The 55,693-nt window shown below is 72.0% G+C and carries 54 protein-coding genes, 2 pseudogenes and 1 riboswitch (1 of these 57 cut by a window edge); of the genes and pseudogenes, 39 read left to right on the top strand and 17 right to left on the bottom strand.

Annotation, left to right across the window (positions count from 1 at the left end):
- A partial coding sequence (locus AB0472_RS38485; protein ID WP_366363758.1) for a DUF6350 family protein occupies window positions 1–1,314 on the top strand: 1,314 nt, incomplete at its 5' end.
- A gap of 38 nt (window positions 1,315–1,352) precedes the next feature.
- Here AB0472_RS38485 and AB0472_RS38490 read toward each other — a convergent pair.
- Complete coding sequence (locus AB0472_RS38490; protein WP_366363760.1) at window positions 1,353–2,135, bottom strand: hypothetical protein; 783 nt, start codon at window positions 2,133–2,135, stop codon at window positions 1,353–1,355.
- A gap of 357 nt (window positions 2,136–2,492) precedes the next feature.
- Between AB0472_RS38490 and purN the strand changes: the two genes are divergently transcribed.
- Together purN and purH are read left to right on the top strand one after the other, a co-directional pair.
- Window positions 2,493–3,122, top strand: a complete 630-nt coding sequence (purN, locus tag AB0472_RS38495; protein ID WP_366363762.1) for a phosphoribosylglycinamide formyltransferase — start codon at window positions 2,493–2,495, stop codon at window positions 3,120–3,122.
- Window positions 3,119–4,702, top strand: a complete 1,584-nt coding sequence (gene purH / locus AB0472_RS38500) for a bifunctional phosphoribosylaminoimidazolecarboxamide formyltransferase/IMP cyclohydrolase (RefSeq protein WP_366363764.1) — start codon at window positions 3,119–3,121, stop codon at window positions 4,700–4,702. The genes purN and purH overlap by 4 nt, the downstream gene beginning before the upstream one ends.
- A gap of 90 nt (window positions 4,703–4,792) precedes the next feature.
- Here the strand turns inward: purH and AB0472_RS38505 are convergent, their stop codons facing one another.
- The gene (locus AB0472_RS38505) at window positions 4,793–5,383 is read right to left on the bottom strand and encodes an RDD family protein (protein WP_366363766.1); all 591 of its coding nucleotides are present in this window, start codon (window positions 5,381–5,383) and stop codon (window positions 4,793–4,795) included.
- Between the two features lie 230 nt (window positions 5,384–5,613).
- On the opposite strand from AB0472_RS38505, the gene AB0472_RS38510 reads away from it, so the two are divergent.
- The 5 genes from AB0472_RS38510 to AB0472_RS38530 all read left to right on the top strand — a co-directional run bounded on the left by AB0472_RS38510 (window position 5,614) and on the right by AB0472_RS38530 (window position 10,377).
- On the top strand, window positions 5,614–6,468 hold the full coding sequence (locus AB0472_RS38510; protein ID WP_366363768.1) for a bifunctional methylenetetrahydrofolate dehydrogenase/methenyltetrahydrofolate cyclohydrolase: 855 nt from the start codon (window positions 5,614–5,616) through the stop codon (window positions 6,466–6,468).
- Complete coding sequence (locus tag AB0472_RS38515) at window positions 6,458–6,886, top strand: DUF3017 domain-containing protein (RefSeq protein WP_366363770.1); 429 nt, start codon at window positions 6,458–6,460, stop codon at window positions 6,884–6,886. Before AB0472_RS38510 ends, AB0472_RS38515 begins: the two co-directional genes overlap by 11 nt.
- A gap of 296 nt (window positions 6,887–7,182) precedes the next feature.
- The gene (locus AB0472_RS38520) at window positions 7,183–7,659 is read left to right on the top strand and encodes a helix-turn-helix transcriptional regulator (protein WP_366363772.1); all 477 of its coding nucleotides are present in this window, start codon (window positions 7,183–7,185) and stop codon (window positions 7,657–7,659) included.
- A gap of 345 nt (window positions 7,660–8,004) precedes the next feature.
- A complete protein-coding gene (locus tag AB0472_RS38525; RefSeq protein ID WP_366363774.1) occupies window positions 8,005–9,051 on the top strand; it encodes a DUF2690 domain-containing protein in 1,047 nt (348 codons plus the stop codon).
- A 336-nt stretch (window positions 9,052–9,387) separates the two neighbouring features.
- A complete protein-coding gene (locus tag AB0472_RS38530; protein ID WP_352361793.1) occupies window positions 9,388–10,377 on the top strand; it encodes a malate dehydrogenase in 990 nt (329 codons plus the stop codon).
- A 69-nt stretch (window positions 10,378–10,446) separates the two neighbouring features.
- Here the strand turns inward: AB0472_RS38530 and AB0472_RS38535 are convergent.
- A pseudogene (locus tag AB0472_RS38535) lies at window positions 10,447–11,173 on the bottom strand (siderophore-interacting protein).
- A gap of 39 nt (window positions 11,174–11,212) precedes the next feature.
- Complete coding sequence (locus AB0472_RS38540; protein WP_366363776.1) at window positions 11,213–12,616, bottom strand: MFS transporter; 1,404 nt, start codon at window positions 12,614–12,616, stop codon at window positions 11,213–11,215.
- A gap of 103 nt (window positions 12,617–12,719) precedes the next feature.
- Between AB0472_RS38540 and AB0472_RS38545 the strand changes: the two genes are divergently transcribed.
- The 13 genes from AB0472_RS38545 (at window position 12,720) to AB0472_RS38605 (ending at window position 26,379) form a co-directional block, all read left to right on the top strand.
- Window positions 12,720–13,655 carry a LysR family transcriptional regulator gene (locus AB0472_RS38545; protein WP_366363778.1) on the top strand — a complete coding sequence of 312 codons (936 nt, stop codon included), beginning with the start codon at window positions 12,720–12,722 and terminating at the stop codon, window positions 13,653–13,655.
- Window positions 13,656–14,009: 354 nt separating this feature from the next.
- Entirely contained in the window at window positions 14,010–14,708 is a 699-nt protein-coding gene (locus AB0472_RS38550) for a DUF2637 domain-containing protein (protein WP_366363780.1), read from the top strand.
- Between the two features lie 196 nt (window positions 14,709–14,904).
- The gene (locus AB0472_RS38555; protein WP_366363782.1) at window positions 14,905–16,416 is read left to right on the top strand and encodes an aldehyde dehydrogenase family protein; all 1,512 of its coding nucleotides are present in this window, start codon (window positions 14,905–14,907) and stop codon (window positions 16,414–16,416) included.
- Between the two features lie 44 nt (window positions 16,417–16,460).
- The gene (locus AB0472_RS38560; RefSeq protein WP_366363784.1) at window positions 16,461–17,999 is read left to right on the top strand and encodes a GMC oxidoreductase; all 1,539 of its coding nucleotides are present in this window, start codon (window positions 16,461–16,463) and stop codon (window positions 17,997–17,999) included.
- On the top strand, window positions 17,999–19,231 hold the full coding sequence (locus AB0472_RS38565) for a glycine betaine/L-proline ABC transporter ATP-binding protein (RefSeq protein ID WP_366363786.1): 1,233 nt from the start codon (window positions 17,999–18,001) through the stop codon (window positions 19,229–19,231). The genes AB0472_RS38560 and AB0472_RS38565 overlap by 1 nt, the downstream gene beginning before the upstream one ends.
- The gene (locus AB0472_RS38570; RefSeq protein ID WP_366363788.1) at window positions 19,231–21,165 is read left to right on the top strand and encodes an ABC transporter permease subunit; all 1,935 of its coding nucleotides are present in this window, start codon (window positions 19,231–19,233) and stop codon (window positions 21,163–21,165) included. The genes AB0472_RS38565 and AB0472_RS38570 overlap by 1 nt, the downstream gene beginning before the upstream one ends.
- Window positions 21,166–21,167: 2 nt before the next feature.
- Complete coding sequence (locus AB0472_RS38575; protein ID WP_366363790.1) at window positions 21,168–22,118, top strand: ABC transporter substrate-binding protein; 951 nt, start codon at window positions 21,168–21,170, stop codon at window positions 22,116–22,118.
- 105 nt (window positions 22,119–22,223) lie between these two features.
- Entirely contained in the window at window positions 22,224–23,090 is an 867-nt protein-coding gene (locus AB0472_RS38580; protein WP_366363792.1) for a tyrosinase family protein, read from the top strand.
- Window positions 23,091–23,214: 124 nt separating this feature from the next.
- Window positions 23,215–24,627, top strand: coding sequence for a condensation domain-containing protein (locus AB0472_RS38585; RefSeq protein WP_366363794.1), 1,413 nt, complete (start codon window positions 23,215–23,217; stop codon window positions 24,625–24,627).
- Between the two features lie 152 nt (window positions 24,628–24,779).
- A complete protein-coding gene (locus AB0472_RS38590; protein ID WP_366363796.1) occupies window positions 24,780–25,025 on the top strand; it encodes a hypothetical protein in 246 nt (81 codons plus the stop codon).
- A 36-nt stretch (window positions 25,026–25,061) separates the two neighbouring features.
- Window positions 25,062–25,454, top strand: coding sequence for a hypothetical protein (locus AB0472_RS38595; RefSeq protein ID WP_366363798.1), 393 nt, complete (start codon window positions 25,062–25,064; stop codon window positions 25,452–25,454).
- Window positions 25,455–25,585: 131 nt separating this feature from the next.
- Complete coding sequence (locus AB0472_RS38600) at window positions 25,586–25,870, top strand: hypothetical protein (protein ID WP_366363799.1); 285 nt, start codon at window positions 25,586–25,588, stop codon at window positions 25,868–25,870.
- A gap of 164 nt (window positions 25,871–26,034) precedes the next feature.
- Window positions 26,035–26,379 (top strand): hypothetical protein, encoded by a 345-nt coding sequence (locus tag AB0472_RS38605; RefSeq protein WP_366363801.1) that lies wholly within the window; start codon window positions 26,035–26,037, stop codon window positions 26,377–26,379.
- Between the two features lie 80 nt (window positions 26,380–26,459).
- Here AB0472_RS38605 and AB0472_RS38610 read toward each other — a convergent pair whose 3' ends face one another.
- The 3 genes from AB0472_RS38610 to AB0472_RS38620 form a co-directional block, all read right to left on the bottom strand.
- Window positions 26,460–26,750, bottom strand: a complete 291-nt coding sequence (locus tag AB0472_RS38610; RefSeq protein ID WP_093499533.1) for a hypothetical protein — start codon at window positions 26,748–26,750, stop codon at window positions 26,460–26,462.
- A 195-nt stretch (window positions 26,751–26,945) separates the two neighbouring features.
- On the bottom strand, window positions 26,946–27,227 hold the full coding sequence (locus AB0472_RS38615; protein ID WP_294007180.1) for a hypothetical protein: 282 nt from the start codon (window positions 27,225–27,227) through the stop codon (window positions 26,946–26,948).
- Between the two features lie 146 nt (window positions 27,228–27,373).
- Window positions 27,374–27,847 (bottom strand): hypothetical protein, encoded by a 474-nt coding sequence (locus AB0472_RS38620; RefSeq protein ID WP_366363803.1) that lies wholly within the window; start codon window positions 27,845–27,847, stop codon window positions 27,374–27,376.
- Window positions 27,848–28,313: 466 nt separating this feature from the next.
- Here AB0472_RS38620 and AB0472_RS38625 point away from each other — a divergent pair, with 466 nt between their 5' ends.
- The 3 genes from AB0472_RS38625 (at window position 28,314) to AB0472_RS38635 (ending at window position 30,238) form a co-directional block, all read left to right on the top strand.
- Entirely contained in the window at window positions 28,314–29,105 is a 792-nt protein-coding gene (locus AB0472_RS38625) for a hypothetical protein (RefSeq protein ID WP_366363805.1), read from the top strand.
- Window positions 29,106–29,178: 73 nt separating this feature from the next.
- Window positions 29,179–29,457, top strand: coding sequence for a hypothetical protein (locus tag AB0472_RS38630; protein WP_366363806.1), 279 nt, complete (start codon window positions 29,179–29,181; stop codon window positions 29,455–29,457).
- Between the two features lie 130 nt (window positions 29,458–29,587).
- Window positions 29,588–30,238, top strand: a complete 651-nt coding sequence (locus AB0472_RS38635; protein WP_366363807.1) for a chaplin — start codon at window positions 29,588–29,590, stop codon at window positions 30,236–30,238.
- Between the two features lie 136 nt (window positions 30,239–30,374).
- Here AB0472_RS38635 and AB0472_RS38640 read toward each other — a convergent pair whose 3' ends face one another.
- Window positions 30,375–31,085 (bottom strand): isocitrate lyase/phosphoenolpyruvate mutase family protein, encoded by a 711-nt coding sequence (locus AB0472_RS38640; protein WP_366363809.1) that lies wholly within the window; start codon window positions 31,083–31,085, stop codon window positions 30,375–30,377.
- Entirely contained in the window at window positions 31,082–31,579 is a 498-nt protein-coding gene (locus AB0472_RS38645) for a carboxymuconolactone decarboxylase family protein (RefSeq protein ID WP_366363811.1), read from the bottom strand. Before AB0472_RS38645 ends, AB0472_RS38640 begins: the two co-directional genes overlap by 4 nt.
- A 47-nt stretch (window positions 31,580–31,626) precedes the next feature.
- On the opposite strand from AB0472_RS38645, the gene AB0472_RS38650 reads away from it, so the two are divergent.
- Entirely contained in the window at window positions 31,627–33,099 is a 1,473-nt protein-coding gene (locus tag AB0472_RS38650) for a PLP-dependent aminotransferase family protein (protein WP_366363813.1), read from the top strand.
- A 154-nt stretch (window positions 33,100–33,253) separates the two neighbouring features.
- Here the strand turns inward: AB0472_RS38650 and AB0472_RS38655 are convergent, their stop codons facing one another.
- The 3 genes and pseudogenes from AB0472_RS38655 to AB0472_RS38665 all read right to left on the bottom strand — a co-directional run bounded on the left by AB0472_RS38655 (window position 33,254) and on the right by AB0472_RS38665 (window position 36,802).
- Window positions 33,254–34,081 (bottom strand): DMT family transporter, encoded by an 828-nt coding sequence (locus tag AB0472_RS38655; protein WP_366363880.1) that lies wholly within the window; start codon window positions 34,079–34,081, stop codon window positions 33,254–33,256.
- 126 nt (window positions 34,082–34,207) lie between these two features.
- Window positions 34,208–35,134, bottom strand: a pseudogene (locus AB0472_RS38660) (hydrolase); the annotation flags it as partial.
- 807 nt (window positions 35,135–35,941) lie between these two features.
- Entirely contained in the window at window positions 35,942–36,802 is an 861-nt protein-coding gene (locus AB0472_RS38665) for an enoyl-CoA hydratase/isomerase family protein (protein ID WP_366363815.1), read from the bottom strand.
- Window positions 36,803–36,956: 154 nt separating this feature from the next.
- Between AB0472_RS38665 and AB0472_RS38670 the strand changes: the two genes are divergently transcribed.
- The 3 genes from AB0472_RS38670 to AB0472_RS38680 all read left to right on the top strand — a co-directional run bounded on the left by AB0472_RS38670 (window position 36,957) and on the right by AB0472_RS38680 (window position 39,358).
- Window positions 36,957–37,574 carry a TetR/AcrR family transcriptional regulator gene (locus AB0472_RS38670; protein WP_366363817.1) on the top strand — a complete coding sequence of 206 codons (618 nt, stop codon included), beginning with the start codon at window positions 36,957–36,959 and terminating at the stop codon, window positions 37,572–37,574.
- Window positions 37,575–37,815: 241 nt separating this feature from the next.
- The gene (locus AB0472_RS38675) at window positions 37,816–38,160 is read left to right on the top strand and encodes a hypothetical protein (protein WP_366363819.1); all 345 of its coding nucleotides are present in this window, start codon (window positions 37,816–37,818) and stop codon (window positions 38,158–38,160) included.
- A gap of 7 nt (window positions 38,161–38,167) precedes the next feature.
- Window positions 38,168–39,358, top strand: a complete 1,191-nt coding sequence (locus tag AB0472_RS38680; RefSeq protein WP_366363820.1) for a glutathionylspermidine synthase family protein — start codon at window positions 38,168–38,170, stop codon at window positions 39,356–39,358.
- Window positions 39,359–39,455: 97 nt separating this feature from the next.
- On the opposite strand, the gene rocD is transcribed toward AB0472_RS38680, so the two are convergent.
- Window positions 39,456–40,661: an ornithine--oxo-acid transaminase gene (gene rocD / locus AB0472_RS38685; protein WP_366363822.1), complete on the bottom strand. Its 1,206-nt coding sequence runs from the start codon at window positions 40,659–40,661 to the stop codon at window positions 39,456–39,458.
- A gap of 104 nt (window positions 40,662–40,765) precedes the next feature.
- Window positions 40,766–40,856: riboswitch (ZMP/ZTP riboswitch) on the top strand.
- 32 nt (window positions 40,857–40,888) lie between these two features.
- Between rocD and AB0472_RS38690 the strand changes: the two genes are divergently transcribed.
- The 3 genes from AB0472_RS38690 to AB0472_RS38700 all read left to right on the top strand — a co-directional run bounded on the left by AB0472_RS38690 (window position 40,889) and on the right by AB0472_RS38700 (window position 44,212).
- A complete protein-coding gene (locus tag AB0472_RS38690; RefSeq protein ID WP_366363824.1) occupies window positions 40,889–42,343 on the top strand; it encodes a glycine hydroxymethyltransferase in 1,455 nt (484 codons plus the stop codon).
- 147 nt (window positions 42,344–42,490) lie between these two features.
- Entirely contained in the window at window positions 42,491–43,504 is a 1,014-nt protein-coding gene (gene trpS / locus AB0472_RS38695) for a tryptophan--tRNA ligase (RefSeq protein WP_366363826.1), read from the top strand.
- Window positions 43,505–43,633: 129 nt separating this feature from the next.
- Window positions 43,634–44,212: a 2'-5' RNA ligase family protein gene (locus tag AB0472_RS38700; protein ID WP_366363828.1), complete on the top strand. Its 579-nt coding sequence runs from the start codon at window positions 43,634–43,636 to the stop codon at window positions 44,210–44,212.
- A gap of 97 nt (window positions 44,213–44,309) precedes the next feature.
- Here AB0472_RS38700 and AB0472_RS38705 read toward each other — a convergent pair whose 3' ends face one another.
- Both AB0472_RS38705 and AB0472_RS38710 read right to left on the bottom strand, forming a co-directional pair.
- On the bottom strand, window positions 44,310–45,065 hold the full coding sequence (locus AB0472_RS38705; protein ID WP_366363830.1) for a decaprenylphospho-beta-D-erythro-pentofuranosid-2-ulose 2-reductase: 756 nt from the start codon (window positions 45,063–45,065) through the stop codon (window positions 44,310–44,312).
- Between the two features lie 25 nt (window positions 45,066–45,090).
- Window positions 45,091–46,446 carry an FAD-binding oxidoreductase gene (locus tag AB0472_RS38710; protein ID WP_366363832.1) on the bottom strand — a complete coding sequence of 452 codons (1,356 nt, stop codon included), beginning with the start codon at window positions 46,444–46,446 and terminating at the stop codon, window positions 45,091–45,093.
- 139 nt (window positions 46,447–46,585) lie between these two features.
- On the opposite strand from AB0472_RS38710, the gene AB0472_RS38715 reads away from it, so the two are divergent.
- From AB0472_RS38715 to AB0472_RS38730, 4 genes are all read left to right on the top strand, one after another.
- The gene (locus tag AB0472_RS38715; protein ID WP_366363833.1) at window positions 46,586–47,086 is read left to right on the top strand and encodes a phosphatase PAP2 family protein; all 501 of its coding nucleotides are present in this window, start codon (window positions 46,586–46,588) and stop codon (window positions 47,084–47,086) included.
- A 142-nt stretch (window positions 47,087–47,228) separates the two neighbouring features.
- Entirely contained in the window at window positions 47,229–48,146 is a 918-nt protein-coding gene (locus AB0472_RS38720; protein WP_366363882.1) for a decaprenyl-phosphate phosphoribosyltransferase, read from the top strand.
- Entirely contained in the window at window positions 48,143–48,568 is a 426-nt protein-coding gene (locus AB0472_RS38725) for a GtrA family protein (RefSeq protein ID WP_366363835.1), read from the top strand. The genes AB0472_RS38720 and AB0472_RS38725 overlap by 4 nt, the downstream gene beginning before the upstream one ends.
- Window positions 48,556–49,461: a YihY/virulence factor BrkB family protein gene (locus AB0472_RS38730; protein ID WP_366363837.1), complete on the top strand. Its 906-nt coding sequence runs from the start codon at window positions 48,556–48,558 to the stop codon at window positions 49,459–49,461. Before AB0472_RS38725 ends, AB0472_RS38730 begins: the two co-directional genes overlap by 13 nt.
- On the opposite strand, the gene AB0472_RS38735 is transcribed toward AB0472_RS38730, so the two are convergent.
- A complete protein-coding gene (locus tag AB0472_RS38735) occupies window positions 49,409–50,671 on the bottom strand; it encodes a D-alanyl-D-alanine carboxypeptidase (RefSeq protein WP_366363839.1) in 1,263 nt (420 codons plus the stop codon). The genes AB0472_RS38730 and AB0472_RS38735 overlap by 53 nt on opposite strands.
- Before the next feature lie 91 nt (window positions 50,672–50,762).
- Between AB0472_RS38735 and AB0472_RS38740 the strand changes: the two genes are divergently transcribed.
- The 4 genes from AB0472_RS38740 (at window position 50,763) to AB0472_RS38755 (ending at window position 54,348) form a co-directional block, all read left to right on the top strand.
- A complete protein-coding gene (locus AB0472_RS38740; protein ID WP_362592205.1) occupies window positions 50,763–51,002 on the top strand; it encodes a hypothetical protein in 240 nt (79 codons plus the stop codon).
- A gap of 29 nt (window positions 51,003–51,031) precedes the next feature.
- Entirely contained in the window at window positions 51,032–52,300 is a 1,269-nt protein-coding gene (locus AB0472_RS38745) for a metallophosphoesterase (RefSeq protein ID WP_366363841.1), read from the top strand.
- Window positions 52,301–52,510: 210 nt separating this feature from the next.
- Window positions 52,511–54,067 (top strand): ABC transporter substrate-binding protein, encoded by a 1,557-nt coding sequence (locus AB0472_RS38750; RefSeq protein ID WP_366363843.1) that lies wholly within the window; start codon window positions 52,511–52,513, stop codon window positions 54,065–54,067.
- A gap of 5 nt (window positions 54,068–54,072) precedes the next feature.
- Window positions 54,073–54,348, top strand: coding sequence for a hypothetical protein (locus AB0472_RS38755; protein WP_366363845.1), 276 nt, complete (start codon window positions 54,073–54,075; stop codon window positions 54,346–54,348).
- Here AB0472_RS38755 and AB0472_RS38760 read toward each other — a convergent pair.
- Window positions 54,343–55,693: the 3' portion of a HAMP domain-containing sensor histidine kinase gene (locus AB0472_RS38760; RefSeq protein WP_366363847.1), read on the bottom strand. It continues 83 nt past the right edge of the window; only the last 1,351 of its 1,434 coding nucleotides appear in the window; its start codon lies beyond the right edge, outside the window — the gene reads right to left on this strand; its stop codon occupies window positions 54,343–54,345. The genes AB0472_RS38755 and AB0472_RS38760 overlap by 6 nt on opposite strands.

Consider the following 55,693-nt stretch of genomic DNA (forward strand, 5'->3'; position numbering starts at 1 on the left):
GCCTGGGTCGGGGTCGTCGCCGGGTACCTCGGCGTCGGCGGCTGCGCCGCCCTGTACGCGTCCGGCGGTGACCTGCGGCCCCAGTGGGCGTGGGTGGCGGTCGCACCGCCCCTGCTCGCGGCGGGCGCGGCGGGGGCGGGGGTGTGGGCGGCGTACGGCCGTCCGCGTGAACCGCTGCTGAGCCTCGTGCCGGTGCTGCCGGGTGCCGTACGGCGGCGGCTGCTCGGGCGGGACACACGGGTGCGGTGGGGTACGGCCCTGCGTGCGTCCCTGGCCGGGACGGCCGTGTTCCTCGGCGGCGGCACGCTGCTGCTCGCGGTGTCGCTGGTGGGGCACGGGGACACCGCGCGGGCGTCGTTCCTGCAGCTGACCGAGGGCTGGACGGGCCGGTGCGCGGTGCTGTTCCTCTGTGTCTCGCTGATCCCGAACGCGGCGGTGTGGTCCGCGTCGTACGCCGTGGGCCCCGGCTTCGTGCTCGGCGCCGGGCATCTCGTGAACCCGCTGGCCTCGGATCCGGCACCGCTGCTCCCGCCCTTCCCGCTGCTGGCGGCGGTGCCGCAGCACGGTCCCGGGACCTGGCTGCACTGGGTGGCCGGGGTGGTGCCGGTGGCGGCCGGCGCGACGACGGCGTGGTTCGTGGCGGCGCGGGCGGCCGAGCGGCGCTGGTCGGCCGAGCGCACGGCCGGGGTGGCGGTACTGGCGGCGCTGCTGTGCGCGCTGCAGCTCGCGGCGCTGGCCGAGCTGGCCGGCGGTCCGCTGGGCGTCGCCGCGCTCACCTCGTTCGGCCCGGTCTGGTGGCAGACGGGCGCGGCGGCCGGCGGCTGGCTCCTCGCGGTGGGCCTGCCGGCAGCCCTGACGCTGTGGGCCTGGCGGGGGGAGGGCGCCGTCTCCCTCGCCGCGTGGCTCGGCTTCGCCGGGCGCAGGCCGCGGGACGGGCAGGCCGCGGAGGGGGAGCGGACGCAGCAGGGGAGTCGTGCGCCGTCAGCCCCGGCCCCGGCGCCCGCCACGACCGCGGCTCCGGCTCCGGTCTTCGTGGCCGGACTGCTGCCCGATCAGGCCGACGGCGACGGCGACGCCTCCGAGCGGTACGAGGTGCTCCCGGCCGAGCCGCACGAGGCGCTGCCCGTCGACGCGCTGCCCGGACAGGTGCCGCCCGTCGACCCGGCGCGGGGCGGCTGGGAGGACGAGGCGGCGCGCAAGGCCCGCTGGACCGCGCTGCGGAAGCTGTCCGAGCCGGCCGAGGGTGAGACCGGGGCCGCGAACGAGGGCGGGGCCGGGGGCGGCGCCGGGGACGAGGACACCGACGGCCCCTGAACCTCCCGGCGCCGTCACCCCCGCCCCGTCAGCTGTTGTCAGCTGTTCCCGCTCCCCAGGACCCCGCGCAGCTCCTGCGGCAGCAGATGGTCGCAGGACTGCTTGGCCTCGTTGGTGAGGGCGTCCGAGACGCAGGTGTAGTAGTCGCGGTAGACCATCTGGGCCGTGAAGTTGGCCGCCACCAGGGCCAGCGCCAGCGACGCCGTGACCAGGCCGCTGATCGCCGCCGTCGTCTGGGGGCGGCCGGAGGCGGCCTCGCCCGGGTCGCGGGGCCTGGCGCGGAGCGCGCTGATGCCCCAGTACACGGCCAGGGCGCCGAGCAGCAGCGCCACGTACGGCCAGCTGAAGAGCGCGAAGAGGAACGCCCACATGCCGCACAGCAGCGCGTACCGCGCCCGCCGCTGGGCCGGGTCGGTCGGGTCCCAGCGCATGCCCGGACCACCGGGACCACCGGGGCCGTTCTGGCCGCCGCCGCCCGGGCCGCCGTCGGGGCGCCGGCCGAAGCCGCCGGACTCCCGGCCGGGCTGGCGGTCGCTCCACTGACTGCCCCACGGGGCGTCCCGGTCGTCGTCACCGGCCGGGCGGCGCGGCCGCCACGGGCTGTCCGGCGCGCCCTCCGGCGGCGGGGCGAACGGGTTGTCGTCCTTCTGCTGGTCGTCCTTCCGGCCGTCGTTCCGGCCGTCGTTCCGGTCGCCGTTCGGCCGGTCCGAGTGCGCGTCCGGCGGCGAGGCCGGCCGCTCCCGCAGCAGCACGACGGAACGTGTCCCTCCCTGTACCGACTGCGGGGGGAGCATGCAAAGTCCCAGGCTGCGGTCCGGCATCAAGTGAGCGTCTTCCCCTAGATCAAGATGAACAGAACAGAGCTGATGGATGGGCTGGATACGGATACGGCTGGATACGGCGGCTGGCTGCGGGCGGTCGGCACGGCGGCCGAAACGACCGCCTACTCCGTGAACGCGTCGTATCCCGGACGCGTTCCCGCCTCGCCACCTCCCAGACGCTACCTTCCGGCCACGCCCCCGTCCCGTGGGGGCCGCCCGGTGTGCCGGTATCGTTGCTGACGGTCGGCCGCTTCGTAGACTTCCCCGTATCCCGGGGCGCGATGCACTCGTACGAATGTACAAAGCGGGTGCGGGGCCGGCCGCCGTACCGACGCTCCCCCGAGAAAGGGCCCCACCGTGGCCGCCAAGCCCGTGGCCAAGCGCCTCGTCGTGCTGGTCTCCGGATCCGGCACCAACCTCCAGGCGCTCCTCGACGCGATCGCCGAGCACGGTGCCGAGGCCTACGGTGCCGAGGTCGTCGCCGTCGGTGCCGACCGTGCCGGCATCGAGGGGCTCGCGCGTGCCGAGCGGGAGGGGATCCCGACGTTCGTGACCAGGGTGAAGGACTTCGCGACCCGGGAGGAGTGGGACCGGGCGCTGGCCGGGGCAGTGGCCGCCCACGCACCCGACCTGGTCGTCTCCGCCGGGTTCATGAAGATCGTCGGGAAGGAGTTCCTGGCGCGGTTCGGGGGGCGGACCGTCAACACGCACCCCGCCCTGCTGCCCAGTTTCCCCGGGGCCCACGGCGTACGGGACGCGCTCGCGTACGGCGCCCGGGTCACCGGCTGCACCGTCCACTTCGTCGACGACGGCGTCGACACCGGGCCGATCATCGCTCAGGGCGTGGTGGAGGTTCGGGACGAGGACGACGAGAGCGCGCTGCACGAGCGCATCAAGGACGTCGAGCGAAGGCTGCTCGTCGAGGTCGTGGGGCGGATCGCCCGCAACGGCTATCGCATTGAGGGACGAAAGGTAGTTATCCAGTGACCGCCGAGAGCACTGTCACGGCCGAGAGCGGCAAGCGGGCCATCCGTCGCGCGCTCGTCAGCGTCTACGACAAGACCGGGCTCGAAGAGCTCGCCCGCGGGCTGCACGAGGCCGGTGTCGCACTCGTCTCCACCGGCTCGACCGCCGCCCGCATCGCCGCCGCCGGCGTCCCCGTCACCAAGGTCGAGGAGCTGACCGGCTTCCCGGAGTGCCTGGACGGCCGGGTCAAGACCCTGCACCCCAAGGTGCACGCCGGCATCCTCGCCGACCTGCGCCTGGAGGACCACCGGCGCCAGCTCGAGGAGCTCGGTGTCGAGCCGTTCGACCTCGTCGTCGTGAACCTCTACCCGTTCCGTGAGACGGTCGCCTCCGGTGCCTCGCCCGACGAGTGCGTCGAGCAGATCGACATCGGCGGCCCCTCGATGGTGCGCGCCGCCGCCAAGAACCACCCCTCGGTCGCCGTCGTCACCAGCCCCGCCCGCTACGCCGACGTCCTCAAGGCCGTCGCCGAGGGCGGCTTCGACCTCGCCACCCGCAAGCGGCTCGCCGCCGAGGCCTTCCAGCACACGGCGTCCTACGACGTGGCGGTGGCCTCCTGGTTCGCCTCCGCGTACGCCCCGGTCGACGACTCGCCGTTCCCCGACTTCCTCGGTGCCACCTGGGAGCGCGAGAACACCCTGCGCTACGGCGAGAACCCGCACCAGCCCGCCGCCCTCTACGTCGACGCGGCCGGCGGCGGTCTCGCCGAGGCCGAGCAGCTGCACGGCAAGGAGATGTCGTACAACAACTACACGGACACGGACGCCGCGCGCCGTGCCGCGTACGACCACGACGAGCCGTGCGTCGCGATCATCAAGCACGCCAACCCCTGCGGCATCGCCGTCGGTTCGGACGTCGCCGAGGCGCACCGCAAGGCGCACGCCTGCGACCCGCTCTCCGCGTTCGGCGGGGTCATCGCCGTCAACCGGCCGGTGAGCAAGGAGATGGCGGAGCAGGTCGCCGAGATCTTCACCGAGGTCATCGTCGCCCCCGACTACGAGGAGGGGGCGCTCGAAGCCCTCGCCAAGAAGAAGAACATCCGCGTCCTGAAGGCGCTGGGCGCCCCGGCCAACCCGGTCGAGGTCAAGGCCATCGACGGCGGTGTGCTGCTCCAGGTCACCGACCGGCTCCAGGCCGACGGCGACGACCCGGCCAACTGGACCCTGGCCACCGGCGAGGCGCTGAGCCCCGAGGAGCTGCGGGAACTCGCCTTCGCCTGGAAGGCCTGCCGGGCCGTGAAGTCCAACGCCATCCTGCTCGCCAAGGACGGCGCCTCGGTCGGCGTCGGCATGGGCCAGGTCAACCGCGTCGACTCCGCGAAGCTCGCCGTCGAGCGGGCGGGTGAGGAGCGGGCACGCGGCTCCTACGCCGCCTCCGACGCGTTCTTCCCGTTCCCGGACGGCCTGGAGATCCTCACCGCGGCCGGCGTCAGGGCCGTGGCGCAGCCGGGCGGTTCGGTCCGCGACGAACTCGTCGTGGAGGCCGCGAAGAAGGCGGGCGTGACGATGTACTTCACCGGGACGCGGCACTTCTTCCACTGAGCCGCCGCCGAGCCGCCGCAGGTGGACGGCAAACACCAGGGCCGTGGCCCCCTGTGCGGGGGACACGGCCCTTGGGGTGCCGGTGGACGCTCAGTTGCTGCGGATCACGATCGTGCCGCAGACCTTGTCGGCGAACGTCTGGCGCTTGGAGTCCCACGCCGGCCACAGCCAGCCCAGGTAGCAGGCGAGGCTGTCCAGGATGTGCGCGATACGGCGCACGAACGCCATGCCGACGCCGATCGGCTGGCCGGTGGCCTCCTTGACCAGGCGGATTCCCAGCGCCTTCTTGCCGATGGTCTGGCCGGTGCGGCCCTCCATGATCAGCTGCCAGATCGCGATGCCGAGGATCGCCAGGCCGCCGATGATCCCCAGCACCGCGGCCTTGCTGCTGAAGAGCACCAGGATGTACGGCACCAGGAAGACCAGGCCGTCGACGATCGTGCCGCCGAAGCGCTGGCCCCAGTTCGCGTACGGCGGCGTCGCGCCGTAGCCCTGCTGCGGGTAGCCGTAACCGCCCTGCTGCGGGTAGCCCGGCTGCTGCGGGTAGCCGTAGCCCTGCTGCGGCGGGACGCCCTGCGGGGCCTGCTGGTATCCGGGCTGCTGCGGGTAGCCGTAGCCGGGCTGGCCCTGCTGCGGGTCCTGCGGCTGACCGTAGGGGTTGTTCGGCGCGCCGAAACTCATGACGGGTTTCCTCCGTTTGACCTGCGGGGACGACGCGGACAAGGACGGAGGTACGTCATGAACTGAGCGGTTTTGCCCCCCACCGGACCGCGGTACTGCGCCGCTCATCGTCAAGTACAGGTGAGTTGTTGTCCAGTCCGATTAGCGATGTGTTGTGCAAGTGCAACATCATTGATCATGACCGCACACCCGACTGGAACCGGGAGACCGGCATCCGCGAGGATGGAGCCATGACCGCCCAGATTCTCGATGGCAAGGCCACCGCAGCAGCGATCAAGTCCGATCTGACCGCCCGCGTGGCGGCGCTGAAGGAGAAGGGCGTCACGCCCGGCCTCGGCACGATCCTCGTCGGGGACGACCCCGGCAGCCAGAAGTACGTCGCCGGCAAGCACCGCGACTGCGCCCAGGTGGGCATCGCCTCGATCCAGCGCGAGCTCCCGGCCACCGCGACCCAGGAGGAGATCGAGGCGGTCGTCCGCGAACTCAACGACGACCCCACCTGCACCGGCTACATCGTCCAGCTGCCGCTGCCCAAGGGCATCGACGAGAACCGCATCCTGGAGCTGATGGACCCGCACAAGGACGCGGACGGCCTGCACCCGATGAACCTCGGCCGGCTGGTGCTCGGCGAGCCCGCGCCGCTGCCCTGCACCCCCAACGGCGTGCTCACGCTGCTGCGCCGCTACGGCGTCGAGATCAAGGGCGCCGAGGTCGTGGTCGTCGGCCGCGGTGTGACCATCGGCCGTCCGATGCCGCTGCTGCTCACCCGGCGCAGCGAGAACGCCACGGTGACCCAGTGCCACACCGGCACCCGGGACCTCGCGTCGCACCTGAAGCGCGCCGACATCGTCATCGCCGCCGCCGGTTCGCCGCACCTGATCCGCCCCGAGGACGTCAAGCCGGGCGCCGCCGTCCTCGACGTCGGTGTCTCCCGCAACGCCGACGGCAAGATCGTCGGGGACGTGCACCCCGGGGTCGCCGAGGTCGCCGGGTGGCTCTCGCCGAACCCCGGCGGGGTCGGGCCGATGACCAGGGCGCAGCTGCTCGTCAACGTGGTCGAGGCGGCGGAGCGCAGTGTCGGCTGACCGCGGGCACGAGCAGGGTGCGGGGCGCCGGGCGACCCGGCGCTTCCCGCTCTTCACCCGGGACACGGCGCGCCCCGAAGGGGGCGGCCGGGCCGCGTCCGGAGATCTGCCGGCACCGGCCCGGCAGTGGCCGCTGCTGGTGGTGCTGTCGACCGTCGCGGTGGGGCTGCTGCTGACCTCGCTCGACCAGTTCCGGGTCGGTGCGCTGCTGATCGGGGCGGCGCTGCTGGCCGGGGCCGTGATGCGGTGGATACTGCCGAGCGTGGGGATGCTGGCGGTCCGGTCGCGGTTCACGGACATCGCCACGTACGGGGTGCTGGGGCTGGCGATCGTGCTGCTGGCCCTGATGGCGCAGCCGAAGCCGTGGCTGGTGATCCCGTACTTGAAGGACACGCTGCATTTCACGATGAAGAACTAGGACTCGTTCTCGGGTGCGCGTGCCGCAGGTACCCCCGGCGCCCCCCGAGGGGCGCCGGGACGGCCCGTCCTCTCCCCCGAGCAGGACGGGCCGCCGTCGGGAATCAGCCTTCCCAGCACGCGGCGGCCGTTCAACGGCTGTCCACCGGCTGTGGCAGAGAGGTGACAGTTCCGCTACGCGAGGCCCGAACCGCCTCTGCCCGCGGGAACCGGCGGGCCGCCCGCCGTCGTCACCCGCTCCGAACTGGCAACCAACCGGCCGGGAACCGGCGACGAGGCAGGCCGTGGAGGTGCGTGATGGGCGGCTGGCAGCCGCTGCCGGAGGGGCTCCCGCCGGAGGTACGGCACTTCGTGGAGCAGCTGCGGCTCCTCAAGGACGACACCGGCCTCAGCCTGGTCGCGCTGGGTGCCCGTACCGCGTACAGCAAGTCGTCGTGGCAGCGCTACCTCAACGCCGTGCAGCCACCGCCCCGGCAGGCCGTCGTCGCGCTGTGCCGGGTCGCGGGCCTCGCCGACTCGGACGCCGAACGGCACGCCGTGCGGTGGGAACTCGCCGTCGAGGCGTGGCCGCGCCCGGTCGCCGCACCGGACCCGGACCGCCCGCCGGGCGACACGGAGACGGAGGTGTACGAGGACGATCCGACCCTCCCGTGGTGGGACCGGCCGGAACCGGATCCGGCACCCCGCCCGCACGGCCGCCTGCTGCTCTCCGCGGTCCTGCTGCTGCTCGTCCTGCTCCTCGTCGCGGTCGTCGGTGCCGTGGCTCTCGGGTGAGGAGTGTCCCCTGTGACCTGCGAGGTCACGGCCGGATGACCGGTGTGCCGATGTGTTGACAAGTTCGCGGACAGGTAACGGAGTCGACCCACAACCGGGCTAACGTGTCCGACCGGGACGAGCCGACGGCCCGTTGGACCGCGGGGCGGCAGGCGTGCGACGGTGCGTGCCGGACGGGTCGGTGCTCCTGTGCGCCCCCTGCCCGGGGACTGTTTCCCGGGACCGCCGCATCCCGTTGGGTAGGCCAGACGGGGACCGGCGCGGGGGGTACCGCGCGAGGGGAAGCGCGGGGGAAGACTCGGCACCGAACCGGGGGAAGAGCACCGGGGGAAGAGGGGGGAAGCAATGCCTCGTTGGAAGGCCCTGCCGGACGAACTCGATCCGCAGGTCAAGGAGTTCGCGACCCAGCTGCGGCGGCTCGTGGACCGCAGCGGCCTGAGCGTCGCGGCGCTGTCCGACCGCACCGGCTACGCCAGGACGTCCTGGGAGCGCTATCTCGGCGGCCGGCTGCTGGCACCGAAGGGCGCGGTCGTCGCGCTCGCCGAGGTCACCGAGACCGATCCCGTCCACCTCACGACCATGTGGGAGCTGGCCGAACGGGCCTGGAGCCGTTCGGAGATGCGGCACGACATGACGATGGAGGCGATCAGGATCTCCCAGGCGCGGGCGGCGCTGGGGGAGTTCGGGGCACCGCCCGCCTCCTCCTCCGGCGCCGGCGCCGGAGGAGGAGGCAAGGCGCCGCGCCGGGCGGGCAGCGCGGTGGCGATGCCGGGGATCGCCGGACCGGCGGGCGTCTCGCCCACCATCCCGCCCCAGCCGACGGCGCCCGACGCGAACCGCCGGGAGGGCGCGGGGGGTTCCCGCGGTCCGGCGGCTCCTGCGGCCCCGCCCGGCGGCGGCAGGCGGCGGCTGACGATGTTCCTCGCCGGGGTCGTCGGCGTGGTCGTGGTCGTCGCCGCGGTCCTCTTCCTCGCCGGGGGCGACGGCGGCGGGCGCAAGAACCAGGGCCACGGCGCCTCGGCCACCCCGTCCACCGGGACCGGCAGCGGCCTTCCGGCCGGGGTGAAGTGCGCGGGCACCGGCTGCACCGGCAAGGACGCGGAGGCCATGGGGTGCAGTGGCGATCTCGTGACCACCGCGAAGACCGTCACCGTCGGCGCGACCACCCTGGAGGTCCGCTACAGCCGGACCTGCGGCGCCGCGTGGGGCCGGATCACGGGGGCCGCCCAGGGCGACTCGGTCCGGCTCACGGCCGGCACCACCACGGAGCGCGGCGACATCACGACCACCGGTGACACGATCGCGTACACGCCGATGGTGGCGGTGCGGGACGCGGCGGCGGCGAAGGCGTGCGCGACGCTGGCGTCGGGACGGACGGGGTGCACGACGTAGACCCGGACGCCGGCCCGCCGTCCGGCTTCGGCCCGCGAAGAAATCGGCGGCACACAGGAATGCCCGCTTCCATCCCGGGCAAGCGACAGGTATCCCCCCACGGGAGTCCGGAATCCGGTACCCCCGAGTGGCGGCCGCACTGTCTCACCTCTCCCGGACAGGCGGCCGCCTCTTTTGTGGGGTGAGCCACACGGACCCCTCGCCCTCCGGCATCCTTGATGCGCGATAGCCTGACCGGTGGATCTCTTGATACCAAGAGATCGATCATCTGTACGTCCGCACCCCAGGGCACCCAGGGCAAGGACGCCCACCGCCAGCTGTCATACGGAGAACGCCATGACCCGCACTCCCGTGAACGTCACCGTCACCGGCGCGGCCGGCCAGATCGGTTACGCCCTGCTCTTCCGCATCGCCTCCGGGCAGCTGCTCGGCGCGGACGTGCCGGTCCGGCTCCGCCTCCTGGAGATCACCCCCGCGCTCAAGGCCGCCGAGGGCACCGCCATGGAGCTCGACGACTGTGCCTTCCCGCTGCTCCAGGGCATCGACATCTCCGACGACCCGAACGTCGCCTTCGACGGCGCCAACGTCGCCCTCCTGGTCGGTGCCCGCCCCCGCACCAAGGGCATGGAGCGCGGTGACCTGCTGGAGGCCAACGGCGGCATCTTCAAGCCGCAGGGCAAGGCCATCAACGACCACGCCGCGGACGACATCAAGGTCCTGGTCGTCGGCAACCCGGCCAACACCAACGCGCTGATCGCGCAGGCCGCCGCCCCGGACGTACCGGCCGAGCGCTTCACCGCGATGACCCGCCTCGACCACAACCGCGCGCTGACCCAGCTCGCGAAGAAGACCGGCTCGACGGTCGCCGACATCAAGCGCCTGACGATCTGGGGCAACCACTCCGCCACCCAGTACCCCGACATCTTCCACGCCACCGTCGCCGGCAAGAACGCCGCCGAGGTCGTCAACGACGAGAAGTGGCTGGCCGAGGAGTTCATCCCGACCGTCGCCAAGCGCGGCGCGGCGATCATCGAGGCCCGCGGCGCGTCCTCCGCGGCCTCCGCCGCCAACGCCGCCATCGACCACGTGCACACCTGGGTCAACGGCACCGCCGACGGCGACTGGACCTCCATGGGCATCCCGTCGGACGGCTCCTACGGCGTCCCGGAGGGCCTGATCTCCTCCTTCCCGGTCACCACCAAGGACGGCCGGTACGAGATCGTCCAGGGCCTGGAGATCAGCGACTTCTCCCGCGCCCGCATCGACGCCTCGGTGCAGGAGCTGGCGGAGGAGCGCGAGGCGGTCCGCGCCCTCGGCCTCATCTGAGCCTGCGGTACCCCGACGGGCCCCGCTCCGGATTCCTCCGGAGCGGGGCCCGTCGCCGTGTCCGCGGCGTCACTCCATGCCTCGCTTCCCGGGCGTCCAGAACGGCTTGGTGAGCACCGCCCGCCGGTCCCACCTCGCCTCCTGGACCAGTACCTTCCGTACCGCCTGCACAGCCCGGGCCTCCCCGGCGACGTAGGCCACCCCGCCGGGTTCGGGAGCGAGCCGCCGTACCGCCTCCGGCAGCGAGGTCTCGGTGCGCAGGACCCAGTCGAGGCGCTCCGCGTGGGGCAGGGGCAGCCGGTCGGCGGCCGTCGCCGTCTCCACGCAGCCGGAGATCCGGGCCTCCCCGGGCAGTGCCGCGAGCTTCCCCAAGCTCTCAACTGCGTTCGAGCTCGAGGAGACCCCAACCGCCGAAGGCGACGGCGGCCGTCTCGTCGCCGACGAAGACGTGGTGGGCGGCGTCGGGGCGCAGCGTGAAGGTGCCCTCGGGCCTGCGCAGCCGCACCTGTTCGCCCTTCTGGGCGGTCCGGCCCCACCGGGCGCCCGGCCCGCCCTCGGGGTGGTCGAGGACGCACAACTCGACGACGCCGGAGGGGTCGTAGTGCCAGACCGAGTACGTCCGCAGGGTCAGGGCGGCGACCAGGACCCGGACCTGATGGCCGGGCCGGACGTCGAGGCCGGCGAGCTGCTAGCCGTCGATGCGCAGCCGCCGCATCCGGGCGGTGATCTGCTCGGCCTCGGTGACCGTGCCGCGCAGGGTCAGCAGGTCGAGGACGGGGTTCAGCAGGGCGGGCATCGGGGGCTCCTCAACGGGCCGGGGTGCGTCGGGAGTTGCTCAGGCATCGGTCGAACGCGATAGTACGCGTTCCGGATCGGACGCGATAGTACGTGTCGGGGTGCGGCGGCCGTAACCGGCCACCACGAGCGCCGTCACCGCGAGCACGAGCAGGGCGACGGTACGCAGGGCCGGGCCCATTCCGGAGGCGAGGTCGCCGTGCCCGGACAGGACCGTGCCGGTGACCGCGACCCCGAGGGCCGCGCCGGTCTCCCGGGCCGTGGTGCCGAGCCCGGAGCCGAGGCCCGCCTGGTGCGGCGGGAGCGCGTCGACCACGCCGAGGGTGAGGGCGGGCATCGCAAGCCCGATGCCGGCCGAGATGACCAGCAGCCGGCAGGCGTACGCCCAGTACGGCGTGGCCGCGTCGACGGTGGACGCGCCGAGCAGACCCAGGCCGATCAGGGCGAGCCCGGTGCCGACGACCGCGCGCGGGTGGCCCGACCAGCGGGCGGCGAGCCTCGGGACCAGCGCCATGCCGATCGTCAGCGGCATGATCGCGACCCCGGTCACGGCCGCGTCGTAGCCCTTGATGCCCTGCAGGTACTGCGAGTTGACGAAGAAGAGGGAGAAGAGGCCGAAGAAGCCGGCCGCCGTGCCGAGGGTTGCCGAGCGCAGCCGGGCGGAGGCGAAGACCCGGGGGTCGAAGAGCGGGCGCGGCGCGCGCAGGGCGTGCGCGGTGAAGAGGGCGGTCAGGGCGGCGCCGGCCGCGAAGGAGCCGACGATGGGCGCCGACGTCCAGCCGTACGTGGTGCCCTCGATGATGCCGAACAGCACCGCCACCAGCCCCGCCGTGAGGAGCGCGGTGCCGAGCGGGTCGAGGTTGCTGTGTGCGGAGCGGTCGGTGCGCGGGGTGACGACGGCGACGGCCAGGGCGAGCAGGGCGGCCAGCGGGACCATGACGGCGAACAGGGCCCGCCAGGAGAGGAACTGGCCGACCAGGCCGCCGCCCAGGTTGCCGGCCGCGCCGCCCAGGCCCAGCGCCAGGGTCCAGGAGGCGAGGGCGCGGGCCCGCCGCTCGGGGGCGGACAGGTGGACCAGGATGGACAGGGTGGCCGGGGTGATCAGGGCCGCTCCGGCGCCGGACAGGCCACGGCCCGCTATCAGTACGGCGGGGTCCGGCGCGAGCGCGCTGGTGGCCGCGCCCGCCGCGAACAGGGCGAGGCCCGCGAGCAGGGCGCCCTTGCGGCCGTGCCGGTCGCCGAGCGCGCCGGCCGGGATGAGCAGGCCGGCGAAGGCGATGACGTAGGCGTCGACGGTCCACAGGATCTCGCTGTGCGACGGGTGCAGGGACGACGCGGCCAGTTCGGGGATGAGCAGGTTGATGGCGGCGACCATGCTCTGCGCGACCAGCACACAGGCGCACAGGACGAGCAGGACAGGGCGTTTCAGGGCGTGCGAGGGCACGGCTCCTCCTGGGGAGCTGGTGGGTGTGGCGGGGGCTGCCCCGTCACCGTAGGCTCGGCACCGACCTGCTTTCCAGTGCAACCTTTGCAAGGGACGACTGCGTATGACGCAATCCGCCGCATCCCCCGCGGGCCTCGACCTGAACCTGCTGGTCGCGTTGGAGGTGCTCCTGGAGGAGGAGAGCGTGCAGGGGGCCGCGCGGCGGCTGCACCTGTCCGAGCCGGCCATGAGCCGTACCCTCGGACGGATCCGCCGGGCACTCGGCGACCCCGTGCTGGTGCGCGCCGGGCGCCGGATGGTGCCGACCCCGCACGCGCTGGCCGTGCGCGCCGAGGTGAGCGCGGTGGTGGAGCGTGCGCGGGCGCTGTTCGCGCCGGGCCGGGACACCGATCTGCGGACCGTCTCCCGGACGTTCACGATCGTCGGCTCCGACACGATCGCCGGCACCCAGGCCGCCGCCCTGTTCGCCAGGGCCGCCGCGGAGGCGCCCGGGATCCGCATCCGCTTCCTCGCCGAGGCCCACGTGGACCTGCCGTACCTGCGGCAGGGCACGGCCGACCTGGAGGTCGGGGCGATCGACACCACCGCGCCCGAGGTGCGGGTGGAGCAGCTCCATGAGGACCGCATGCTCGGTGTCGTACGGTCCGGGCACCCGCTGCTGGCCGGCGAGGTGACCCCCGAGCGGTACGCGACCGCGGCCGGTCACCTGAACGTCTCGCGGCGCGGCAAGCTGCACGGCCCGGTCGACGCCAGGCTGGCCGAACTCGGTCTGGAGCGCCGGGTGGTGGGCACCGTCGGCACCTTCCCGGCCTCCCTCTTCGTGCTGCGCGACTCCGACCTGATCGGCCTGATCACCTCCTGGGGGGTCCCGCTGGCCACCGCCCTGGGCCTCACCACCTTCGAGGTCCCGCTGCCGCTGCCGCCGATCCCCATCGGCCTGGCCTGGCACCCGCGCCACGATGCCGACCCGGCCCATGCCTGGTTGCGGGGCTGCGTACGGGAGCTGATGGCCGGAGCCGCCGCCGGTGCCGCGCCGTAGCCGCTCATTTAAATTCAGTATTCGCGGAGTGTAATCTCCCGGGCATTCACAATTTCTTCGAATGTGCGGGCGGTGGGCATTATATAACTTCTCTTCCGGGTGACGTAATTCCCCCGAACGCTCCAAACACCGCCCGGTGTGACGGTCGTTAAGGTGACCGTGACGCGATTGGACTGGTGCGCAGCCGAAGATCATCCGACAACCGTGCTTCGGTGGCCCGGCAGTATGGATATCACCTCATGCTCGGACCTGCTCGATGACTTCCTGAAGAGAATCAACTCGATGGAAAACGAATATCGGCGGACCTTGGCGGATCTGTACGGAGCCTTCTGAGGCAGGGTGCGGAGGTAATCGATGGACGGGATTCAGCACGACTCGGGGCCGGGTCTCTACGACCACCCCGGCTTCTACGACCACCCCGGTCTCTACGACCACGCCTGGGGTGCCCCGGAGCCGGACGTCGCGGCGAACGACTGGGACCCGGTCGAGGAGCTGGCGCAGATACTGTCCGCACCGACCGTGGCCGCGGCCCCCACCCTGCTGGACGTGCCGACCCAGCGCCGGGGCAGTCGCCGGCGGGTCCGGCACCGGGTCCGCCACGACTCCCACCTGCTCGACGGCGGCCGGAGCGTCACGCACATCACGCTCCTGATCGCGACGGTCTCGCTGTGTGCGGTGTCCATGCTGGCCTGGTCCCTCTGCTACTCCTACGCCCAGCTGCGCGGCATCGCCTCCTCGGTGCTCCCCGGCGGCCTGGCGCAGTACTGGCCGCTGACGGTCTACGGTCCGTGGTTCGTGGCGGCGCTGTCCGTCCTGCGGGCCACCGCCCAGCGCCGCAGCGCGCGCCGGTCCTGGTGCGTCGTGCTGGCCGCCTCCGTCGTGGCCGTCGCGCTGTGCATCAGCCACTCCTCCCACGCCCTGCTGTCCTTAGTCATCTTCGGGATCCCGCCCGTCACCGCCCTGGTCTGCTTCTGGGAGCTCGTCGGCCAGATCTCGACCAAGAACGCGCCCCGGCACGCCACGCCCAGCGCATCGGCGGGCACCGCGCCCTGACCCCGAACCGCCCCCCGGGAGCCCTGGCTCTCCCCGGGGGGTTTGTTCATGCATGTCCGACTGTTCCGTGACGCCGCACACTTTCGCTCGACGATTGCGCATGCAATCCGGAGCCGAGGGCAGGTGCTGGCGGTCCCCGAGTGTGACCCGGACGTCACACAGGGGCACCGAACAGGAACGGAAGGCAATACCGATCATGGCGGACAGCACGGCACGAGCGACCATCCATGCCGCGGGCGACTGGCTGGCAGCGGTCTCCGGCGCGACACGCGAGATCATCGACCCCGCGGACGGCCTGCCCTTCGCCGTGGTCGCCGAGGGCGACGAGAAGGACGCCGAGACGGCGGTGGCCGCCGCCCGGCACGCCTTCGACACCGGCGACTGGCCGAGGACCCCCGTCGCCGAGCGTGCCGCCCTGCTCCGCCGGGTCGCCGACCTCCTCGTACGCGACCGCGAACAGCTCGGCCTCCTGGAGAGCCGGGACGCGGGCAAGACCGTCGAGGAGGGGCGCGTCGACATCGACTGCGTCGCCGACGCCTTCCGCTACTTCGCCGACCTGGTCGCCGCGGAGGGCGCGGGCCGGGTCATCGACGCGGGTTCGGCCGACATCCACAGCGTCGTCGTGTCCGAACCGGTCGGCGTGTGCGCGTTGATCACGCCCTGGAACTACCCGCTACTCCAGGCCAGTTGGAAGATCGCTCCGGCTCTCGCGGCCGGCAACACCTTCGTGGTCAAGCCCAGCGAGCTCACCCCGCTGACGACGGTCGCCCTGATCGGACTGCTCGCCGAGGCCGGCCTGCCCGCCGGAGTCGCCAACCTCGTCACCGGTCCCGGCCACACCGTCGGCGCCCGGCTCGCCGAGCACCCCGACGTCGACCTGGTCTCCTTCACCGGCGGCCTGGCCAGCGGCACCAAGGTCGCCCAGGCCGCCGCGCCCACCGTCAAGAAGGTCGCCCTCGAACTGGGCGGCAAGAACCCCAACGTCGTCTTCGCCGACGCCTGCGCCACGCAGGAAGGTTTCGACACCGCCGTCGACCAGGCCCTCAACGCCGCGTTCATCCACAGCGGCCAGGTCTGCTCGGCCGGCGCCCGGCTGATCGTCGAGGAGCCGGTCCGGGAGCGGTTCGTCGCCGAACTCGCCCGCAGGGCGGCGCGGATCCGGCTCGGCCGGGGCACCGCGGAGGGCGTCGAGTGCGGCCCGCTCGTCTCCGCGCAGCAGCGCGCCAAGGTCGAGGCGTACGTGGCGTCGGCGCTGGCGGAGGGCGCGGTGCTGCGCGCGGGCGGCAAGCGCCCCGAACCGTCCGCCGACCGCCCCGCCACCGGCTACTTCTACGAGCCCACCGTCCTCGACCAGTGCCACCGCGGAATGCGGGTCGTGCGCGAGGAGGTCTTCGGCCCGGTCCTCACCGTCGAGACCTTCCGCACCGAGGACGAGGCGGTCGCCCTCGCCAACGACACCGAGTACGGACTCGCGGGCGCCGTGTGGAGCACGGACGCCGGCAAGGCCCGGCGGGTCGCGGGCCGGCTGCGGCACGGCACCGTCTGGATCAACGACTTCCACCCCTACCTGCCGCAGGCGGAGTGGGGCGGCTTCGGAAAGAGCGGGACCGGCCGTGAGCTGGGCCCCGCCGGGCTCGCCGAGTACCGCGAGACCAAGCACGTCTACCAGAACCTCGCGCCGAAGCCGGTGCGCTGGTTCGCCGGCTGAGCCCTTCCGACCGCCGTACGCGAGAAGCCTTTTGGAGCACCCCCATGTCCCGCACGTCCCACCGTCCCCACGTCTACGACTACGTCGTCGTCGGCGGCGGAACCGCCGGTTCCGTCATAGCCTCCCGCCTCACCGAGAACCCGGACGTCACCGTCGCCGTCATCGAGGGCGGCCCCAGCGACGTCGGCCGCGACGACGTCCTCACCCTGCGCCGCTGGATGGGCCTGCTCGGCGGCGAGCTGGACTACGACTACCCGACCACCGAGCAGCCGCGCGGCAACTCCCACATCCGGCACAGCCGCGCCCGGGTGCTGGGCGGCTGCTCCAGCCACAACACCCTCATCTCCTTCAAGCCGCTGCCCTCCGACTGGGACGAGTGGGAGGCGGCGGGCGCCAAGGGCTGGGGCGCGGTGCCGATGGAGGCCTACTACGCCCGCCTCCTCAACAACATCGTCCCGGTCGACGAGAAGGACCGGAACGCCATCGCCCGCGACTTCGTCGACGCGGCCCAGCAGGCGCTGGGCGTCCCGCGCGTGGAGGGGTTCAACCGCCGCCCGTTCACCGAGGGCGCCGGCTTCTTCGACCTCGCCTACCACCCCGAGACCAACAAGCGGTCGAGCGCGTCGGTGGCCTACCTCCACCCGGTCCTGGACGAGCGCCCCAACCTGCACCTCCTCCTGGAGACGTGGGCGTACCGCCTGGAGCTGGACGGCACCCGGGCCGAGGGCGTGCACGTCCGCACCAGGGACGGCGAGGAACTCCTCGTACGGGCCCGCAACGAGGTCGTCCTGTGCGCCGGCGCCGTCGACTCCCCGCGGCTGCTGCTCCACTCGGGCATAGGCCCGGCACCGGACCTCGACGCCCTCGGCATCCCGGTCGCGCACGACCTCCCGGGCGTCGGCGAGAACCTCCTCGACCACCCCGAGTCGGTGATCGTCTGGGAGACGAACGGCCCGATCCCGGAGAACTCCGCGATGGACTCCGACGCGGGCCTGTTCGTCCGCCGCGACCCCGAACAGGCGGGCCCGGACCTGATGTTCCACTTCTACCAGGTCCCCTTCACCGACAACCCCGAGCGCCTGGGCTACCAACGCCCCGCGCACGGCGTCTCGATGACCCCGAACATCCCCAAACCCCGCAGCCGCGGCCGCCTCTACCTGACCAGCGCCGACCCGTCCGTGAAGCCCGCGCTCGACTTCCGCTACTTCACCGACGAGGACGACTACGACGGCCGCACGCTCGTCGACGGCATCCGCATCGCCCGCGAGATCGCGAGGACCGAGCCGCTGGCGGGCTGGCTGAAGCGCGAGGTGTGCCCCGGCCCGGAGATCGTCGGTGACGCGGAACTGAGCGAGTACGCCCGCAAGGCCGCGCACACCGTCTACCACCCGGCGGGCACCTGCAGGATGGGTGCGGCCGACGACCAACTGGCCGTCGTCGACCCGGAGCTGCGGATCCGCGGCCTGGACGGCATCCGGATCGCCGACGCCTCCGTCTTCCCGGCCATGCCGGCCGTGAACCCGATGATCGGGGTGCTGATGGTCGGCGAACGGGCCGTGGACCTCCTGAAGGGCGGTGCGTGATGACCGGTACGACCCCTGTCTTCTCCGTCGAGGGCCTGTGGAAGGTGTTCGGCCCCAAGGCCGACCGCGTCCCGGGCGACCCCGAACTGACCGGCCTGTCCCCGGCCGAACTCCGCACCCGCACCGGCTGCACGGCCGCCGTCCGCGACGTCTCCTTCGACGTGCGCAAGGGCGAGGTCTTCGTGGTGATGGGCCTGTCCGGGTCCGGCAAGTCCACCCTGGTCCGGTGCCTGACCCGGCTCATCGAGCCGACGGCCGGTGCCATCGCCATCGACGGCGAGGACGTCCGCGCGATGGACAGGGGCCGGCTGCGGGAACTGCGCCGGCACCGGGCCGCGATGGTCTTCCAGCACTTCGGGCTTCTCCCGCACCGGTCCGTCCTCGACAACGTCGCGTACGGCCTGGAGATCCAGGGCGTCGGCCGGTCCGAGCGGCGTGCGCGGGCCGCCGAGGTCGTCGCCAAGGTCGGCCTGGAGGGCATGGAGCAGCGCCGCCCCGGCCAGCTGTCCGGCGGCCAGCGCCAACGGGTCGGCCTGGCACGGGCGCTGGCCGTGGACCCGGAGGTCCTCCTCTTCGACGAGCCGTTCAGCGCGCTCGATCCGCTGATCCGGCGCGACATGCAGGACGAGGTGGTCCGGCTGCACCGGGAGGAGGGCCGCACGATGGTCTTCATCACCCACGACCTGTCGGAGGCGCTCAAACTCGGCGACCGCATCGCCCTGATGCGGGACGGCAGGGTGGTGCAGCTGGGCACCCCGGAGGAGATCGTCGGCTCCCCGGCCGACGACTACGTCCGTGAGTTCGTCCGCGACGTGCCGCGCGAGCAGGTCATGACGGTCCGCTCCGCGATGCGAGCGCCGGGCGGCACCGACTCGGCGGACGGCCCTGCGGTCGCCCCCGGGGCGACCGTCGCCGAGGCGATCGAGGTGGTGGCGGGGGCCGGCGCCCCCGTACGGGTCGTGGACGGCGACCGCTGCGTCGGCGTGGTCGACGCGGACACGTTGCTCGGCGTCGTGGCGAAGGGGGATGCCTGCGGCGCGTCGGCCGCGGGTGGTGGTGGGCCGGTCGCGCAGTTCCCCGCGCCCCTGGGTGGGGATGCGGAGCGTCCGCTGGAAGGTCCCGCGGCTGCGGGCAGTCGTGCCGCTGGGGCGGCACGGGTGGGCGCGGCGTCACCCCGTGAGCGCGGGCGAGTGACACCACCCGCTCCTCGGACCAGCCCGGAGGACGTCTGATGGCGACGATCAGTGTTCCCGGCCCTCGTCGACTGGCGCTCCCGGCCGGCCGGGCCGCCCGTAAGCTCCTCGCCCTCGCGGTGATGGCCGCGGTCCTCGTGCCCGTCGCCGACGCCCGCTGGGCATCGGCCTCCTGGCCCCGTCACCTCACCGTCGACCTCTCCTCCCCCCTCACCTCCGCCAGCAACTGGGTCATCGACAACCGGGACACGCACCCCCTCTTCCTCTACTTCTTCGGCTACGTCAGCGACGCCGTCGTCCTGACCGTCCGCGCCGTCTACCTCACGCTCCTCGCGGCGGGGTGGCCCGGCGTCACCGTGGTCGCCGCCGCCGTCGCGCACCGCGTCGCGGGGACGCGGCTCGCCGTCGGTACCGCCGCCGCGTTCCTCGCCTGTGGTGCCCTCGGCATGTGGGTGCCGACGATGCAGACCCTCGCGCTGATGGTCGTCGCCGTGCTCGCGTCCGTGGCCGTGGGCCTCGTGCTCGGCCTCGGGGCCGGTCTCTCCGACCGGCTGAACCGCGCCCTGCGCCCGGTCCTCGACACCATGCAGGTGCTGCCCGCCTTCGCCTATCTCCTCCCCGTCGTCCTGGTCTTCGGCATCGGCGTCCCCGCGGCCGTCCTCGCCACCGTCGTCTACGCCGCGCCGCCCATGGCCCGGCTCACCGCCCTCGGCCTGCGCGGCGCCGACCCCGAGGTGCTGGAGGCCGTCGACTCGCTCGGCGCCACCCGCACACAGCGGCTGCTGACCGCCCGCATCCCGCTGGCCCGCAAGGAACTCCTCCTCGGCCTCAACCAGACGATCATGATGGCGCTGTCGATGGCGGTCATCGCGTCCGTCATCGGCGCGGGCGGTCTCGGCGACCGCGTCTACCAGGCCCTCGCCTCGGTCGACGTCGGCGCGGCCCTCGCCGCCGGTATCCCGATCGTGCTCCTCGCGGTCGTACTGGACCGCATCACCGCGGCGGCGGGCGAGCGCGGCGACGTCCGGAAGGCTCCCGTCGGCCTCCTGTACGGCCTCGGCGCCACCGTCGCCGTCGCGCTCGGCGCCCGGCTCCTCGGCCGCCTCGACTGGCCCACCGCCTGGACCCTGAACTTCGCCGGACCGGTCAACCGCGCCGTCGACTGGATGACCGCCCACCTGTACACGGGCGTGCCGGTCGTGGGCGGCACCGCCGACTGGGCGGGGCACTTCACCACCTGGGTCCTCGACCCCGTGCGCTCCGGACTGCAGTGGCTGCCGTGGTGGGCGGTGCTGTTCGTGGTCGCCGCGCTGGCCTGGCTGATCGGCACCTGGCGCACCGCGCTCACCGCCGTCCTCGCGATGGCCGCGATCGGCGTGCTGGGGGTGTGGGAGCCGTCGCTGGACACCCTGTCCCAGGTCCTCGCAGCCGTCGCGGTGACCCTCGTGCTCGGCTTCGCCGCCGGCATCGCCGCCGCCCGCAGCGACCGCGTGGAGCGGGCCCTGCGGCCCGTCCTGGACGTCTTCCAGACCATGCCGCAGTTCGTGTACCTCATCCCGGTCGTCGCGCTGTTCGGTGTCGGCCGCGCGCCCGCCGTCGCCGCCGCCGTCGTCTACGCGCTGCCTGCCGTCGTACGGATCACCGCGCAGGGGCTGCGCCAGGTGGACCCGGCCGCCCTGGAGTCCGCGCGGTCGCTCGGCGCGACCGGGCGCCAGCAACTGCTGCAGGTGCAACTCCCGCTCGCCCGCCGCGCGTTGCTGCTCGCCGTGAACCAGGGCGTGGTACTCGTCCTCGCCGTCGTCATCATCGGCGGTCTGGTGGGCGGCGGTGCCCTCGGGTACGACGTCGCCTTCGGCCTCGCCCAGGGCGACCTGGCCACCGGGCTGGTCGCCGGTGCCGCCATCGTCTGCCTGGGGCTGATGCTCGACCGGGTCACCCAGCCCACGGAACGCCGTACGCGGAAGGGAGCGTGACCATGCGCCGTACGACACTCGTCGCCGCCGTCTCCGTCCTCGTGCTCACCACCGGGTGCGGTGCCGCCGACATGACCAGGCAGGCCTCGCCGTTCGCCGACGCGCAGGGCTCGAACACCGTGACCCTGTCCGTGCAGTCCTGGGTCGGCGCGCAGTCGAATGTGGCTGTCGCCCAGTACCTCCTCGAGCACAAGCTCGGCTACCGCGTCGACACCGTGCAGGTCGACGAGGTGCCGGCCTGGGACGCGCTCAGCCAGGGCCGCGTCGACGCGATCCTGGAGGACTGGGGGCACCCGGACCAGGAGAAGCGGTACGTCGACGACAAGAAGACCATCAGCCGGGGCGGGGAGCTCGGGGTCACCGGGCACATCGGGTGGTTCGTGCCGACCTATCTCGTCAAGCAGCACCCGGACATCACGGACTGGAAGAACCTGAACAAGTACGCCTCGCTCTTCCGTACCGCGGAGAGCGGCGGCAAGGGGCAGCTCCTGGACGGCTCACCGTCGTACGTCACCAACGACAAGGCGCTGGTGAGCAACCTGAAACTGGACTACCAGGTCGTCTTCGCCGGGTCCGAGGCCGCCCAGATCACCCAGATCAAGCAGTTCGCCAAGGAGAAGAGGCCCTTCCTCACCTACTGGTACGCGCCGCAGTGGCTGTTCAAGAAGGTGCCGATGACCGAGGTGAGGCTGCCCGCCTACAAGGAGGGCTGTGACGCCGACGCGGCCAAGGTCGCCTGCGCGTACCCGCACACCCCGTTGCAGAAGTACCTCAACACCTCCTTCGCGCACAGCGGCGGCAGGGCCGCGGCCTTCCTGAAGAAGTTCACGTGGACGACCGAGGACCAGGACCAGGTCTCCCTGATGATCGCCGACCAGAAGCTCAGCCCCGAGGAGGCCGCCAGGAAGTGGGTGGACGGCCACCCCGACGTGTGGAAGAGCTGGCTGTCCTGAACCGGCCGCCGGGCCTGCCGCCGCGTCACCGGTCCGGCCGTAGACCGGTGACCCGAAGGTATGTCCGGCGGTTACCCCTCCGGCCGATGCCCGAGGGAGGCGTACGTGGTCTACACGCGCAAGAACGTCAACAGGCTGACCCGAGCCGAGCGGCGCCGGTTCGTGGACGCGGTGCTGGAGGTCAAACGCCGAGGTGAGTACGACGAGTTCGTGCGGATCCACATCGCGCACAACTCCGCCGACCGGGAACACCGGCTGCGCACCGCCCACATGGCGCCCTCCTTCCTGCCCTGGCACCGCAAGCTGCTGCTCGAACTGGAGCGGGCGCTGCGCAGGGTGGACGCGTCGGTGACGGTGCCGTACTGGGACTGGACCCGGGACCGGGCGCCGGACTCCCCGCCATGGGCCGATGATCTGCTCGGCGGCAACGGACGGCGCTCGGACCGGCAGGTGATGACGGGCCCGTTCGCCTACCGGGCGGGCCACTGGAAGATCACCGAGAACGTGACCGACGTGCACTACCTCACCCGCGACCTCGGCCATGCCCGGGCCCCGATCCAGCTGCCGACCGGCCGCGACGTCGAGTCCGCGCTGGCCGACCCGGTCTACGACAGCTGGCCCTGGAACTCGGCCGTCACCCACGGGTACCGCAACAAGCTGGAGGGCTGGGGGAGCGGCCGGGGCAGCGTCTCCTGGCAGAACCACAACCGGGTCCACCACTGGGTCGGCGGGGTGATGGTCAGTGCCGCGTCCGTCAACGACCCGGTCTTCTGGCTGCATCACTCCTTCGTCGACCTGCTGTGGACCCGCTGGCAGCGCCGGCACCCCGGCCACACCTACCTCCCCGCCGAGCCCCCGGGCGCGGGTGATCCCCAGCACGGCCGGGTGGTGGCCCGGCACCAGCAGCTGCCGCCCTGGAACGTCACTCCGGCCGAACTGGAGGACGTGCACGGGATCTACAGGTACGAGTAGGCGGTGCGCTTGTCCGTTCGAGATGTCACACATCCCGCTGAACTCACGGCGACACAGCGATCATCGCGCGCGTACGGCTCGCCGTTGATGATGAAGCTGGTGTCTTCTGCGAAGGAGAGCCACCGTGCGAATTTCTGACATCCAGCGCTGTGAGATCCGGCCCGGACGGCTCGTCGAGTGGAGGTTCAGCCCGGTGACGATCGCGGCCGCGGCGGCACTGCCGCCGGATCCGCGGCCGCCGGCGTACATCCAGGAGTCGCACATCAGAACGGCCCGGTCGGTGCGCGAGGACGGGCTGTTCGTGCCGACCTGGCTGGGTGCCGCGTTCGACCTGCCGGGCAAGGTCGATCTCGACGCCCTGGAAGGGGCGTTGCGCGGCTGGACACTGCGGCACGAGACGCTGCGCAGCGGCTTCCGGTGGGCCGGTGACGACATGCAGCGCTTCACGCTCGCCGAGAGCGACGTGTCCCTGCACCGCGAGGTGGTCGGCGAGTTCACCGACGCGGGGGCGCTCACCCGGTACCTGCAGGATCGGTTCGACGCCGCGGCGGACGCGCTCGGCTGGCCGAACCTCATCTACACGGCCGTCGTACGCGAGGACTCCACCAGCGTGTACATGGCCTTCGACCACACCAACGTCGACGCCTACTCGATCCACCGGCTCCCCGAGGAGATCAACGCGCTGTACGCGGCGGCCGTCGCGGGAAGCCCCGTCACCGCTCCGTCCGTGGGGAGTTACGTCGACTTCTGCGAGCAGGAGCGGGCGAACGCGGACGGCATCGACGACGCACACGCGATCGTGGCGCGCTGGCGGGAGTTCATCGCCCGGTGCGGCGGCCGGCTCCCGGAGTTCCCCGTCGACCTCGGTCTCGAACCCGGCGGGGTGCTGCCCACCCAGAGGCTGGTGTGCGAGCCGCTCGTCGACGCGGACGCCGCTGCCGCGTTCGAGGCGTACTGCCGTCCCTACGGCGGCAGTCTGGTGGGCATCCTGGCCGCGACCAGCCTGATCGTCCACGAACTCGGCGGCCAGCCGGTGTACCGCACCGTCGTGCCGTTCCACACCCGGCTGAAGTCCGCGTGGTCGGACTCGGTGGGCTGGTACGTCGGCGGCGCACCCATCGAGGTGCCCGCGGCACGGGACCTGGAGACCGCGCTCGACACGGTCCGCGCCGAACTGCGTGCCAACCGGTCGCTGGCCCGCATCCCGCTCGCCCGCGTACTGCGGCTGCTCGGCGCGGACTTCAGGCCGACCTCGCCCGACATGTACTCGATCATCTCGTACGTGGACGCCCGTCTCATCCCCGGCGCGGCCGACTGGGCCGAGCAGAAGGCGTACGGGCTGCTCCGGGTCTCGTACGGCGACCAGGTCTGCGCCTGGGTCAACCGGCTGCACGAGGGCCTGTGGTTCGCCTGCCGTTACCCGGACACCGACATCGCCTACAAGAACGTGCGGCGGTACGTCGAGCGCCTGCGGGACCTGATCCTGTCCGTGCCCGCGACCGGCCGCCCGCGGCCCGCGGAGCTGGCGCTCTCCTGACCCAACTCTCCCCATCCATAAGGTGATTATGTGTTGCTATGTCACCCTGGGGGTGGATGTCCGTTGTGGAACCCCTTGTCCCGCTACTGCTAGTGTTCACGCCATCACGCTAGGCAATCAATTCGCTGTATGAGCAAAGGACCGAGGGTTCCATGCGCAAGCTTCAGCAGGTCGTGATCGCAGCAGTGGCGGCGGCCGGCGGTCTGTCCGCCGTCGGCGCCACCCCCGCCGTGGCCGACTCCTACGACAGTGGGCCACAGGTGTCCAACCACTACCGCCCCTACCAGGAGTGCAGCCCGCAGACGGTGTCCGAGAACGACGTCCCGATCGGTGTGCTCGGCCTCGCCGACACCCTCGACACCACCTGCGGCCAGTACAACCAGGCCTTCGGCGGCTGAGTTCGGCGGGTGTCCTCACGACAGGAAGCGCATCACATGTTCAGCGGGAAGATCAGCGGGAAGAAGATCGCGGCTGTCTCGGGGCTCCTCGGCGGCCTCGCCGTGGCCTGTGCCGGCCTCGTCCCGGCGTACGCCGCGGCGGGTCCGGGGAAGTGCACCGACGATCTCATGGGCAACCTCACCTGCACCCAGCGGATCAGGGGTGAGGTTCCCGAGGGCGGATCCATTCCGCACCAGGAGACCTGCAAGCCTGTGCAGCCCGTGCAGTTGCCCGCGGTCCTTGGTCAGGGCACGGAGCGGCTCGGGCCCGAGGTGACCTGTTCCCCCGGAACCGTCGGGGTGGCGCCCGTGGAGAAGGGCGACGAGCCGGAGTCGCCCGCCGACCCGTTCGGTGTCATGGGCCGGATCCTTCCGGTCGGTGGCCGGTAGCGCCAATACGGCAGACGGGGCTGATGCGCAACATGGCGGGCGCAGATCCCCCGTTGACTACGGAGTGTGTGTATATGCTCACATTAAGTAGTCGAGCCGGGCGCTACCGCCTGGACCAGAAAGGGTCAATCATGCGTAAGTTTCAGCGCGTCGCACTCGTAGCGGCGACGGTTGCGGGGCTCTCCTTCCTCGGTGCCGGGGTCAGCTCCGCCGCCGGCGGCGAGGACGCGCCCCCGCAGATCACCGCCGTGGCGAACTCGACGGCCAACGCCCTGGCCGTCGGCGGTGGTTACTACGCCGCTCCGCAGGCCCAGCCGCAGGCGCAGCCCGAGGCCCAGCCCGAGGCGCAGCCGCAGGAGCAGGGGAACTCCGGCCCCGAGCAGGGCGGTTACGACCAGAACCAGGGTGGCGAGTAAAAACGCACCCCGCACGAACTCGGTATCCCGCGCCGGCACCGTTTCGGTCCGCTCGCCGGTGTGCTGAGTGACCACCATGGCGAAAGCAGCCCGGACGCACCCCGACTCCGTCGAGGTATGCGTCCGGGCTGCTTTGCGTCGACCTTCGCAGAGGAAGACAACTCATGATCACTGCACGGAAGATGGCCACCGTCTCGGGGCTCGTCGGAAGTCTCGCCGCGCTCTGTGTCGGCGCCGGGCACGCGTACGCGGACCCGTCCCCGGGCGACTGCAGGACGACCGCCCAGGGCGGCACCGTCTGCGTCCACAAGAGCGAGACGCATATCGACAAGAACGGCACGCATGTCGTCAAGCAGGCGCAGGACTGCTCGACCTCGGACCGTCCGCGCGTGGTGTTCCCGGACGACCAGCTGGGGAGTGAGGGATCACACGGCGTCGGGGAGGTCGTGGACTGCTCCAACAAGGCCGAGTTGCCCAAGGGCTTCAAGAGGCCGCACGTCGAGTTCTGAGGGCTCTGAGGAGTACGGAAACGACAGTCCCCGGTTTCCCGGCCGATGGCCGGGAAACCGGGGACTGTCGTTTGGTCCTACTACTTACCGAACGCGCTGTTGCTGCAGCCCATGCTCGAGCCCAGGGACGACTGCTGCGCACCCGAGTTGCCCTCGCCGTTCAGCAGGTTGCCGCCCAGGCCGTTGAGAATGCCGACCTCGCCGAGGATGTCGAGGTTCAGGTCGTGCGACTTACAGCTGCTGCTCTGCTGGATGTTGAATTCGTCGCCCTTCTTGCCCCAGCCCTGGTCGGCGTGAGCGGCGCCGGCGCCGAGGAGCCCGAAGCTCCCGAATGCGGTGACGAGAACGGCGGCGGTGCGGAGCTTGTGCATGTCATCTCCGATGAACGAGGTGGATGCGATCTGCGGGAAGTCGCGATCTGTGTCATAAAGGCTGATACGAAATACCCGAGACAACCGCGCGACGCGCCGAATACCCCTGTATTTCGCTGCTTTGCCCACTCGCCTGCACACACGAATGGTCCCGGCGCCGGGCGCCGGGACCATTCAGTGCTGCTGTTGCCGGCCTCAGAAGGCGCTGTTGTTGCAGCCCATCGTCGAACCGAGGTTGGTGGCCTGGGCGCCCGGGTTGCCCTCACCGTTCAGGGCGCTGCCCAGCAGGCCGTTGAGCAGGCCGACCTCACCGAGGACGTCGAGGTTCAGGTCGTGCGACTTGCAGTGCGAGCTCTGGGTGATGTTGAACTTGTCGCCGTGCCCGTGGCCCTCGCCGCCGGCGTAAGCCGTACCGCTGACCAGGCCGATGCTGCTCAGGGCGGCGACCAGGACGGCAGCGTTGCGAAGCTTGCGCATGTCATCTCCGTGGAGTGGGGGGTTGCGATCTGTGGAAGATCGACTTTTTACAATTACCGGAGATTAGTACCTAATAGGGCAAATCCGGCAACGACGCGCTGTTCTCTGCGATACACGGCAGAAACACCCGAAAAGTCGAACGGGCGTCAGCCCTGGTACTGCGCGCTGGCCAGGGCGTTCGACTGGCTGTTGGCCTGGGTGCAGTCGACGCCCCGGGTCTGGGAGGCGGCGAGCAGGGCGACCGGGACGTTCGCGTCGAGCAGGGACTGCGGGCTGCACTCCTGGTACGGACGGAACAGGTTGTTCTGCTCCACCGGTCCGCCCTGCGCCTGTTGCGGCGCCTGAGGCGAGATCTGGGGGCTGATCTGCGGGTTCAGCTGGGGGTTGAGCTGCGGGGCGACCTCTGTGCCGCGCTGCGGGGCCTGTTGCTGGGCCGGCGTGCCGTACGTCTGCGCGGTCGCCTGGGCGGAGGTGGCCGCGGCGGCCTGGGCGTCCGGCTGCGACAGGGGAGTCGGTCCGGTCCCGTAGGAGACGGGGGCGGCGGAGCTGGGGGCGGCACCGACAGCGGTCAGACCGCCGGCTGCCGCGACGATGAGCGCGACTTGCCGAAACTTGCGCATGGAATCCTCGGCTCTTCATTTGATCTGTGCACGGAACCTGATGAAATGACTGATGAGGCAGCGCGGTTATCGCTTTATCGCCGCACCGGGCGGCTGGGATGCCCCTTCGCCCTCACCCCGTGGGCAACGAGGGGCATGCGGACCCGGATACGGGCGCGGTGCCGTGTCACCCGTTTGCCGAAAGGCATATGAGCGGCAACGTCCGGATCGGTGACGGCAATTGGGTGACGCGATGCCGAATTCCCGTGACCATCGCCCGACATTCCTCGTTCCGGTGGGGAGAGGGCAGCGGCCGAGGACCTGAAGAGAACGAGGCGAATCGCCGCCGGCTCCGATGCGAGGTTCGCGTGCTGCTCGGGAGTACCGCTGCTGAGAGTGCAGTGTCATTACCGCACCGTCCGCACGCGCGACCGCACCGAACGCAATGGACTTTCTCATCTCCAGGTATCGAAGGGCCGAGGGTTTCATGCGCAAGCTTCACAAGGCCGCGCTCGTTCTGGCGGCGGCCGGCGGACTGTCCGCCATCGGCGCGGGCGTCAGCTATGCCGACGCTCCCGTCGGGTACGGCGGTCCGGCTCCGGCGCCGGCTCCGGACCAGCCGTATCCCCAGGCCCCGCCCCCGGCACCCGCTCCGCCGCAGGGACCCTACGCGGCCGGCCAGACCCAGGGCTCGGCCCAGGCCACCGTCCCGGCGTACCCGCAGCAGCAGGCCGCTCCGCCCCAGTACCAGCAGGCGCCGCCGCCCCCGCAGTACCAGCAGGCCCCGCCGCCCCAGCAGTACCCGCAGCAGCAGACCGGTTACGCCGCCGCCTCGGCCTCGTCGCAGGGCTCGGCGCAGGCCACCGCCGCGCCCGCGTACCCGCAGCAGCAGTACGCCCCGGCGCCGCAGTACCAGCAGGCCCCGCCGCCCCAGCAGTACGCGCAGCCGCAGGCCGCCCCCGCCTACCCGCAGCAGCAGTACGCGCCGGCCCCGCAGTACCCCCAGCCCCAGCAGCAGGCCGCCCCGCCGCAGGTCGTCCCGCAGGTCATGCCCCAGGTCATGCCGCAGGTCGCCCCGCAGCTGGCCGTTCCCCAGGGCTACGCACCGGAGGGCCCGACGCGCGTCACCCCGCAGGTGAACCCCCAGGTGAACCCGCAGGTGAACCCGCTCATCAACCCCGTGCTCGGCGCGCCGGGCGTGCCCGGGCTCGCACCGGTCGGACTCGGCCAGGTCGCGGCGCCTCCCGTCGGCCAGCTGGGGCTTCCCCGCCTCGGCTGACGCCCTCCCGCCACCGTCCGCACCCTTCATCGACCCGTAGCGGATCCCTGTCCGCTCGACCTACGGAGAACCCATGCGCAAGTTCCACAAGGCGGTCCTCGTGGGCGCCGCCGTCCTCGGCAGCGTCGGCTCGTTCGGCGGCGGCACCGCCTTCGCACACGGTGAGCCGGGCCACGACATCGACGTCACCCAGGGCACCGAGTGCCGCTCCCACGACATGAACATCGAGGTGCTCGGCAGTGTCGGCGCCCTCACCGGCCTGGCGGGCAACCTGCTGAACGGCGAGGGGAACCCCGGCGCGCAGCAGAGCCACCTCGGCTCGGACATGGGCTGCAACAACCAGGCGCTCTGAGCCGCCAGACCGCCCCTCTTCTCTCCTCAGTGATCCCCCCAACACCTCACCGAGTCCGGGTGACCGCCCGCGACGCGTCTGGAAGGGCAGGTACCCCATGAAACGGGTTACCCGGAACAGTGTGATCGCCATGGCCGTCGCCTCTGGCGCGATGGCAGTCGCGGGGACGGCGCACGCCGACTCCGCCGCGGAAGGCACCGCGAGCAACTCGCCCGGAGTGGCGTCCGGCAACACCATCCAGCTGCCGGTGGACATCCCGGTGAACGTGTGCGGGAACACCGTGGACGTGGTCGGGCTGCTGAACCCCGCGATGGGCAACAAGTGCTCCAACGAGGGGCACAAGGCACCGGGCAAGGCGGGCTCCAGCACGTCGGGCCGGTCCACGGCCGACGGAACCGCCCACGACTCGCCGGGAGTTCTCTCCGGCGACCTCATCCAGGTCCCGGTCCACGTGCCCGTGAACGTCAGCGGCAACAGCGCGAACCTGGTGGGCCTCCTCAACCCCGTCTTCGGCAACGAGTCGAGCAACGGTTCCGACGAGCCCGACGCGCCGGTACCGTCCACCCCGTCGACGCCGCGGGTGCACCACGAGCCGCAGCACCCGGCCAAGACGCACCCAAGGCGGACCACCGTCGTGCAGCAGCGGACGACCGGCACGCTCGCCCACACCGGCGCGGCCAGCCCCTGGGCGCCGGCCGCCGTGAGCCTGGCCTCCCTGGCGACCGGCGTGGTGCTCTACCGGCGCTTCCGCCCCGGGGCGGGCAGCGCGTCGTACGTCTGAGCGGTCCGGCGAAGTCCGCCGCGGCTCGGCAGCGCCCCGAAGCGGCGCCGGGGGTACTCCCGGCCGAAGGCTGGGGGAGGAACTGCGCGGCCGGCCACGGCGGCGCCGCAGTCGACGGCCGGCACTCGCGGAGCGCTCAGCGCGGCAGCGCGTCCAGCGACCCGAGGGCCCGTCGTAGCAGGCCCGGTCCGAACGTGACGCGGGTGGCCCCGAGTTCGCCGAGTTCGGCGGGCGAGGGGCCTTCGCCGTCCACACGGGCGTACATGTTCAGCGGTCCCTCGATGCCGGCGCGCAGACGGGGGAGGACGGCGGTGGGGGCGCCGATCGGGTAGACGCAGTCGGCGCCCGCCGCCATGTACAGCGCGGCTCGCTCGACCGCCTGGTCCGGATCGCCGGTGCCGCGTTCGAAGGTGTCGACGCGGGCGTTGAGGAACAGCCGGTCACCCGCGGCCGAGCGGACCTCGGCCAGCCACTCGGCGTGCTCGTGCGGGTCCTTGAGGACACCCCCGCTGGAGTCCTCCAGGTTGCAGCCGACCGCCCCGGCCTCCAGCAGGCGCTCGACCAGCTCCTTCGGCGCCAGCCCGTAACCGTCCTCCACGTCCGCCGACACCGGAACGTCCACGGCCCGCGCGATCCGCGCCACCGCCGCGAACATCTCCGCCGCCGGAGTGCTGCCGTCCGCGTACCCCAGACTCGCCGCCACCCCGGCACTCGGCGTCGCCAGCGCCGGGAACCCGGCCGCCACCAGGGCCCGCGCGCTCGCCGCGTCCCACGGGCCGGGCAGCACCAGGGGATCGCCGGCCGGGCGCCCGTGGTGCAGCGCCCGGAAGGTCTCGGCCTTGTTCACCCGTGCTGTCCCGGCGTGTAGTGCCCGGGGACCATGCGGGTCGTCACGGCGAACCGGTTCCAGGAGTTGATCACGATGATCGAGGCGATCAGCTGCGTCAGCTGCACCTCGTCGAAGTGCTTCGCGGCCCGCTCGTAGACCTCGTCGGGCACGAAGCCGTCGGTCAGCACCGTGACGGCCTCGGTCAGTTCGATCGCGGCGAGCTCCTGCGCGGTGTAGAAGTGCTTCGACTCCTCCCACGCGCTGAGCTGGACGATGCGTGCGATGCTCTCGCCCGCCGCGAGCGCGTCCTTGGTGTGCATGTCGAGGCAGTACGCGCAGTGGTTGAGCTGCGAGGCGCGGATCTTCACCAGTTCGAACAGCTTGGCGTCCAGGCCCTTACGGGCGGCACCGTCGAGACGGACCATCGCCTTGTAGACCTCGGGCGCGTGCTGGGCCCAGGGGAGGCGGGGGGTGTGCTCGGGGGTGTACTCGGCGTTTTCCTGAGTGCTCATGATGCCGACACTAGGTGCCAGGCAGCCCAGGGGTATGGTCCATTTCCATGGAGAACGCATGGGCCACTCCGCCGCCCCGGCCCACTTCGGCCACCCGGCCCACCCGGCTCACGCGGGCCGCCCTGGGCATCGACCTCCACCTGGAGCCGGCCGCCGGTCCGGGCCTGCGCCGGGGCCTGACCGACGCGCTGCGCGAGGCCGTGCGCAGCGGTCGGCTGCTCCCCGGCACCCGGCTGCCCTCCTCCCGCTCCCTCGCGGCCGACCTGGCCATCGCCCGCAACACCGTCGCCGACGCCTACGCCGACCTGGTCGCCGAGGGCTGGCTCACCGCCCGGCAGGGCTCCGGCACCCGGGTCGCGGCGGGCGTGGCGCCGGTACGGCGGGCGGAGCCCCCCGCGGGAACGGCGGCCCACCGGCCCGCCTACGACCTGCGCGCCGGCTTCCCCGACGTCTCCGCATTCCCGCGCACCGAGTGGCTGAAGGCCGCCCGCCGCGCCCTCACCGCCGCCCCCAACGAGGCCTTCGGCTACGGCGATCCGCGCGGCCGGCCCGAACTGCGCACCGCGCTCGCCGCCTACCTCGCCCGCGCCCGGGGCGTGCGCGCCGACCCCGGACGGATCGTGATCTGCGCCGGGTTCTCGCACGGCCTGAGCCTGCTCGGCGGCATGCTGCGGGCCCGTGGGGCGGACACGGTCGCCGTGGAGTCGTACGGCCTCGACGAGCACTGGCAGTTGCTCACGGCGGCCGGTCTCCGCCAGGTCCCGCTGCCCTTCGACGAACTCGGCACGGACCCCGCGGGGTTGGCCAAGGGCCCGGCCGCGCTGCTGCTGACCCCCTCCCACCAGTTCCCGATGGGCGTGCCGCTGCACCACGACCGGCGGGCGGCCGTCGTGGACTGGGCGCGGCGCACCGGCGGCCTGGTCCTGGAGGACGACTACGACGGCGAGTTCCGCTACGACCGCAGGCCCGTCGGTGCCCTCCAGGGCCTCGCCCCCGACGAGGTGGTCTACCTGGGCACCGCCAGCAAGTCCCTGGCGCCCGGGCTGCGGCTCGCCTGGATGGTGCTGCCCCCGGCGGTGGCCGCGGAGGTGACGGCCTTCAAGGGCGGCGTCGACACCTGCAGCGCACCGGAACAGCTGACCCTGGCCGAGTTCATCACCTCCGGCGCCTACGACCGGCACGTCCGCGCCGCCCGGTCCCGCTACCGGCGGCGCCGCGACGCCCTGGTCAGGGCCCTCGCCGAGCGCGCCCCGGCGATCCGGGTCACCGGCATCGCGGCGGGCCTGCACGCGGTGCTGCTGCTGCCGCCCGGCACCCGGGAGCGGGTGATCCGGGCCGCCGCCGACCGCGGCCTCGCCGTCGAGAGCCTCACCCCGCGCCACCGCCATCCCGACGCGGCCGTCGTACCCCCCGACGCCCTCGTCCTCGGCTACGGCACGCCGCCCGACCACGCCTGGTCGGGCGCGCTGGACATCCTGTGCGCGGTGCTGTCCGACCCGGCTGTGACCGGCGCCGCCTGAATTCCCCCGGCGCTTGTGGGGCCGCCCACCCACCGTGTCACCGGTCTGATGCCGTGCAGGGCGTTCACGAGCCACATGAAGGCCCGACGCCACTACCGGCGCACCCGCGACGCCGTGACCGACTGACGGCGGGGGCCGCCCGCGGGCCGCGGGTTCACCCCTCCTCGGCCGTGGCCGGTGCCTCCCCGAACCGGCCCAGGGCCAGCGCCCCCGCCACGGCCACCGCGAAACCGAGCACCGCGAGCCAGGCCAGCCCCTCCCGGGTGCGGTCCCCGAGCCACACCACCCCGATCGCCGCCGGGCCGATCGTCTCCCCGATGACCATGCCGGCCGTCGCCGTGGTCACCGAGCCGCGCTGCAGCGCCGAGGTCAGCAGCATGAAGGCGCCCCCACCCCCGACCAGCAGCGCATACGTCGCGGGGTCGGTGAGCAGCCCGGCCGGCCGCAGGGTGTCGATCAGCCGTACCGACACCTCCACCACGCCGAACCCGAACCCCGCCCCGAGGCCGAGGACCAGCGCCCGGCCGCGCCCGGTCAGCCGCCCGCCGGCCAGCCCGAGCAGCAGTACCCCCACCGCGGTCCCGAGCATCACCCACTTCAACGTCGCGGACCCGGCCCGGTCGCCCTCCGGGCCCGACGCCAGCCCCAGCATCGCGAGCCCCGCGCACACGACCCCCACCGCGGCCCACTCCACCCCGCTCAGCCGCACGCGCAGCAGCCGCGCCGCGACCACCGCGGTCACCGCGAGCGACGACGCCAGGGCGGCGCTCACCGCGTAGATGGGGAGCGCCCGCAGCGCCAGGATCTGGAACACGAAGCCGAGCCCGTCAAGACCCAGTCCGACGACGTACCGCCACTGCCGCACGGCCCGCAGCAGCAGCGCGGCCTCGCCGCCGGCGCCGTCACCGGCCGCCCGCGCGGCCACCGCCTGCAGGACCGTCGCCGTACCGAAGCAGATCGCGGCCGCGAGGGCACACACCATTCCGAAGAGCACAGAGGGACTGTAGGGGAGGGGCGTGCGGTGATCGCGAGGAAAGGTAAGAAGGAGCGGGTCCGGGGCGATTCCGGACCCGCCCCTCGGGCGTCCCGGACCTCAGCCGGCGCGGGTGAGCCAGGCGGTGGCGTTGAGGGCGAGGGCGGCGTTGGTGGCGCCGCTGTCGTTCCAGCCGTCGTACAGCGTGTTGCCGGACTGGCCGGTGCCGTCGTCGATGGGCGAGCTGTCGCCCCAGAAGGCGACCCGGCCGCTGCCGAAGGTGCTGGTGGCGAAGAAGGCGCCGGTGTTGCCCGAGTAGCCGCTGCGGTACACCAGGCCCTTGACGGCGGAGTTGTCCGCGGGCTTGAGGGTGGCGGTCGTCCCGTCGGCGATCAGGCTCTTGGTGACCGTGCCGAAGGAGCCGTTCAGCACGGCGTTGCCGCTGTCGCTGATGGCCTTCGGATAGCCGGAGCCGATGTCCAGCGAGTCGATCGAGAACCCGAACGGGTCGGTCGGGTCGACGCTGTTGTTCGTCATCAGGTCGTTGAGGATCTCGACCGCGTCGTAGCCGTCGTTGTTGCGGTCGGCCCCGGAGTGGTCCGAGATCATGAACAGCCCGCCGCCGTTCTTCACGAAGTTCATGATCGCCGTCTTCTCGGCGGTGGTGAACTTCGTGTTGGGCTCGGGCAGCACCAGGGCGTCGAACTTCGACAGGTCGGTCGTCGACGAACCCCCGTACGTGAGGGCACTCGTCGCGGTCTTCAGGCTGTAGTCGCCGGTCTTCTGCAGGGCGATGCCCCACGAGGAGAGCGCGCCGGTCCAGTCCTTGTCGGAGGACGGGGAGGAGTCCTGGGCGAGCGGGTCGGGCTTGCTGGTGGAGATGATCCAGTCCGCGTTGCCGGCCTCCTCCGCGTGGCCGTCGTCGAACAGGACGCGGTAGGTGGTGGCCGCGTGGGCGGGGGTCGCGGCGCCGGTGGCCTGGACGGCGGCGCCTGCGGCGAGCAGGCCGAGCAGGGCCAGGGCCGTGGTGAGCGTGCGGTGCGGTACGGCGAAGCCGGGCATCTGTCATTCCTCCATCGGTGGGGGGTACGAGAGGGATGGCGGTGCGGGTGGTGCGTCGCGAGTCGTTCTGCGCGCGTAGCGAGAAGTGCATGTCTGGGGACCGGACTTGTTCTTCGCGCGTAGAGTCCGAAGTCGATCGTCCAGCCGTGGACAGCTGGACGGTACCGGCGGGATGCGGCGGGCCGGCCGGGGACCGGCGACTTCACATGGTTTTCTTACCTGTGCATGACAAGTCGCTGCCGCACGCCTTCCGGCGACTTCTCGAAACCGCTCGTCCGAGAGGTGGCGCGGAAAGGGGTGCGGTCATGGTCAGGGTTTCGGGCGTGTCCCCGGCGGTGAGTCATCCATGCTCGCCGGATCGGGCTGCGCACGGTGATGATCGTGCCGGTGAGGCCGGAGAATGCGTTGACATCGGTGGATGGTCCGGGTGGTGTTCCGGCCGCTCGGGCAGCAGGACCGCGAACCGGTCCCAGAGCGGCTCGGTCGGCCATGATGCAGGCACAGGCACAGGTCTCCTCGGTGATCACAGAGCGTCAGCAACTCCATGATCAACGAGACCTGTGCCCGCTCGGCTGTCTACCTTCCCAACCGCGCCTGTCCGCGCGGCCGGACAGCGTTGTCAAGCTTACGGCTACTTGCGCCATCCGCTCCCCTGCCCGCCGTTTCCGGCGCTTCAGCCGGTCGTTCTCCCGACAGGCCCGGCGAACCAGGGTGGTCGACCTGACCACTCGACAGGGCGCGTGCCGGCCATGGCTGAGGAACCCTTCCCACGGAGCCTCTGCGCACGGATGGCGAGAGCTTGGGCACTCAGATGCTGTTGGCGATGCGCTCGTGGTCCCGTTCGCCCTCGCGGGTCTGGATACCAGCGGCGAGCAGCTTGTGGGCGAGCTCGGTGACCTCATCGCCGAACGCCGCGAACAGGCCCTCGTTCTCAACGGCGTACGCCGCACGCGGAATCGGCTGCGCGACCGCGTCGACCGCAGCCTTCGTGATGGGGATCACCTCGGGCCGGAGGCCGGCGATCCGTCGGGCGAGGGTGTCGACGAAGGAATCGAGTTCTGCGGCGGGCAGGGCGCGGTTGATCAGGCCGTACCGTTCCGCCAGCTCCGCGCCCACGAGCTCGGCGCCGAGGATGAGCTCCAGCGCGCGGGCCCTTCCTGCCAGGCGCGTCATGTTCACCGTGCCGCCGCCTCCGGGGAGGATCCCCATCAAGGACTCCGGCTGCCCCTGCCCCGACTTGCCGATCGCCGCGAATCGCATGTCCAGGTACATGAAGAACTCGTTGCCCGCGCCGCGCGCGAAGCCCGCGAGCTTGCCGATGGTGACCTGCGGCAGCGAGCGGACCTCCTCGCTCATCGCCTGGAGGATGTTCAGGCCTTCCGGGACGGTGGAGCCCGGCGCGGCCGCGATCGCGGCGCGAGTGGCCGCAGGCAGCGCGTCGGGGTCGGTGAGGTAGGCCATGTCGCCGTGTGCGACGAAGAACTCCGGGTCGGCGCTCTCGAAGACGATGACGCGGACGTCCCCGTCGTCCCGCACACGCGCGACGAATGCCCGGAGTGACGGCAGGAGGACCGCGTCCATCAGATTGAGCGGCGGGTGATCGATTGTCACCGTCGCGACCCCGTCCGAGACGTCGATCGTCAGGGCGGGGAGGTCTTCGTAGCTCATGAGGTGGCTCCATATCGCGGTTAGGGACGGCCTGTGACCGGGCCGCCGGCCGGGGACAGCGTCGCGAATCTCAGTATCGCGACTGACACTGAGTATCAGGTTAGAAACCTGTGTCCGAAGAAGCAAACGAGTGTGTCGGAGTACACTCGTCCCCATGAGCGCAGCGCCAGTCGGTACCCGTGAGATCAGCCGCCACGCGGTGCGAGCAGAGCTGGCCCGCGTCGCGTTCAACCGGTTCTGCCTCACCGGCTTCAACCAGGTCACCTTCGCCGACCTCTCCGAAGCCGCCGGAGTGTCGCGGAGCACCTTCCTGCGCTACTTCGGCACCAAGGAAGACGTGGTCCTGTTCGTCTTCGACCCTTTCGGTGACGTCATCACTGACGCGCTCGATGCCGAGCGGGCCGACCAGGACGACTGGAGCAGGCTGCGCAACGCCCTGGAGTCAGCCGTGAGGTTCCTCGTGCGCGACGTCCAGGAACTCGTGACGATCCTCGGCCTCATCGAGCAGACCCCAGCCCTGTGCGCACGCCTCCGCGAGAAGCAGGCTGAATGGCGGCCAGAGATCGTCGCCCGACTGCAGAAGACAACCTCCTCGACCGACGGGTCATCGGTCATCGCCAACGTTCGTGTAGCGGCGGCGCTCGAAGTCTTGTGGATCGTCCTCGGGCAGTGGAGTGCGAGCGACGGCCAAGAGGACCTCGGCAAACTGCTGGACGCTGCATTCGCCGCCTTCTCGACCCCGGCACGCCGGCAGACGGACGCTCCCTCGTAAAGGGCCGAGGCGGCGGCTTCCTCGGCGGTGCCGAAGCGGCCGAAAGGAGTGGTCGACCCGGCGGCGGTGATCGCGTCGTCGGATTTCAGCCCCGGCCGCGAGTGCAGGAGTGGGGTGTCGCTCCGGCCGAAGCGGACGGTGTCCACGCCCAGCCGTGCGGGGCCGCCGAGGCCCCCACAGCACCTGTCTGCGCGACCTCTAAGCTTTCGCCTGACATCGGATCGCACGGGGGAGAACGAACATGGCGGACGCACGCCGGCAACTGCGCTCGGGCACGGTCGTCCTCGGCGGTGTGGGCCTGCTGGCCGCCGCTCTGACCTCCTGCTCCGCCGACCCCGACAAGCGCTGCGTCGACCGCGACAGCTACACCGCGGCCAAGGGCTACCAGGTCGTCTCCGACAAGAACTGCACCTCGGCCGGGTCCGCCGTCGACGCGGGCTACTACTACGGCGGCAAGAAGAAGAGCGGCTGGGTCAGCGGCGGCTCCTTCACCAAGCCGCGCAGCGGCTCGGGTGGCTCCTTCGGCAGTCGCCACGGCGTCGAGCGGGGCGGCTTCGGCGGCGAGCACGGCAGCTCCGGCGGCTGACCGCGCCGTGGAACGCCGTACGACCGAACCCCGCCCCGGCTGGCAGCGGACCGTCGAGGAGCAGGGCCTGATCTACCCTCTCACCCGGCACCCCGACGGCACCCTGCGCCCGTACTGGGACGAGAGCGCCTACTACGCCTTCACCCTCGACGAGGTGGAGGCGCTGGAGGAGGTCGTCGGGGAACTGCACGCCATGTGCCTGGCCGCGGCGGCGCACATGGTCAAGGAGAACCGTTTCGCCGATCTGGGCATCACCGACCCGCGCGTGGTGGCGGCCGTCACCGAGTCCTGGCACCGCCGCGCCGAACTCCCCTCCCTCTACGGCCGCTTCGACCTGCGCTACGACGGCACCGGCCCGGCGAAGCTCCTTGAGTACAACGCCGACACCCCCACCTCCCTGGTGGAGGCCGCGTCGGCGCAGTGGTTCTGGATGGCGGACCGCTTCCCGGGCGCCGACCAGTGGAACAGCCTCCACGAACGCCTGGTCGCCGCCTGGCGGAAGCAGGCCCCCCTCCTCCCGCCCGGCGCCCCGCTGCACTTCGCCCACTCGTCCGCCGACGAACTCGGCGAGGACCTGATGACGGTCGCGTACCTCAAGGAGACGGCGGACCAGGCGGGCCTCGCCACCGACTGGATCCCCATGGAGGAGATCGGCTGGGACACCCTCTCCGGCCGTTTCGTCGACAACCGGCTCCAGTTCATCCGCAGCTGCTTCAAGCTCTACCCGTGGGAGTGGCTCACCACCGACCCGTTCGCCCCCCACGTCCTCGGCACCCTCGACAACGGCGGCGGCACCGGCACCACGATGTGGATCGAGCCCGCCTGGAAGATGCTGCTCAGCAACAAGGCCCTGCTGGCGGTCCTCTGGGAGCTGTACCCCGGCCATCCGAACCTCCTCCCCGCCTACCTCGACGGACCGCGAGAGCTGGCGGCCGGCCGCGGATACGTCAGCAAGCCGCTGCTGGGCCGCGAGGGCGCGGGCGTGCGCGTCCACGCGCCGGGCGCGGAGCCCGTCGTCCGCGACGAGCCCTGCTGCTACCAGGAACTGGCCCCGCTCCCCGACTTCGACGGCAACCACGTGGTGCTGGGCGCCTGGGTGGTGGGGGAGGAGCCGGCGGGCCTGGGCATACGTGAGTCGTCGGGCCTGGTGACGGACGACTACGCCCGCTTCCTGCCGCACGTGATTCCGGCCGGCTGAGGGGCGCCGGGGGTACCCCCGGCCGAAGGCTGGGGGAGGGAGCGCGACCAGCCACGACGGCGCGGCACTCGCCGCCCGACCTTCGGCGGCACCCCCCTTACACACTCAGCACCTCCCACAACTGCTCCACCCCCCACTCCAGATCCTCCTCCGCCACCACCAGCGGCGGCGCCACCCGCACCGTCACCCCGTGCGTCTCCTTCACCAGCACCCCCCGCTCCATCAGCCGTTCCGCCACCGCCCGTCCCGAGCCGGCCTCCGGATCCACGTCCACCCCGGCCCACAGCCCCCGCCCCCGCACCGCCGTCACCCGGCCGCTCCCGGTCATCTCCGCCAGCCGCCGGTGCAGCAGGTCCCCCAGTTCGGCCGCCCGCTCCTGGAACTCGCCGGTCCGCAGCATCGCGATCACCTCCAGTGCCACCGCACAGGCCAGCGGACTGCCCCCGAAGGTGGACCCGTGCTCGCCGGGCCGGAACACCCCGAGCACCTCGGCGTTCGCCACCACCGCCGACACCGGCAGCACCCCACCCCCCAGCGCCTTCCCGAGGACGTACACGTCCGGTACGACCCCCTCGTGCTCGCACGCGAACGTCCGCCCGGTCCGCCCCAGCCCGGACTGGATCTCGTCCGCGACGAACAGCACGTCCCGCTCGCGGGTCAGCTCCCGCACCCCGGCCAGGTAGCCCTCCGGCGGCACGATCACTCCCGACTCGCCCTGGATCGGCTCCAGCAGCACCGCGACCGTGTTCCCGGTCACCGCGGCACGCATCGCGGTCAGGTCGCCGTACGGCACGATCTCGAAGCCCGGCGTGTAGGGCCCGTAGTCCGCCCGTGCCTCCGGATCCGTGGAGAAGCTGATCACGGTCGTCGTACGGCCGTGGAAGTTCCCGCCCGCCACCACGACCTTCGCCCTCCCCGCCGGCACGCCCTTGACCCGGTAGCCCCACTTCCGGGCGGTCTTCACCGCCGTTTCCACGGCCTCCGCGCCCGTGTTCATCGGCAGCACCGTCTCCATCCCGCACAGCTCGGCCAGCTCGGTGCAGAACGCGGCGAACCGGTCGTGGTGGAACGCCCTCGACGTCAGCGTCACCCGTTCCAGCTGCGCCTTCGCCGCCGCGACCAGCCGCGGGTGGCCGTGTCCGAAGTTCAGCGCCGAGTAGCCGGCCAGGAAGTCCAGGTACCGGCGCCCCTCGACGTCCGTCATCCAGGCGCCCTCGGCCGTCGCGATCACCACCGGCAGCGGGTCGTAGGTGTGCGCGCTGTGCGCGTCGGCGGCGGCGACGAGGGCTTCCGTAGTGGTCACGGCGACTCCAGAGGACACGGCGGGATTGCCCCCTTTCCTACCTTCTGCCCCTGCCCGACTGGTGGACGCCACGGCCCTCGGGCCCGGCGTGCCCGGTAATGTGATCCACGGGCCGTGACTGGCGCGCTGGGATGGGACCGACCATCGGGGAGCGGCCCGTGCCGTGACCGAGTGCCGTGCGCCTGGGCCGAACCGTGAATGCCGTACGCCATGTCCGGAGGTCCCGAATGTCAGACAAGTCCGCGCCCCTGTCCACCGAGTCCACCGCCTACCGTGCCGCCCTCGACGTGATCCGCGCGGTCGAGCCGCGGGTCGCCGACGCCATCGGCCAGGAGGTCGCCGACCAGCGCGAGATGCTCAAGCTGATCGCCTCCGAGAACTACGCCTCCCCGGCGACCCTGCTCGCGATGGGCAACTGGTTCAGCGACAAGTACGCCGAGGGCACGGTCGGCCGCCGCTTCTACGCCGGCTGCCGCAACGTCGACACCGTGGAGGCGCTCGCCGCCGAGCACGCCCGCGAGCTGTTCGGCGCCCGGCACGCCTACGTCCAGCCGCACTCCGGCATCGACGCCAACCTGGTCGCCTTCTGGGCCGTCCTCGCCGACCGTGTCGAGGTTCCCTTCCTCCAGAAGACCGGCGCCCGCCAGGTCAACGACCTCTCCGAGGCCGACTGGGCCGAGCTGCGCCAGGCCTTCGGCAACCAGCGGATGCTCGGCATGTCCCTGGACGCCGGCGGCCACCTCACGCACGGCTTCCGCCCGAACATCTCCGGCAAGATGTTCGACCAGCGCTCCTACGGAACCGACCCGGCCACCGGCCTGATCGACTACGACGCGCTGCGCGCCCAGGCCCGTGACTTCAAGCCGCTGATCATCGTCGCCGGCTACTCGGCCTACCCCCGCCTGGTGAACTTCCGGATCATGCGGGAGATCGCCGACGAGGTCGGCGCCACGCTGATGGTCGACATGGCCCACTTCGCCGGTCTGGTCGCCGGCAAGGTCCTGACCGGCGACTTCGACCCGGTCCCGCACGCCCAGATCGTCACCACCACCACCCACAAGTCGCTGCGCGGCCCGCGCGGCGGCATGGTCCTGTGCGACGACTCCCTCAAGGACCAGGTCGACCGCGGCTGCCCGATGGTCCTCGGCGGCCCCCTCCCGCACGTCATGGCCGCCAAGGCCGTCGCCCTCGCCGAGGCCCGGCAGCCCGCCTTCCAGGACTACGCGCAGCGGATCGTGGACAACTCGCGCGCGCTGGCCGAGGGCCTGATGCGCCGGGGCGCCACCCTGGTCACCGGCGGCACCGACAACCACCTGAACCTGATCGACGTCGAGACGTCGTACGGCCTCACCGGCCGGCAGGCCGAGTCGGCCCTCCTCGACTCCGGCATCGTCACCAACCGCAACGCGATCCCCGCGGACCCCAACGGCGCCTGGTACACCTCCGGTATCCGCATCGGCACCCCTGCGCTCACCACGCGGGGCCTCGGCACGGCCGAGATGGACGAGGTCGCGGGCCTGATCGACCGCGTCCTGACCGCCACGGAGCCCGGCACCACGAAGTCCGGCGCCCCGTCCAAGGCCTCCCACGTCCTCGACGAGAAGGTCTCGACGGAGATCGCCCAGCGTGCGACGGACCTGGTCGCGGGCTTCCCGCTGTACCCCGAGATCGACCTCGGCTGATCGACCCCGGTCAGGGGCGGCGCCCCGGTCAGGGGCGCGGGGGGGACTGCGCGAGCAACCACATGCGACCCGCAGTCCCCCGCGCCCCGAAACCACCCCACCCCTCATGGGCCGACCACCCCCTCCCCCTCTGAGAGAATGGTGAGCATGGCCTCTGACCGACCCCGCGTGCTCTCCGGCATCCAGCCCACCGCCGGCTCGTTCCACCTGGGCAACTACCTCGGCGCCGTCCGCCAGTGGGTAGCCCTCCAGGAGTCCCACGACGCCTTCTACATGGTCGTGGACCTGCACGCGATCACGGTCCCGCAGGACCCCGCCGACCTGCGCGCCAACACCCGCCTCGCCGCCGCCCAGCTGCTCGCGGCCGGCCTGGACCCCGACCACTGCACCCTCTTCGTGCAGAGCCACGTCCCCGAGCACGCCCAGCTCGCCTGGGTCATGAACTGCCTCACCGGCTTCGGCGAGGCCAGCCGGATGACCCAGTTCAAGGACAAGGCGGCCAAGCAGGGCGCCGACCGCGCGAGCGTCGGCCTGTTCACGTACCCCATCCTCCAGGTCGCCGACATCCTGCTCTACCAGGCCAACGAGGTCCCGGTCGGCGAGGACCAGCGCCAGCACGTCGAGCTCACCCGCGACCTCGCCGAGCGCTTCAACGGCCGGTTCGGCGAGACCTTCACCATCCCGAAGCCGTACATCCTCAAGGAGACGGCGAAGATCTACGACCTCCAGGACCCGTCGATCAAGATGAGCAAGTCGGCGTCCACGCCGAAGGGCCTCATCAACCTCCTCGACGACCCGAAGGCGACCGCGAAGAAGGTCAAGAGCGCGGTCACGGACACCGACACCGTGATCCGCTACGACGCCGAGCACAAGCCGGGCGTCTCCAACCTGCTCACCATCCACTCCACCCTCACCGGCAAGTCGATCGCCGAGCTTGAGCAGGAGTACGAGGGCAAGATGTACGGCGCGCTCAAGACGGACCTCGCCGAGATCATGGTCGACTTCGTCACCCCGTTCCGGGAGCGCACCCAGCAGTACCTGGACGACTCGGAGACCCTCGACTCGATCCTCGCCAAGGGTGCCGAGAAGGCCCGTGCCGTCGCGGCCGAGACCCTGGCCCAGGCCTACGACAGGGTCGGCTTCCTGCCCGCCAAGCACTGAGCGGGGCGAAGCGCTGCACATCACTTCGGCCACGGCTGCCCGGGAGGCGGCCGTGGCCGTACAGTCGATAGCCGGACGCCCGGGTACGAACCCGACATCGTCCGCCCATCACGACCGACGGGAGATGACGTGGGGACCGTAACGATCGGCGTGTCGATCGCGGTCCCGGAGCCTCACGGCAGCCTGCTCCAGGAGCGGCGCGCGGGCTTCGGCGACGCCGCGGCCCACGGCATCCCCACGCACGTGACCCTGCTGCCGCCGACGGAGATCGGCTCCGCCGAGTTGCCGACCGTGGAGGCGTATCTCGGCGAGGTCGCCGCCATCGGCCGGCCGTTCCCGATGCGGCTGTGCGGGACCGGTACGTTCCGGCCGCTGTCGCCCGTGGTGTACGTCCGGGTGGTCCAGGGCGCGGACGACTGCGCCTGGCTGCAGCAGCAGGTCCGGGACGCGTCCGGGCCGCTCGACCGTGAGCTGCAGTTCCCGTACCACCCGCACGTGACCGTCGCGCACGGGATCGACGAGGCGGCCATGGACCGGGCGTTCGCCGAGCTCGCGGACTTCGAGGCCGGGTGGCCGTGCATGGGCTTCGCGCTGTACGAGCAGGGCGCGGACGGGGTGTGGCGCAAGCTGCGGGAGTACGTGTTCGGTGGCCCCGTCGTGCCGCCTCAGGTGGGGCACGCGGAGCGGGGGAGCATCGCGAGTCGGTAGCCTGCCGGCCGCTGGGGGCTGATCGCGCAGTTCCTGCCCCGGCCTTCGGCCCTGGGTCCCCCAGCGCCCCCGAGGGGGCGCGTCCCCGTGGGCGGCATCAGATGGGCAACCTCCTGAACACCGACCGCGGCACGTGCCGCAGTGCCGACATCACCACGCGCAGCATGCCCGGTACCCACACCACCTCCGAGCGCCTGCGCAGGCCCAGTTCGATCGCCGCCGCCACCGCCTCCGGGGTGGTGGCGAGCGGGGCTTCGGGCAGGCCCCGCGTCATCTTCGTCCGGACGAAACCGGGCCGTACGACCATCACGTGCACGCCCGTGCCGTGCAGTGCGTCGCCCAGTCCCTGCGTGAAGGCGTCCAGGCCCGCCTTGCTGGAGCCGTAGATGAAGTTGGCGCGGCGGGCGCGTTCGCCGGCGACGGAGGACAGGACGACCAGGGAGCCGTGGCCCTGGGTCTGCAGGGCCCGCGCGGCGACCAGGCCCGCCGAGACCGCGCCCGTGTAGTTGGTCCGGGCGACGCGCACGGCGTTCACCGGCTCGCGTTCGTCGGTGGCCTGGTCGCCGAGGATGCCGAAGGCGAGCAGGACCAGGTCGATGTCGCCGTTGGCGAAGACCTTGCCGAGGGCCGTCTCGTGGGACTCGGGGTCGAGCGCGTCGAAGGGGACGGTGTGGACGTCGGGGCCGAGGGCGCGCAGCTGCTCGGCGGCGTGTTCGAGGCCGGGGGAGGGGCGGCCGGCCAGCCAGACCGTGCGGGTACGGCGGGCGATCAGACGGCGCGCGGTGGCCAGCGCGATCTCCGACGTACCGCCGAGGACGAGCAGGGACTGGGGCATTCCGAAGGCGTCCTTCACGGCAACTCCTAGGGCTGGAGGAGGACTAGAGACCGAGACGGCGGGACAGGTCCGACACGAAGACCCCGCGGGGGTCCAGCTCCGCGCGCAGGGCGCGGAAGTCGGCGAGCCGCGGGTACATCGCGGCGAGCAGGTCGGGACGGAGCCGGGCGTCCTTGGCGAGGTAGACACGGCCGCCGGCGCCCGCGACCTCCTCGTCGAGTTCGTCGAGGAAGGTGCCGAGACCGGGCAGCCCGGCCGGGATGTCGAGGGCGAGGGTCCAGCCGGGCACCGGGAAGGAGAGCCAGCCGGGGTCGGCCTCGCCGAAGCGCTTGAGGACGGCCAGGAAGGACGGGCAGCGGCGCTCGGAGATCCGGGCCACGATCCGGTGCAGGGCGGCCTCCTGGCCGTGCCCGACGGCGAACTGGTACTGGACGAAGCCTGCCCGGCCGTAGACGCGGTTCCAGTGCGGGACGCCGTCCAGGGGGTGGAAGAACGCGGAGATGCGCTGGAGCTGGCCGACCCGGGCGCGGGGCGCCTTGCGGTACCAGAGCTCGTTGAAGAGGCCGACGGTGGTGCGGCCGAGCAGGCCGTCGGGGACGAGGGCCGGGGCGGGGGGCAGCTCGCGGGGGCGGAAGGCCAGCGGCGCGCGCCCGGCGCGGCGGTTCCCGGCGAGCGCCTCCCTGGGCGCGTGGTCGCCGCGGGTGAGTACCGCGCGCCCGGTCGCCGCCCCGCGTGCGAGCAGGTCGATCCAGGCGACCGAGTAGCGGTAGCGGTGGTCGGTCCCGGTCAGGCGGGCCATCAGGTCGTCGAGGTCGGCGGCGCGTTCGGTGTCGACGGACATGTACGACGTCTCGACCGGGAGGAGGCGGACGGTCGCCGTGAGGATCACTCCGGTCAGCCCCATGCCGCCGGCCGTCGCGTCGAACAGCGGGGTGCCGCGGCTCACCGTGCGGACCTGGCCGTCGGCGGTGAGGAGTTCGAAGGACAGCACGTGACGGGAGAACGATCCCGAGACATGGTGGTTCTTGCCGTGGATGTCGGCGCCGATCGCGCCGCCCACCGTCACCTGGCGGGTCCCAGGGGTCACCGGGACGAACCAGCCGAGCGGCAGCAGCACCTCCATCAGGCGGTGCAACGAGACCCCGGCGTCGCACAGCACGGTGCCGCCGTCGGCGTCGATGGCGTGAACGCGGTCCAGGCCCGTCATGTCGAGCACGGCACCGCCGGCGTTCTGCGCGGCGTCCCCGTAGGCCCGCCCGAGGCCCCGCGCGATACCGCCGCGCGCCCCGCAGTTCCGGATCGCGTCCGCCGCCTCCTGGTAGGTCCGGGGGCGGATCAGGAGGGCGGCGGTGGGGGCCGTGCGGCCCCAGCCGGTGACGGGGACGGTCTCTGCAGACATACGGCGACCGTAACGCCCGTTATGGGGAATTAGCGCTATTGGCCACGGGAGATCGCCTGACTCCCCGAAACGGGTGATTATCCGAATGTCGCTCAATATGGTCGTAGCTTTGGCGCGATGAAGGTGAACAGTGAGTCCAATGGACGACATGGACCACCGGATCCTCTCCGCACTGCACGCCTGCGGTGCCGATCCACGCGTCGCGTCGGCCGCGCGCGGTCTCTCCCTCGCCGGAGAGCACGGCGCGCTCTGGCTCGCGGCGGGCCTCGCCGGGGCCGCCGTGGACGGCGCGCGGCGCGGCGCCTGGCTGCGCGGCACGGCGCTCGTCGCGGTCGCGCACCTCGGCAGCATCGGCGTCAAACGGGTCGTGCGCCGGGAACGCCCCGGGCACGTCCGGCCGCGGGTGCGCACCGCGGGCCGGCACTCCTTCCCGAGCTCGCACGCCACCTCCGCCGCGGCCGCGGCCGTCGCCTTCGGCGCGCTCGGGGTGCCCGCCCTCGCGCCGCTCGCGGCCGCCATGTGCCTGTCCCGGCTGGTCGTCGGCGTGCACTTCCCGACCGACGTGGCGGCGGGTGCGGCCCTCGGGGCGCTCACCGCCCGCGCCGGGGCGCGCTGGATGAGCGGAGGCGGCCGTGACTGAGACCGCGCACGCCGCCGCGGCGGAGGCCGCCGGAACGGCACCGGCGGAGGGCCGGACGGAGGGCCGGACGGAGAGCCGGACCGAGAGCCGGGCGGAGGGGGCCGCTGAAACGACTCTGCACGGGCAGCGCGCCCACCCCTCCCTGGCCCACGCACCGGCACGCGCGCGTGTCACCCCCGGCGGTCTCCTCACGGGCCTGCTGCGGACCACCCGCCCCAAACAGTGGGTCAAGAACACCCTCGTCGTCGCCGCCCCGGCCGCCGCGGGACGCCTTTTCTCGGTACCCGCGCTCAGCCGCCTCGCCCTGACCTTCGCCCTCTTCACGGCCTGCGCCGCGGCCGTCTACCTGATCAACGACGCCCGGGACGCCGAGGCCGACCGCGCCCACCCCGTCAAGTGCCGCCGCCCGGTCGCCGCGGGCCAGGTCCCGGTCCCCGTCGCCTACGCCGTCGGCGGCCTCCTGGCCGTCCTCGCCCCCCTGCTCGCGGCCCGGCTCACCCCGCCCCTCGTCCCCGTCCTGCTCGCCGCCTACCTGGGCATGCAACTGGCGTACTGCGTCGCCCTGAAGCACGTCCTGGTCGTCGACCTGGTCGTCGTCACCACCGGCTTCCTGATGCGCGCGATGATCGGCGGGGTCGCCCTCGGCATCCCGCTGTCCCGCTGGTTCCTGATCACCACCGGCTTCGGCGCGCTCTTCATGGTGGCGGCCAAGCGCTACTCCGAGGCCGTGCAGATGGCCGGAAAAGCCGGGGCCACGCGCGCGCTGCTCACCGAGTACACCACCGGCTACCTCCGGTTCGTCTGGCAGCTGGCCGCCGGGGTCGCCGTGCTCGCCTACTGCCTGTGGGCGCTCGAGGGCCGCGACGGGCCCGGCGCCGGCCTGCTGCCCTGGCGCCAGCTGTCCATGGTCGCCTTCATCCTGGCGATCCTCCGGTACGCCGTCTTCGCCGACCGCGGCACCGCGGGCGAACCCGAGGACGTCGTCCTGCGCGACCGCGCCCTCGCCCTGATCGGTCTGGCCTGGCTGGCCATGTACGGCCTCGCGGTGGCCCACTGGTGACCGCGCCCGCGCGCGAGCTGATCGGCTTCGCGACCGTCGGCCTGCTCGCCTACGCCGCCGACCTCGGCCTCTTCAGCTGGCTGCGCGGCCCGGCCGCCCTCGACCCGCTCACCGCCAAGTCCCTGTCCTTCGTGGCGGGCTGCACGGTCGCCTACCTCGGCAACGCCTGCGGCACCTACCGCCACGCGCGGGCGACCGGGGCGCGCGCCTACGCTGTCTTCGTCGCGGTGAACCTCGCCGGCGCGCTGGTCCAGCTGCTCTGCCTCGCCGTCAGCCACTACGGACTGGGCCTCACCTCGCAGCGGGCCGACACCGTCTCCGGCGCGGTCGTCGGCATGGCGCTGGCTACGATCCTCCGCTTCTGGGGTACCCGGACATTGGTGTTCCGCGGAGGGGGCAGAGTCGGATCATGGACTGGCTGAGAAGACTTCCCGTCGTCGGCCCCCTGGTGGGCCGGCTGATGACGACACACGCATGGCGGTCGTACGAGCGGCTCGACCGGGTGAAGTGGTCCCGGCTGGCCGCCGCCATGACCTTCATCAGCTTCGTCTCGCTCTTCCCGCTGCTGACCATGAGTGCCGCGATCGGCGCCGCCACGCTGAGCGAGTCGCAGCAGCAGGACCTGCAGAAGAAGATCGCCGACCAGGTGCCCGGCATCTCCGACCAGCTGGACATCCACTCCCTGGTGCAGAACGCCGGCACGGTCGGTCTCATCGCCGGTGCCGTCCTGCTGTTCACCGGCATCAACTGGGTCGGCCAGATGCGGGACTGCCTGCGCGCCGTCTGGCAGCTGCCCGACAAGGACGAGAACCCGATCCTCGCCAAGGCCAAGGACGGCGTCATCCTGATCGGCTTCGGCGGTGCCGTGCTCGTCACGCTCGCCGTCTCCACCATCGCCTCGGCGGCGGTCGGGTGGACGGGCCGGCAGCTCGGCATCGCCGAACACAGCTGGGGCAGCCTGCTCCTGCGAACGGCCGCGTTCCTCGTCGCCGTGACCGCGGACTTCCTGCTCCTCCTCTACGTCCTCACCCTGCTGCCCGGCGTCGAACCGTCGCGCCGCCGCCTGCTGGTCGCGGCCCTGGTCGGCGCGGTCGGCTTCGAACTCCTCAAGCTGCTGCTCAGCGGGTACATCCAGGGCGTCGCCGCGAAGAGCATGTACGGCGCGTTCGGCGTCCCGGTGGCCCTGCTGCTGTGGATCAACTTCACGGCCAAGATCGTCCTGTACTGCGCCGCCTGGACGGCGGAGGAGACCACCGCCGAGTTCAGGGACGACTCCGTCGGCGCACCAGATCCGGCAGCGGCCAACGGCGGTTGACCAGGAACGCGGCGCCCGCCAGCAGCACCAGCGAGCCGCCCGCGATCCCGAGCGCCACCCCGGCCCCGCCGGAGCCGTTCGCGGAGGAGGCGGCCACCGGCTTCGAGCTCGCGCCGGCGTCCTTGCCCACGGCGGTGGCCCGCGGTGCGGGACCGGAGGTCGCGGCCCCCCTGGGCGGCACCAGCTCGCCCACCGGCGTCACCTTGCCGGCCGCCTGGAAACCCCAGTCGAAGAGCTTGGCGGTCTCTTTGTAGACCTCGTTGTGCTCCTTCTTCTCCGGGTTCATCACGGTGACCAGCAGCACCCGGCCGTTCCGCTCGGCGACCCCGGTGAAGGTCGCGCCCGCGTTGGTCGTGTTGCCGTTCTTCACCCCCGCGATGCCCTGGTACACCGGGACGTCGGTGTCGCCGCTCAGCAGCCGGTTGGTGTTCTGGATCTCGAAGGACCCGCGGACCGACTTGCCCTTCGCGTTCTTCGTCGTGTCGCCCGGGAAACTGGCCCGCACGGTCGAGCAGTACTCCCGGAAGTCCTTCTTCTGCAGCCCGGAACGCGCGAACAGCGACAGGTCGTACGCCGACGACACCTGCCCCGGCTGGTCGTACCCGTCCGGACTCACCACGTGGGTGTCCAGGGCCTGCAGCTCGTCCGCGTGGTCCTGCATGTCCCGGACGGTCTGCTCGACGCCGCCGTTCATCGCGGACAGCACGTGCACGGCGTCGTTGCCGGAGCGCAGGAACACCCCGAGCCAGAGGTCGTGGACCGTGTAGGTCTGGCCCTCCTTTATCCCGACCATGCTGGAACCGGCGCCGATGCCCGCGAGGTCGGCCGGCGCCACCGTGTGCGGGGTCGACCTCGGGAACCGGGGCAGCACGGTGTCCGCGAACAGCATCTTCAGGGTGCTCGCCGGGGGCAGCCGCCAGTGCGCGTTGTGCGCGGCGAGCACCTCGCCCGACTCGGCGTCGGAGACGATCCAGGACCGCCCCGTGACGTCCTTCGGCAGCACCGGCACCCCGGCGGCCGGGTTCACCTGGGTACCGGGCTGCCCGAGCCGGGTACCGCCCACCGTCGACATGCCCGCCGGGGGAGTCGCCGACGGGGTCGTGGACGGGGTCGGCGCGGCGAGCGCGGCCGGCGCGGTGGACGACAGGGACAGCAGAGCGGCGGAGGCGACCAGCAGCACGCGGCTGGCCTTCGGCTTCGGAGCGGGCACGGACGAGAACGTACCTGGCGCGGAGGGCGAAGTCCCGTCACCGACTCCACCCCGGAACCGGAACCGGACGGCGGCCGGAGATACTGGACCCATGAAGCTCAGCCGTCCGGTCTCCTGGTTCCTGCTCGCGTTCGGGGTGTGGAGCTGGTTCATCTGGATCACTTTCGTCAAGAACCTCGTCAAGGACGGCAGCGGACTCGCCTTCGACGACGGGCATCCCACGGCGTACTTCTGGATCCACCTGACGCTGGCCGTCGTGTCCTTCGTATTGGGGACGGTCATCGGGGGCATCGGGTTGCGCGGAGTCCGCGCACTGCGCCGTACGTCATAGAAATCAGGACAGGGAAGAGGCACGGCAGGGTGATCATCGTCTTCGGGCTCCTCGCCCTGGCCGTGGTGACGGCCCTGTACTGGTACCTCTGGCGGCGCCTGGTGCGCGACACGACGACCGGGTGGGGCCGGCCCCGCCGCCTGGGCACGGCCCTGTTCGTCATCGGCCCGGTGCTGATGTTCGCGGCCCTGTTCGCCGAGGTCGGCCACGCGCCGTTCGTCCTCCAGCGGGTCCTTGCCTGGCCCGGCTTCCTGTGGATGGTCCTGTCCCTGTACCTGCTGCTGGCGGTGGTGGCGGGGGAGGCGCTGAGACCGCTACTGAGCCGTCTCCTGAAGCGCCGGGACGTTGAGCGCCCCTTCAGGGGCGCGGGGAACCGCGTGCCCAGCCCCCACGACGCGCCACTGTCCCCACCCGCTGAACCACCCCTGAAACAACTCACCCGCACCGAAAGTCCCGTCCTCACCACCCCCACCCCCACCCGCCGCCTCTTCGTCTCCCGCGTCATCGGCGGCGCAGCCGCAACCGCCGCCACGGCCACCGTCGGCCTCGGCACCTACGGCGTCCTCCGCGGCCCCCGTGTGAAACGCGTCACCGTCCCCCTCGCCAAACTCCCCCGCGCCGCCCACGGCTACCGCATCGCCGTCGTGAGCGACATCCACCTCGGCCCCGTCCTCGGCCGCGGCTTCGCGCAGCACGTCGTCGACACGATCAACGCCACCCAGCCCGACCTGATCGCGGTCGTCGGCGACCTCGTCGACGGCAGCGTGCGCGACCTCGGCCCCGCCGCCGCCCCCCTGGCCCAGCTCTCCGCACGCCACGGCAGCTACTTCGTCACCGGCAACCACGAGTACTTCTCCGGCGCCCGGCAGTGGGTCGAGGAGGTCCGCACCCTGGGCCTGCGCCCGCTGGAGAACGCCCGTACCGAACTCGCCCACTTCGACCTCGCCGGGGTGAACGACATCGCAGGCGACAGCACCGGACAGGGCCCCGACTTCGACCGCGCCCTGGCCGGCCGGGACCCGGCCCGCGCCTGCGTGCTCCTCGCCCACCAGCCCGTCCAGATCCACGAGGCCGTCCGTCACCACGTCGACCTCCAGCTCTCCGGCCACACCCACGGCGGCCAGCTCTGGCCCGGCAACTTCATCGCCGCGGCGGCCAACCCGACCGTCGCCGGACTGGACCGTTACGGCGACACCCAGTTGTACGTGTCCCGGGGCGCCGGCGCCTGGGGTCCGCCCACCCGGGTGGGCGCCCCTTCCGACATCACGGTCGTCGAACTCGCGTCGCGGCAGGCCTGACCCGGACCGCCTCGCACTCACTGTGGAAGAGCTGTGAAATCCGGCGGAAACAAGCTATCGGTAAGTTCTTCCTCATCTAGTCAGATCACTCTTCCCCCGCACGAAACTCCTGTGGTTAGGTGAGCCGCGTCACTTAGGGGAGTGGCACCTGTGGAGGGCCTGGGCAGGGCCTGGAACGGACCCGTGCTGGTCCTGGGGAGGGCACCAACCATGCGATCTGTTCGCATGCGGATTCTCGTGACACTTGTCGTTCTGGCGGTCGTGGGGATCGGCGGCTGGCAGCTGCTGCCGTCGCAGGAGAACAAGAACAAGACCATCACCGTCGGCACGACCGACGCCGTCACCTCGCTCGACCCGGCAGGCGCCTACGACGCCGGTTCCTGGGCGTTGTTCAACAACGTCTTCCAGACCCTGCTCACCTTCGAGCCCGGCGGTGTCCAGCCGGTCCCGGACGCGGCGCAGAGCTGTGACTTCTCGGACTCCGGCCTCCGGACGTACCGCTGCGTGGTGCGCGACGGGATCACCTTCCCGAGCGGCCGGGAGATGACCGCCGAGGACGTGAAGTACTCCTTCGACCGGGTCAAGAAGATCAACTCCGATGTCGGCCCGGCCTCCCTGCTCTCGACGCTCCGCTCGGTGAGCGTCTCCGGCAAGGCCGTCACCTTCCACCTGGCGTCCGCGGACGCCACGTTCCCGTTCAAGCTGGCCACCGGCGCCGGCGCGATCGTCGACAAGGACAGGTACCCGGCGGACAGGCTGCGCACCGACAACTCGGTGGACGGCACCGGCCCGTACACCCTGGCGTCGTACACGAAGGACAAGCAGGCGACCCTGCGGCCCAACGGCCGCTACAAGGGCGAGCTGAGCGGCACCGGGCGCCCCGTCGAGCTGCGCTACTACGCCGACTCGGCCAAGCTCGCCGACGCCTACAAGGCCAAGCAGGTCGACGTGGCGACCCGGACGCTGCCGCCCGGCATGGTCTCCAAGCTCTCGCCGAGCGACCCCGACCAGCGCGTCCTGGAGTCGGACAGCTCCGAGACCCGCAACCTGTACCTGAACACCCGCAAGAGCTCGCCCCTGCACGACGTGCTGGTCCGCCGGGCCCTCGCCTGGCTGATCGACCGCGAGCAACTGGCCTCGACGGTGTACTACGGCACGGTGGAGCCGCTGTACTCGCTGATCCCGAGCGGACTCACCGGCCACACCACGTCGTTCTTCGACACCTACCCGACCCAGAGCGTCGCCAAGGCGAAGGCGCTGCTGGCGGAGGCCGGCGTCAGCACGCCCGTCGAGTTCACCTTCGGCTACGGCATCGGCCACGGCGCGGGAGCCGAGGAGGCCGCCGCGCTGAAGAAGCAGCTGGAGGCGGGCGGCCTGTTCAAGGTCGACGTCAAGGGCTACGAGTGGACCGACTTCCAGAAGTCGTGGGCCGAGGGGAAGATGGACGCCTGGGCGGTCGGCTGGGTCGCCGACTACCCCGACCCGGACACCTTCGGCGCCTCCCTGGTCGGCAGCGACTCGGTGATGAGCACCGGCTACAGCAACAAGGCCGTCGACGGCCTCCTCCAGGACAGCCAGCGGTACGCCGACCGCAGCCGTGCCGACCAGGACTTCCGGAACGTCCAGACGGACGTGGCGGACGACGTCCCGTTGATCCCGCTGTGGCAGCGCACCGACTACGTCCTCAGCAGCGAGGACGTGGGCGGGGCCCAGTACCTCACGGACAGCACGGGCGTGTTCCGCCTGTGGAGCCTGAACTGGATCTGACGGGCGTGCCGAGACGCACCGCCTTCCGGCTCCCCCGGCACCCGGCGTCCGTCGGCCCGGCCCGGCACCGGGTCCGGGGCCACCTGGCCGCGTGGGGCCACGGCCCGCACACCCCGGCGGTCTGCGACATCCTGCTCCTCGTCCGTGAACCGGCCACCGACGTCGTCCGCCACGGCCCCCTGCGGCGCCGTCGTGGTTGCTCGCGCAGTTCCTCCCCCGGCCTTCGGCCGGGGGAGGAACTGCGCGACCAGCCACAGCGCACCCGCACCCGCGACTCATAGCGATCGCAACGTCACCGTCACCGCCAGCCCCTCCCCCGGAGAGGTCCGCACGCACACCTCACCCCCATGGGCCTCCACCACCCCCTGCACGATCGCCATCCCCAGCCCGCTCCCCTCCGCGCTCCCCACCCGGAAGAACCGGTCGAAGATCCGCCCGGCGTCCTCCTCGCCGAGCCCCGGCCCCTCGTCGGCCACACACACCCGCACCACCCCGTCCGCCCGCTCCACCCCCAGCCGCACGGCCGCCTCCGCCGGCGTGTGGACCCGCACGTTGGCCATCAGGTTCCCCAGCACCTGCCGCAGCCCCGACTCGTCCGCCCGCACCAGCACCGCCCCGTCGGCCTCCACGGCCACCGGCCGCCCCGGCTGCTGCGCCCGCAGATCCTCCGCGGCGTCCCGCACCAGCCGGCTCACGTCGACGTTCCGGAACCGGATCTCCGGCCGCTGGTCGAGCCGGGCGAGCAGCAGCAGCTCGTCCACGAGGCGGCCCATCCGGTCGACTTCGCCGTGCATCCGGTCCCAGGCCCGCCGCCGCTCCCCGGGCTCCCTCAGCATCCCCTTGTCGTACAGCTGGAGATAGCCGCGGATGGCGGCGAGCGGCGTACGCAGCTCGTGCGAGGCGTCGGCGACGAACCGGCGCAGCTGGGCCGCGCTGCGCTCGCGGGTCCGGTACGCCGTCTCCACCTGGTGCAGCATGGCGTTGAGGGCCAGCCGCAGCTGCTCGACCTCCTCCGTCGGATGCTGGCTGGAGGGCACCCGCCGGGTCAGGTCGCCCTCGGCGATCGCCGACGACGTCTCCACCATGTCCTCCAGCGGCAGCAGCCGTTTCCGCACGCTGTACATGGTCAGGCAGCACAGCAGCGCGAGCAGCAGGGTGCCGACCGCGAAGTCGAGCTTGAGCGCCTTGGCGATCCCCTTGTGCAGCAGCTCGGTCGAGGTGGCCAGCAGGATGCAGGAGCCGTCGGCGAGCCGGGTGGCCGTCACCCGGTAGGAGGCGCCGTGCACGTCGACGTCGCGTGGGTCGGGCGCGTCGGCGAGGGCCCGCGGGTCGGCCACGGCGGCGGCGAGGGAGCGCTGGGCCTCGGTCGGCTTCATGCCGAAGAGGGAGATCGCGTCGCCCCTGGTGTCGATGACCGTGAAGATCGAGTCCGGCGTCGGGTCGGACTCGGCCGGGGTGATCCGGTCGCGGATCACGCCGAGCGCGCCCAGCGAGTCGACCTGCCGCAGGGTCAGCCCCGAACCCCCGAGCGACGTCCGCATCTTGAGCAGCTCGGAGTCGACCTGGTCGAGCAGGTACAGCCGCATGCCCATGATGCTCGCGACGGCCGCCACCACGATGCCGACG

The sequence above is a fragment of the Streptomyces sp. NPDC086777 genome (genome assembly GCF_040702065.1).
In the GTDB taxonomy this organism is placed as follows: domain Bacteria; phylum Actinomycetota; class Actinomycetes; order Streptomycetales; family Streptomycetaceae; genus Streptomyces.

Bases quoted from the DNA above. Each gene is read 5' to 3' on its own strand.
- AB0472_RS38490 (WP_366363760.1), bottom strand. From the start codon at position 2,135: ATGCCGGACCGCAGCCTGGGACTTTGCATGCTCCCCCCGCAGTCGGTA.
- AB0472_RS38505 (WP_366363766.1), bottom strand. From the start codon at position 5,383: ATGAGTTTCGGCGCGCCGAACAACCCCTACGGTCAGCCGCAGGACCCG.
- AB0472_RS38510 (WP_366363768.1), top strand. From the start codon at position 5,614: ATGACCGCCCAGATTCTCGATGGCAAGGCCACCGCAGCAGCGATCAAG.
- AB0472_RS38520 (WP_366363772.1), top strand. From the start codon at position 7,183: ATGGGCGGCTGGCAGCCGCTGCCGGAGGGGCTCCCGCCGGAGGTACGG.
- AB0472_RS38525 (WP_366363774.1), top strand. From the start codon at position 8,005: ATGCCTCGTTGGAAGGCCCTGCCGGACGAACTCGATCCGCAGGTCAAG.
- AB0472_RS38530 (WP_352361793.1), top strand. From the start codon at position 9,388: ATGACCCGCACTCCCGTGAACGTCACCGTCACCGGCGCGGCCGGCCAG.
- AB0472_RS38545 (WP_366363778.1), top strand. From the start codon at position 12,720: ATGACGCAATCCGCCGCATCCCCCGCGGGCCTCGACCTGAACCTGCTG.
- AB0472_RS38550 (WP_366363780.1), top strand. From the start codon at position 14,010: ATGGACGGGATTCAGCACGACTCGGGGCCGGGTCTCTACGACCACCCC.
- AB0472_RS38555 (WP_366363782.1), top strand. From the start codon at position 14,905: ATGGCGGACAGCACGGCACGAGCGACCATCCATGCCGCGGGCGACTGG.
- AB0472_RS38560 (WP_366363784.1), top strand. From the start codon at position 16,461: ATGTCCCGCACGTCCCACCGTCCCCACGTCTACGACTACGTCGTCGTC.
- AB0472_RS38565 (WP_366363786.1), top strand. From the start codon at position 17,999: ATGACCGGTACGACCCCTGTCTTCTCCGTCGAGGGCCTGTGGAAGGTG.
- AB0472_RS38570 (WP_366363788.1), top strand. From the start codon at position 19,231: ATGGCGACGATCAGTGTTCCCGGCCCTCGTCGACTGGCGCTCCCGGCC.
- AB0472_RS38575 (WP_366363790.1), top strand. From the start codon at position 21,168: ATGCGCCGTACGACACTCGTCGCCGCCGTCTCCGTCCTCGTGCTCACC.
- AB0472_RS38590 (WP_366363796.1), top strand. From the start codon at position 24,780: ATGCGCAAGCTTCAGCAGGTCGTGATCGCAGCAGTGGCGGCGGCCGGC.
- AB0472_RS38595 (WP_366363798.1), top strand. From the start codon at position 25,062: ATGTTCAGCGGGAAGATCAGCGGGAAGAAGATCGCGGCTGTCTCGGGG.
- AB0472_RS38600 (WP_366363799.1), top strand. From the start codon at position 25,586: ATGCGTAAGTTTCAGCGCGTCGCACTCGTAGCGGCGACGGTTGCGGGG.
- AB0472_RS38605 (WP_366363801.1), top strand. From the start codon at position 26,035: ATGATCACTGCACGGAAGATGGCCACCGTCTCGGGGCTCGTCGGAAGT.
- AB0472_RS38610 (WP_093499533.1), bottom strand. From the start codon at position 26,750: ATGCACAAGCTCCGCACCGCCGCCGTTCTCGTCACCGCATTCGGGAGC.
- AB0472_RS38615 (WP_294007180.1), bottom strand. From the start codon at position 27,227: ATGCGCAAGCTTCGCAACGCTGCCGTCCTGGTCGCCGCCCTGAGCAGC.
- AB0472_RS38620 (WP_366363803.1), bottom strand. From the start codon at position 27,847: ATGCGCAAGTTTCGGCAAGTCGCGCTCATCGTCGCGGCAGCCGGCGGT.
- AB0472_RS38625 (WP_366363805.1), top strand. From the start codon at position 28,314: ATGCGCAAGCTTCACAAGGCCGCGCTCGTTCTGGCGGCGGCCGGCGGA.
- AB0472_RS38630 (WP_366363806.1), top strand. From the start codon at position 29,179: ATGCGCAAGTTCCACAAGGCGGTCCTCGTGGGCGCCGCCGTCCTCGGC.
- AB0472_RS38635 (WP_366363807.1), top strand. From the start codon at position 29,588: ATGGCCGTCGCCTCTGGCGCGATGGCAGTCGCGGGGACGGCGCACGCC.
- AB0472_RS38645 (WP_366363811.1), bottom strand. From the start codon at position 31,579: ATGAGCACTCAGGAAAACGCCGAGTACACCCCCGAGCACACCCCCCGC.
- AB0472_RS38650 (WP_366363813.1), top strand. From the start codon at position 31,627: ATGGAGAACGCATGGGCCACTCCGCCGCCCCGGCCCACTTCGGCCACC.
- AB0472_RS38655 (WP_366363880.1), bottom strand. From the start codon at position 34,081: ATGGTGTGTGCCCTCGCGGCCGCGATCTGCTTCGGTACGGCGACGGTC.
- AB0472_RS38665 (WP_366363815.1), bottom strand. From the start codon at position 36,802: ATGAGCTACGAAGACCTCCCCGCCCTGACGATCGACGTCTCGGACGGG.
- AB0472_RS38670 (WP_366363817.1), top strand. From the start codon at position 36,957: ATGAGCGCAGCGCCAGTCGGTACCCGTGAGATCAGCCGCCACGCGGTG.
- AB0472_RS38675 (WP_366363819.1), top strand. From the start codon at position 37,816: ATGGCGGACGCACGCCGGCAACTGCGCTCGGGCACGGTCGTCCTCGGC.
- AB0472_RS38690 (WP_366363824.1), top strand. From the start codon at position 40,889: ATGTCAGACAAGTCCGCGCCCCTGTCCACCGAGTCCACCGCCTACCGT.
- trpS (WP_366363826.1), top strand. From the start codon at position 42,491: ATGGCCTCTGACCGACCCCGCGTGCTCTCCGGCATCCAGCCCACCGCC.
- AB0472_RS38710 (WP_366363832.1), bottom strand. From the start codon at position 46,446: ATGTCTGCAGAGACCGTCCCCGTCACCGGCTGGGGCCGCACGGCCCCC.
- AB0472_RS38715 (WP_366363833.1), top strand. From the start codon at position 46,586: ATGGACGACATGGACCACCGGATCCTCTCCGCACTGCACGCCTGCGGT.
- AB0472_RS38730 (WP_366363837.1), top strand. From the start codon at position 48,556: ATGGACTGGCTGAGAAGACTTCCCGTCGTCGGCCCCCTGGTGGGCCGG.
- AB0472_RS38740 (WP_362592205.1), top strand. From the start codon at position 50,763: ATGAAGCTCAGCCGTCCGGTCTCCTGGTTCCTGCTCGCGTTCGGGGTG.
- AB0472_RS38750 (WP_366363843.1), top strand. From the start codon at position 52,511: ATGCGATCTGTTCGCATGCGGATTCTCGTGACACTTGTCGTTCTGGCG.